General features: G+C 22.9%; 50 protein-coding genes and 1 rRNA gene (2 of these 51 cut by a window edge). 17 read left to right on the top strand and 34 right to left on the bottom strand.

Annotated elements, in window-relative coordinates; all coding sequences use genetic code 11:
• From ACZ5EC_RS11005 to ACZ5EC_RS10975, 7 genes are all read right to left on the bottom strand, one after another.
• Nucleotides 1-237, bottom strand: a 16S ribosomal RNA gene (locus ACZ5EC_RS11005) (it extends 1,297 nt beyond the left edge of the window).
• A 358-nt stretch (nucleotides 238-595) separates the two neighbouring features.
• The gene (locus ACZ5EC_RS11000) at nucleotides 596-1,714 is read right to left on the bottom strand and encodes an ABC transporter ATP-binding protein (RefSeq protein WP_464302532.1); all 1,119 of its coding nucleotides are present in this window, start codon (nucleotides 1,712-1,714) and stop codon (nucleotides 596-598) included.
• Nucleotides 1,715-1,883: 169 nt separating this feature from the next.
• Entirely contained in the window at nucleotides 1,884-2,738 is an 855-nt protein-coding gene (locus tag ACZ5EC_RS10995) for a carbohydrate ABC transporter permease (protein WP_464302531.1), read from the bottom strand.
• 37 nt (nucleotides 2,739-2,775) lie between these two features.
• Nucleotides 2,776-3,669 (bottom strand): carbohydrate ABC transporter permease, encoded by an 894-nt coding sequence (locus tag ACZ5EC_RS10990; protein WP_464302530.1) that lies wholly within the window; start codon nucleotides 3,667-3,669, stop codon nucleotides 2,776-2,778.
• Nucleotides 3,670-3,823: 154 nt separating this feature from the next.
• Nucleotides 3,824-5,104, bottom strand: a complete 1,281-nt coding sequence (locus ACZ5EC_RS10985) for an ABC transporter substrate-binding protein (protein ID WP_464302529.1) — start codon at nucleotides 5,102-5,104, stop codon at nucleotides 3,824-3,826.
• A 512-nt stretch (nucleotides 5,105-5,616) separates the two neighbouring features.
• The gene (locus ACZ5EC_RS10980) at nucleotides 5,617-7,047 is read right to left on the bottom strand and encodes a sigma-54-dependent transcriptional regulator (protein WP_464302528.1); all 1,431 of its coding nucleotides are present in this window, start codon (nucleotides 7,045-7,047) and stop codon (nucleotides 5,617-5,619) included.
• Nucleotides 7,048-7,209: 162 nt separating this feature from the next.
• Nucleotides 7,210-8,787, bottom strand: a complete 1,578-nt coding sequence (locus ACZ5EC_RS10975; protein WP_464302527.1) for a hypothetical protein — start codon at nucleotides 8,785-8,787, stop codon at nucleotides 7,210-7,212.
• 75 nt (nucleotides 8,788-8,862) lie between these two features.
• Between ACZ5EC_RS10975 and ACZ5EC_RS10970 the strand changes: the two genes are divergently transcribed.
• Nucleotides 8,863-9,444 (top strand): class I SAM-dependent methyltransferase, encoded by a 582-nt coding sequence (locus tag ACZ5EC_RS10970; RefSeq protein WP_464304163.1) that lies wholly within the window; start codon nucleotides 8,863-8,865, stop codon nucleotides 9,442-9,444.
• Between the two features lie 176 nt (nucleotides 9,445-9,620).
• On the opposite strand, the gene ACZ5EC_RS10965 is transcribed toward ACZ5EC_RS10970, so the two are convergent.
• Nucleotides 9,621-10,541: a DMT family transporter gene (locus tag ACZ5EC_RS10965; RefSeq protein WP_464302526.1), complete on the bottom strand. Its 921-nt coding sequence runs from the start codon at nucleotides 10,539-10,541 to the stop codon at nucleotides 9,621-9,623.
• Between the two features lie 457 nt (nucleotides 10,542-10,998).
• On the opposite strand from ACZ5EC_RS10965, the gene ACZ5EC_RS10960 reads away from it, so the two are divergent.
• Nucleotides 10,999-11,625 (top strand): biotin transporter BioY, encoded by a 627-nt coding sequence (locus ACZ5EC_RS10960; protein ID WP_464302525.1) that lies wholly within the window; start codon nucleotides 10,999-11,001, stop codon nucleotides 11,623-11,625.
• Nucleotides 11,626-11,823: 198 nt separating this feature from the next.
• Here the strand turns inward: ACZ5EC_RS10960 and ACZ5EC_RS10955 are convergent, their stop codons facing one another.
• The 4 genes from ACZ5EC_RS10955 to ACZ5EC_RS10940 form a co-directional block, all read right to left on the bottom strand.
• Nucleotides 11,824-12,732 carry an ABC transporter ATP-binding protein gene (locus ACZ5EC_RS10955; RefSeq protein WP_464302524.1) on the bottom strand — a complete coding sequence of 303 codons (909 nt, stop codon included), beginning with the start codon at nucleotides 12,730-12,732 and terminating at the stop codon, nucleotides 11,824-11,826.
• 123 nt (nucleotides 12,733-12,855) lie between these two features.
• The gene (locus tag ACZ5EC_RS10950; protein ID WP_464302523.1) at nucleotides 12,856-13,785 is read right to left on the bottom strand and encodes an ABC transporter permease; all 930 of its coding nucleotides are present in this window, start codon (nucleotides 13,783-13,785) and stop codon (nucleotides 12,856-12,858) included.
• A gap of 175 nt (nucleotides 13,786-13,960) precedes the next feature.
• Nucleotides 13,961-14,986: an ABC transporter substrate-binding protein gene (locus ACZ5EC_RS10945; RefSeq protein ID WP_464302522.1), complete on the bottom strand. Its 1,026-nt coding sequence runs from the start codon at nucleotides 14,984-14,986 to the stop codon at nucleotides 13,961-13,963.
• Between the two features lie 246 nt (nucleotides 14,987-15,232).
• Nucleotides 15,233-15,361 carry a hypothetical protein gene (locus ACZ5EC_RS10940; protein ID WP_464302521.1) on the bottom strand — a complete coding sequence of 43 codons (129 nt, stop codon included), beginning with the start codon at nucleotides 15,359-15,361 and terminating at the stop codon, nucleotides 15,233-15,235.
• Nucleotides 15,362-15,788: 427 nt separating this feature from the next.
• Between ACZ5EC_RS10940 and ACZ5EC_RS10935 the strand changes: the two genes are divergently transcribed.
• The 5 genes from ACZ5EC_RS10935 to nfo all read left to right on the top strand — a co-directional run bounded on the left by ACZ5EC_RS10935 (nucleotide 15,789) and on the right by nfo (nucleotide 20,564).
• The gene (locus tag ACZ5EC_RS10935; protein ID WP_464302520.1) at nucleotides 15,789-16,604 is read left to right on the top strand and encodes a nucleoside-triphosphatase; all 816 of its coding nucleotides are present in this window, start codon (nucleotides 15,789-15,791) and stop codon (nucleotides 16,602-16,604) included.
• Between the two features lie 208 nt (nucleotides 16,605-16,812).
• The gene (locus tag ACZ5EC_RS10930) at nucleotides 16,813-17,937 is read left to right on the top strand and encodes a M42 family metallopeptidase (RefSeq protein WP_464302519.1); all 1,125 of its coding nucleotides are present in this window, start codon (nucleotides 16,813-16,815) and stop codon (nucleotides 17,935-17,937) included.
• 519 nt (nucleotides 17,938-18,456) lie between these two features.
• Complete coding sequence (locus ACZ5EC_RS10925; RefSeq protein WP_464302518.1) at nucleotides 18,457-18,915, top strand: Fur family transcriptional regulator; 459 nt, start codon at nucleotides 18,457-18,459, stop codon at nucleotides 18,913-18,915.
• A complete protein-coding gene (locus tag ACZ5EC_RS10920; RefSeq protein WP_464302517.1) occupies nucleotides 18,908-19,693 on the top strand; it encodes a hypothetical protein in 786 nt (261 codons plus the stop codon). Before ACZ5EC_RS10925 ends, ACZ5EC_RS10920 begins: the two co-directional genes overlap by 8 nt.
• Before the next feature lie 28 nt (nucleotides 19,694-19,721).
• Nucleotides 19,722-20,564, top strand: a complete 843-nt coding sequence (gene nfo, locus ACZ5EC_RS10915) for a deoxyribonuclease IV (protein WP_464302516.1) — start codon at nucleotides 19,722-19,724, stop codon at nucleotides 20,562-20,564.
• A 31-nt stretch (nucleotides 20,565-20,595) separates the two neighbouring features.
• Here the strand turns inward: nfo and ACZ5EC_RS10910 are convergent, their stop codons facing one another.
• Together ACZ5EC_RS10910 and ACZ5EC_RS10905 are read right to left on the bottom strand one after the other, a co-directional pair.
• Nucleotides 20,596-21,219 carry a DUF1007 family protein gene (locus ACZ5EC_RS10910; protein ID WP_464302515.1) on the bottom strand — a complete coding sequence of 208 codons (624 nt, stop codon included), beginning with the start codon at nucleotides 21,217-21,219 and terminating at the stop codon, nucleotides 20,596-20,598.
• Between the two features lie 26 nt (nucleotides 21,220-21,245).
• Nucleotides 21,246-22,205 (bottom strand): HoxN/HupN/NixA family nickel/cobalt transporter, encoded by a 960-nt coding sequence (locus tag ACZ5EC_RS10905; RefSeq protein WP_464302514.1) that lies wholly within the window; start codon nucleotides 22,203-22,205, stop codon nucleotides 21,246-21,248.
• A 579-nt stretch (nucleotides 22,206-22,784) separates the two neighbouring features.
• On the opposite strand from ACZ5EC_RS10905, the gene ACZ5EC_RS10900 reads away from it, so the two are divergent.
• On the top strand, nucleotides 22,785-24,245 hold the full coding sequence (locus ACZ5EC_RS10900; protein WP_464302513.1) for an MATE family efflux transporter: 1,461 nt from the start codon (nucleotides 22,785-22,787) through the stop codon (nucleotides 24,243-24,245).
• A gap of 77 nt (nucleotides 24,246-24,322) precedes the next feature.
• Here ACZ5EC_RS10900 and ACZ5EC_RS10895 read toward each other — a convergent pair whose 3' ends face one another.
• From ACZ5EC_RS10895 to ACZ5EC_RS10860, 8 genes are all read right to left on the bottom strand, one after another.
• Nucleotides 24,323-25,597, bottom strand: coding sequence for a radical SAM/SPASM domain-containing protein (locus ACZ5EC_RS10895; RefSeq protein ID WP_464302512.1), 1,275 nt, complete (start codon nucleotides 25,595-25,597; stop codon nucleotides 24,323-24,325).
• 85 nt (nucleotides 25,598-25,682) lie between these two features.
• Nucleotides 25,683-26,783: a radical SAM/SPASM domain-containing protein gene (locus tag ACZ5EC_RS10890; RefSeq protein WP_464302511.1), complete on the bottom strand. Its 1,101-nt coding sequence runs from the start codon at nucleotides 26,781-26,783 to the stop codon at nucleotides 25,683-25,685.
• A gap of 78 nt (nucleotides 26,784-26,861) precedes the next feature.
• A complete protein-coding gene (locus ACZ5EC_RS10885; protein WP_464302510.1) occupies nucleotides 26,862-28,130 on the bottom strand; it encodes an MFS transporter in 1,269 nt (422 codons plus the stop codon).
• 54 nt (nucleotides 28,131-28,184) lie between these two features.
• Nucleotides 28,185-29,216: a radical SAM protein gene (locus tag ACZ5EC_RS10880; RefSeq protein WP_464304162.1), complete on the bottom strand. Its 1,032-nt coding sequence runs from the start codon at nucleotides 29,214-29,216 to the stop codon at nucleotides 28,185-28,187.
• A gap of 63 nt (nucleotides 29,217-29,279) precedes the next feature.
• Nucleotides 29,280-30,554, bottom strand: a complete 1,275-nt coding sequence (locus tag ACZ5EC_RS10875; protein WP_464302509.1) for an MFS transporter — start codon at nucleotides 30,552-30,554, stop codon at nucleotides 29,280-29,282.
• Nucleotides 30,555-30,615: 61 nt separating this feature from the next.
• Nucleotides 30,616-31,170, bottom strand: a complete 555-nt coding sequence (locus ACZ5EC_RS10870) for a hypothetical protein (RefSeq protein ID WP_464302508.1) — start codon at nucleotides 31,168-31,170, stop codon at nucleotides 30,616-30,618.
• A 26-nt stretch (nucleotides 31,171-31,196) separates the two neighbouring features.
• Nucleotides 31,197-32,462 carry a M16 family metallopeptidase gene (locus ACZ5EC_RS10865; RefSeq protein WP_464302507.1) on the bottom strand — a complete coding sequence of 422 codons (1,266 nt, stop codon included), beginning with the start codon at nucleotides 32,460-32,462 and terminating at the stop codon, nucleotides 31,197-31,199.
• Nucleotides 32,462-32,611, bottom strand: coding sequence for a hypothetical protein (locus tag ACZ5EC_RS10860; RefSeq protein WP_464302506.1), 150 nt, complete (start codon nucleotides 32,609-32,611; stop codon nucleotides 32,462-32,464). The genes ACZ5EC_RS10865 and ACZ5EC_RS10860 overlap by 1 nt, the downstream gene beginning before the upstream one ends.
• An 842-nt stretch (nucleotides 32,612-33,453) precedes the next feature.
• Between ACZ5EC_RS10860 and ACZ5EC_RS10855 the strand changes: the two genes are divergently transcribed.
• Entirely contained in the window at nucleotides 33,454-35,610 is a 2,157-nt protein-coding gene (locus ACZ5EC_RS10855; RefSeq protein ID WP_464302505.1) for a hypothetical protein, read from the top strand.
• A 547-nt stretch (nucleotides 35,611-36,157) separates the two neighbouring features.
• Nucleotides 36,158-37,840, top strand: a complete 1,683-nt coding sequence (locus ACZ5EC_RS10850) for a DEAD/DEAH box helicase (RefSeq protein WP_464302504.1) — start codon at nucleotides 36,158-36,160, stop codon at nucleotides 37,838-37,840.
• 234 nt (nucleotides 37,841-38,074) lie between these two features.
• On the opposite strand, the gene ACZ5EC_RS10845 is transcribed toward ACZ5EC_RS10850, so the two are convergent.
• Together ACZ5EC_RS10845 and ACZ5EC_RS10840 are read right to left on the bottom strand one after the other, a co-directional pair.
• Nucleotides 38,075-38,593, bottom strand: a complete 519-nt coding sequence (locus ACZ5EC_RS10845) for a methyltransferase family protein (protein WP_464302503.1) — start codon at nucleotides 38,591-38,593, stop codon at nucleotides 38,075-38,077.
• A 43-nt stretch (nucleotides 38,594-38,636) separates the two neighbouring features.
• Nucleotides 38,637-39,995: a hypothetical protein gene (locus ACZ5EC_RS10840; protein ID WP_464302502.1), complete on the bottom strand. Its 1,359-nt coding sequence runs from the start codon at nucleotides 39,993-39,995 to the stop codon at nucleotides 38,637-38,639.
• 278 nt (nucleotides 39,996-40,273) lie between these two features.
• Here ACZ5EC_RS10840 and ACZ5EC_RS10835 point away from each other — a divergent pair, with 278 nt between their 5' ends.
• On the top strand, nucleotides 40,274-41,614 hold the full coding sequence (locus ACZ5EC_RS10835) for a 4Fe-4S binding protein (RefSeq protein WP_464302501.1): 1,341 nt from the start codon (nucleotides 40,274-40,276) through the stop codon (nucleotides 41,612-41,614).
• 107 nt (nucleotides 41,615-41,721) lie between these two features.
• Here ACZ5EC_RS10835 and ACZ5EC_RS10830 read toward each other — a convergent pair whose 3' ends face one another.
• From ACZ5EC_RS10830 to ACZ5EC_RS10815, 4 genes are all read right to left on the bottom strand, one after another.
• A complete protein-coding gene (locus ACZ5EC_RS10830) occupies nucleotides 41,722-42,609 on the bottom strand; it encodes a DUF2141 domain-containing protein (RefSeq protein WP_464302500.1) in 888 nt (295 codons plus the stop codon).
• A 340-nt stretch (nucleotides 42,610-42,949) separates the two neighbouring features.
• Nucleotides 42,950-44,020, bottom strand: a complete 1,071-nt coding sequence (locus ACZ5EC_RS10825; protein WP_464302499.1) for a hypothetical protein — start codon at nucleotides 44,018-44,020, stop codon at nucleotides 42,950-42,952.
• 412 nt (nucleotides 44,021-44,432) lie between these two features.
• The gene (locus tag ACZ5EC_RS10820) at nucleotides 44,433-45,323 is read right to left on the bottom strand and encodes a hypothetical protein (RefSeq protein WP_464302498.1); all 891 of its coding nucleotides are present in this window, start codon (nucleotides 45,321-45,323) and stop codon (nucleotides 44,433-44,435) included.
• 257 nt (nucleotides 45,324-45,580) lie between these two features.
• On the bottom strand, nucleotides 45,581-46,762 hold the full coding sequence (locus ACZ5EC_RS10815) for an SAM-dependent methyltransferase (RefSeq protein WP_464302497.1): 1,182 nt from the start codon (nucleotides 46,760-46,762) through the stop codon (nucleotides 45,581-45,583).
• A gap of 297 nt (nucleotides 46,763-47,059) precedes the next feature.
• On the opposite strand from ACZ5EC_RS10815, the gene ychF reads away from it, so the two are divergent.
• Complete coding sequence (gene ychF, locus ACZ5EC_RS10810) at nucleotides 47,060-48,124, top strand: redox-regulated ATPase YchF (RefSeq protein ID WP_464302496.1); 1,065 nt, start codon at nucleotides 47,060-47,062, stop codon at nucleotides 48,122-48,124.
• Nucleotides 48,125-48,292: 168 nt separating this feature from the next.
• Complete coding sequence (locus ACZ5EC_RS10805; protein ID WP_464302495.1) at nucleotides 48,293-48,655, top strand: hypothetical protein; 363 nt, start codon at nucleotides 48,293-48,295, stop codon at nucleotides 48,653-48,655.
• A 2-nt stretch (nucleotides 48,656-48,657) separates the two neighbouring features.
• On the opposite strand, the gene ACZ5EC_RS10800 is transcribed toward ACZ5EC_RS10805, so the two are convergent.
• From ACZ5EC_RS10800 to queD, 3 genes are all read right to left on the bottom strand, one after another.
• The gene (locus ACZ5EC_RS10800; RefSeq protein WP_464302494.1) at nucleotides 48,658-49,320 is read right to left on the bottom strand and encodes a 3-oxoacid CoA-transferase subunit B; all 663 of its coding nucleotides are present in this window, start codon (nucleotides 49,318-49,320) and stop codon (nucleotides 48,658-48,660) included.
• Nucleotides 49,321-49,493: 173 nt separating this feature from the next.
• Nucleotides 49,494-50,165, bottom strand: coding sequence for a CoA transferase subunit A (locus ACZ5EC_RS10795; RefSeq protein WP_464302493.1), 672 nt, complete (start codon nucleotides 50,163-50,165; stop codon nucleotides 49,494-49,496).
• A gap of 133 nt (nucleotides 50,166-50,298) precedes the next feature.
• Nucleotides 50,299-50,658, bottom strand: coding sequence for a 6-carboxytetrahydropterin synthase QueD (gene queD / locus ACZ5EC_RS10790; RefSeq protein WP_464302492.1), 360 nt, complete (start codon nucleotides 50,656-50,658; stop codon nucleotides 50,299-50,301).
• A gap of 369 nt (nucleotides 50,659-51,027) precedes the next feature.
• On the opposite strand from queD, the gene ACZ5EC_RS10785 reads away from it, so the two are divergent.
• Nucleotides 51,028-51,885: an HDOD domain-containing protein gene (locus ACZ5EC_RS10785; protein ID WP_464302491.1), complete on the top strand. Its 858-nt coding sequence runs from the start codon at nucleotides 51,028-51,030 to the stop codon at nucleotides 51,883-51,885.
• A gap of 1,299 nt (nucleotides 51,886-53,184) precedes the next feature.
• On the top strand, nucleotides 53,185-54,258 hold the full coding sequence (locus tag ACZ5EC_RS10780; RefSeq protein WP_464302490.1) for an HD domain-containing phosphohydrolase: 1,074 nt from the start codon (nucleotides 53,185-53,187) through the stop codon (nucleotides 54,256-54,258).
• Between the two features lie 9 nt (nucleotides 54,259-54,267).
• On the opposite strand, the gene ACZ5EC_RS10775 is transcribed toward ACZ5EC_RS10780, so the two are convergent.
• The gene (locus ACZ5EC_RS10775; RefSeq protein WP_464302489.1) at nucleotides 54,268-55,074 is read right to left on the bottom strand and encodes a Nif3-like dinuclear metal center hexameric protein; all 807 of its coding nucleotides are present in this window, start codon (nucleotides 55,072-55,074) and stop codon (nucleotides 54,268-54,270) included.
• A gap of 132 nt (nucleotides 55,075-55,206) precedes the next feature.
• Between ACZ5EC_RS10775 and ACZ5EC_RS10770 the strand changes: the two genes are divergently transcribed.
• Entirely contained in the window at nucleotides 55,207-55,653 is a 447-nt protein-coding gene (locus tag ACZ5EC_RS10770; RefSeq protein WP_464302488.1) for a MarR family winged helix-turn-helix transcriptional regulator, read from the top strand.
• A gap of 137 nt (nucleotides 55,654-55,790) precedes the next feature.
• Nucleotides 55,791-56,441: a protein-L-isoaspartate(D-aspartate) O-methyltransferase gene (locus tag ACZ5EC_RS10765; RefSeq protein ID WP_464302487.1), complete on the top strand. Its 651-nt coding sequence runs from the start codon at nucleotides 55,791-55,793 to the stop codon at nucleotides 56,439-56,441.
• Between the two features lie 306 nt (nucleotides 56,442-56,747).
• On the opposite strand, the gene ACZ5EC_RS10760 is transcribed toward ACZ5EC_RS10765, so the two are convergent.
• Complete coding sequence (locus ACZ5EC_RS10760) at nucleotides 56,748-57,245, bottom strand: hypothetical protein (protein ID WP_464302486.1); 498 nt, start codon at nucleotides 57,243-57,245, stop codon at nucleotides 56,748-56,750.
• Nucleotides 57,246-57,453: 208 nt separating this feature from the next.
• Nucleotides 57,454-57,671, bottom strand: partial view of an IS1182 family transposase gene (locus ACZ5EC_RS10755; protein WP_464302360.1) — the end only. It continues 1,450 nt past the right edge of the window; only the last 218 of its 1,668 coding nucleotides appear in the window; its start codon lies off the right edge, out of view — the gene reads right to left on this strand; it ends in the stop codon at nucleotides 57,454-57,456.

Below are 57,671 nucleotides of genomic sequence, written 5' to 3'. Positions count from 1 at the left end.
ACGCAAGTCCATCCTAAGGCACCATAAATGGCTTTCCTCTCTCGAGATTATGGAGTATTACCCTGTGTTTCCACAGGCTATCCCCCTCCTCAGGGTAGGTCCTTACGCGTTACTCACCAGTCCGCTACTCGCCAGCTAGATATACCCCGAAAGATATATCTACTGCTGCCGTACAACTTGCATGCTTAAAACGCACTGCCAACGTTCACTCTGAGCCAGGATCAAACCCTCCATTCACTTCTATCTCGTTTGATCGTTTGTTAATTTAAAACTCAATAAAAATTGATCCTAAGCCTGCAAAACGCTCTTATATATGTTAATTTCAAAGACCCTCTTATCTCTACCCGTGTGAAAAGGAATATATATAATTACATTTTTTTGTCAATATATTTAGTAATTTTTTTTTATTAGAAAAATTTATGAGTTTTAATAATTTGAAATATAATAATTAACTAAAAAATAAAACTAATAAAACAAAAAGAATCCCTAATAAAGATATCCAAATTAATCTTTTAATATAATAAAATTTTTTATTTCAAACTTTTATTTTAAATACAAAAGCAACTAGTTTTTTAAAATAAAGAGTAATTTTAAATTATACTATTAATTTTTGTTCTTCTCCTTTATTTTCTGTTAAAGTTATTTTTTTTTCAAAAAACAGCATCTTATCCTGCCTAAAATCTAAATAAATTTGCTCATTCATAGTAAACTTCTCATCAGGTCCAGTTATTATGGTCAAAGTATTTTTTTCATTTATTTTTATATAAACAACTAATTGAATCCCTAAATGTTCAATAATATCAATTTCTCCTTTAATCCCTTTATTATTATCTCTTTTTATACTTATATATTCAGGCCTAATTCCTAATATTACTTCCTTATCAAGATAATTAATTAATTTAGACTTCTGTTCATTATTCAAACTTATTTCTATTCCCGAAGTACTAAAAACTAATTCATCATTAACTTTAATAATTTTACCATCAATAAAATTCATTGGAGGTGATCCTATAAATCCAGCTACAAATTTATTTTTAGGTTTATTATATAAATTAATTGGGGTATCAATTTGTTGAATATACCCTTTATTCATTACAACTATTCTATCCCCCATTGTCATTGCTTCAATTTGATCATGAGTAACATATATCATAGTTGCATCTAATTGATGATGAAGTCTTTCTAATTCTGCTCTCATTGATACTCTTAATTTTGCATCAAGATTTGAAAGAGGTTCATCAAATAGAAAAACTTTTGGATTTCTTACAATTGCTCTACCCAATGCTACTCTTTGCCTTTGACCACCAGATAATTGTTTTGGTTTTCTATCAAGTAAATCCTCAATATGCAAAATTTTTGCTGCTTCATTCACCCTTTTAATAATTTCAGATTTTGAAATTTTCTTCATCTTTAAACCAAAAGCCATATTATCAAATACATTCATATGGGGATAAAGTGCATAATTCTGGAATACCATTGCAATATCTCTATCTTTAGCCATAATGTCATTAACAAGACTGTCACCAATATATAACTCTCCTGAAGTTATACTTTCAAGGCCTGCAATCATCCTTAATGTAGTTGTTTTACCACAACCTGAGGGACCTACTAAAACGATAAACTCTTTATCTTTTATATTTATATTTGCATTATAAATTGCATGAAATCCATTAGGATAAATCTTGTTGATATTTTTTAGAATAACATCAGCCACTGAAACCTCCTTTTTTAATTTTCAAATTTTCATTTGTTTCATTTTATCAATTTTAAAATTTACTTTTATCAAGTAGAACAATTATAAAATTTCAAATACAAAAATTACTTTTATAAAAAGTTTTTAATAACCTTATGAACAGTTTGTTAAAGAAATCATTTCACAAATATTACCCTTTAACAGATCCAGCTAATAACCCTTTCACAAAATATTTTCCCAATAAAATATAAACTATTAATGTTGGTAATGCAGCTAACAAAGCACCAGCCATTTGTACATTCCATTCAACTATCTGACTTCCTGCTAAGTTCTGTAAAGCAACTGTAACTGGTTGAACTTTTGGGTCCTGTGTAATTACAACTGCAAATAAAAATTCATTCCATATATTTGTAAACTGCCAAATAATTACAACAACAAAAGCTGGCAAAGATAATGGAAATACTATATACCTATAGATTTTGAATAGTCCCAATCCATCAATAAATCCAGCTTCCAGCAAAGAATCAGGAATTTCACTATAATAATTCTTAAAAATTAAAGTACAAATTGGTATTCCGTACACAACATGAGCTAAAATTAATCCACTTAGCTTACCATATAAACCAATTTTATTAAGAAACTGAACAAGAGGAATTAATACACTTTGATATGGAATAAACATACCAAACAAAATAAAAACAAAAATAAGATCTGAATATTTAAACTTCCATTTTGAAAAAATATAACCATTTATTGAACCAATTAATGCTGAAATTAATGTAGCTGGAATTGTTAATATAAAACTATTTTTTAAATTAGGAGCTAATTTACTTAATGCTTTAAAAAATGCAGATAAAGAAATTTTTTTAGGTAACGACCACATATCGCTTATATTAACTTCTGAAAAATTTTTCAACCCTGTTGCAAGCATAACATAAACAGGAGTTAAAAAATATATAGTAAATAAAATAAGAAATAAATAAATAACTATTTTAGAGATAATTTTATTAGTTCTGGCTTTTTGATTAATTACAATATCAGACATATTTTTCTCCAATCTTTAAATTATTTTTCTCTCTAAATTATTTTTCTTTTTTAAAACTGTAAAATAAATAAGGTATAATAACAATTGCTACAAACATTAACATTACAATAGCTATTACAGCTCCTTTAGCATAATGGTTTCCTCGAAATGTTGTTTCAAACATATAAATTCCTGGAACATCTGTTGAAAACGCAGGTCCTTTCCCAGTCATTGCATAAACAAGATCAAATATTTTCAAAGAAATATGTCCTAAAATTATCATTGCAGATAAAGTTATAGGTTTAAGCAAAGGTAGAACAATGTGTTTTAAAGTTGCAAAATATGATGCTCCATCAACATATGCAGCTTCTTTAATTTCTTCTGGAATTCCTCTTAATCCAGCTAAATACATAGCCATTGTATAGCCCATCAATTGCCATGATGCAGCTAAAAATACCGGAATCAAAGCAACATGAAACCCTGCATACTTTGTGGTATCGGTATACCAGCCAAAATTAAACCCCTTTAATCCTATTGCATGCAACAATGTGTTTATTCCAATTGTTGGATTATATATCCATCTCCAGACAATTCCTGTTACTATAAAAGAAAGTGCTAATGGAAACATAAATATTGTTCTAAAAACACCTTCACCTTTTATTTTTGTATCAATTAATAAAGCTAAAATAACTCCACCTGTTATTGTAATTACCAGAAAAAAAATTGTAAAATAAAAGGTATTAAATAGATCAATTTTAAATCTTTCAGTTGAAAACACTTCAATATAATTTTTAAGACCTACAAACTTGAAATTTGGCATTATCCCATCCCAGGCAGAAACTGATGTTCTAAAAGACCACAAAATAAAAAAATAGACAAAAATTAATATGGCAATAGCTGAAGGCAAAATGATTAAAAAAGCAAGAAATTTATCCTTTTTAGATTGTACCATCTTTTTCTCCATTTTTTAAATTTTTATATTCTAATTTTACTAAAAATATAAACTTAATTTTAAATTTAAATTTTTAATAAAATTAATGGCAGCCACATATAAAGTAGCTGCCATAAGTACTTCAAGAAAATATTTAAATGCTACCCCGCTTTAACTATTTTGATGTATATTTTTTAGCAATTTCTGCCATTGCACTTTGAGCTTTTGCTACATTTAAATCAGAAACAAAAATAGTCATAACATCATTAAAATCTGTTACCCAACCTTCAGAAGCTGCAGCTCCATGCATAAAACTTGGAACTATTGTATTTGATTTGAAATCATCCATAGCTGATTGTAAATAGATATCATACAAACTTCTATCTCCATCCATTCTACTTGGGATAGAACCTTTTTTAGGATTAAATGCATCCTGACCTTCTTTTGAAGCACACAAAGTTAACCATCTTATTGCATTTTCTCTATGTGGAGCTCCTTTAGGTAATCCAAAAGAGTCTGATAACATTATAAATGTACCAGCAGTGCCAGGTGTTGGAACCCATCCAAATTCTTTATTTGGCGTTAACCCTTTTGATTTAAAATAACCTTCAGTCCAATCTCCCATAATTGTCATTGCACATTTTCCATCTGCAACATATTGAGCAGCTTGATCCCAGCTTAATGCTGCATGGTCTGAATTAACATATTGCATCATTTTAGCAAATGTTTCTAAAGCTAATTTTACTTCTGGTCCATTCCAATCAGTTTCACCATTCCATAAACCTTTGTATTTTTCAGCTCCCATTGAAGCTAACAAAACACTTTCAAATAAGTGTGTTGCTGCCCAGATACCATTATCTCCTAAAGCCAAAGGAGTAATTCCATTTGCTTTTAAAGTTTCAGCATCTTTAAAAAATTCATCCATTGTTTTAGGTGGTGTTAAGTTATATTTTTCAAATATTGCTTTGTTATACCATAAAACATTTGATCTGTGAATATTAACTGGAACACTATAAATTTCACCTTTATAAGATATGATATCAATAACTCCTTTAGGATAGGCTTTTAAGAAATCATTATCTTTAAAGATAAAAGTAATTGGTTCCATTTTCCCAGCAACTACCCAGGTATCAATTAATTCATGTCCAGCATGTACCTGAAAAGAATCTGGTGGATTACCACCCTGCATTCTTGTTGCAAGAACAGCTTTTGCATTGCTACCTGCTCCACCTGCAACTGTTGCATTAACAATTTCTACATCTGGATATTTCTGATGATACAATGCAAACATAGCATTTAAACCATCAGCTTCTCCACCAGCTGTCCACCAGCTAAAAATTTCCAGTTTGTTTTCTTTCTTCTGTTCTCCCTGTTTACCGGATGTTAATAAAATAAGAGTAAAAACAAGTAAAATAACAAGAAGAATAGAAAGAATAGATTTAGCTTTAAATCTCATAGCTCCCTCCTGATTTTTTGCAAAATTTAACATTTTATTTGCAAAATTAATGCCACATCTATAATTTTTCACATAAAAAATGAAATCTTTAACAAAATTAAATTAATAGAATAGATAAAAACAAAGCTTTTGAAATAAAAAAGTTAAAATAATGGATATCTTAAATTTTTAATTTTATTTATCAATATCAATATCAAAATTGAATATGTTTATAGGTATAACAAAAGATATACCAATTTGTTTAGTTTAATAAACACATTGATTGTTTAGTATAGTAAACACAACTAAATATAGTATTTATTAAATATAACTTTTCAATTTAATAAATACTATATTATAAAATACTATATTATTATTAATTAAATTTTATTATTATTAATTTTTTTTTATTTACTTGCTTTAAGCAAACTTATTCTCTCTTTTACACACTTTTGTTTATAGCATGTAAATTTTAAAATTTATTAAATATGATATTATAACAAGTTCTATAACTAATTTGATTTTTTTAATTTTCAAAGGTTATATCTTTCAATTTTTTCATAAAGTGTTTTGCGAGTAATTTTTAAAATTTTTGAAACTTTTGAAAGATTGTAATTATATTTTTTCAATGATTTTTTTAGGATTGCTTTTTCAAATTCTTCAATATATCTATTCCTTAATTCTTTTAACCCTGAGGATAACTCTTTTTCTGTAATTTTAGAAAAATCTGGTATTTGATTTTTTTGTTCAATTATATCATCATCTTCTTTTGTATTCCCATCCCTTAACCATATTTCATTTTCAAATGTAAATTTGATATCATCTATTATTTCCTTATTACTTAAAATCACAATATTTGTTATCACATTTTTTAATTGTCTAATATTCCCGGGCCAATCATAAGAAACAAGCTGGTTAATAACTTTTTCAGAAAGAGATTTTACATTTCTATTGTATTTTATATTAGCTTCCTCAATAAATATTTTTATAAATTCTGGTATATCTTCTTTTCTTTCTTTTAAATCTGGTAATTTGATCTTAATTAAGCTTAATCTATAATATAAATCTTCTCTAAATAACCCTTTTTTAATCAATTGTTTTAAATTTTTGTTTGTTGCAGCAATAATTCTGGCATTAGTTTTAATACTTTTTACTCCTCCTACCCTTTCAAAAGTTTTTTCCTGCAATACTCTTAAAAGTTTAGCTTGCATCCTCAAACTCATATCACCTACTTCATCAAGAAATAAAGTTCCAGTAGAAGCCAATTCAAATCTACCTAATTTTCTTGCAACAGCTCCTGTAAATGCACCTTTTTCATGCCCAAAAAGTTCACTTTCAAGCAAATTATCATTTAATGCTGCACAATTTATACTAATAAAGGGTTTATCTTTTCTAATTCCTGAGTAATGAATAGTCCTTGCTACAATCTCTTTTCCTGTTCCACTTGCTCCAGTTATCAAAACCGTTGCATCACTATCTTTAACCTTTTCAATTATATAACTTACTTTTTCCATGGATTTTGATTTACTTACAACTATATTTTTACTTAATTTTTCTTTTAAAATGTTTTTTAATCCATAATTTTCTTTAAATGTTTGAGAATTTTCTAGCTCTTTTTCAATTAAAGTAAATAAAAGTTCTTTATCTATTGGCTTTGTGATATAATTTGTAGCACCAGCTTTCATTGATTCAATAGCACTATTTATACTTCCAAAACCAGTTATTATGATTACAGGAATAAAAGGCTCTTCTTTTTTTATTTTCCTTAAAAAATCAAGACCATCTTCAGCCCCTAATTTTAGATCCAATAAAATCAAATCAATCTCATTTTTTTTTAAAATCTTGTATGCCTCATCTATATTTTTTGCACCATAATAGTTGTAATTTTTTAAACTTAATATTTTCCCTAATCCATCGATAATTCCTATTTCATCATCTACTATAAGAATATTAATATTCTCCATTTATGTTTATCCTTTTTAATAAATTTTTAATTTAAAAATTATTCTCTATATTTTTTTATTTATTCGCCTTAAGCAATATATTCTCTCTATTAAACACTTTTATTATAGCATACATTCTTTGATTAATTTTCCAATTATTTATTCTTTTAATTTAATTATAAACTACTTTTGTATTAACTTTTTCATTTTTTTCATATTAATTGAAAATAGAGTGAAAACACATAGTCCAAGATTATTTAATATATTTTCATTATTCTTATAACTTAAAAGAAATATTTTTTTTCTTATTTTATTGAAACTTAAATCTTTATTATCAAGAACTTCCATTACTTTAGCAGGAATTTTTATATTTTTTTTATGTTTTATTTTATTTAAAATTACTTTTACTTCTTTCCTACCTAAAGTGCTTATTTTATAAATTAACATATGAATAATATTTTGGTCATTTTTAATATCTTCAATATCTATATTTACAATATCAAAATTGATACTTTTCACAAATTCTCTTATAAAATCGATATCAATATATATCATATTGGATATTTTTGAAACAATATTAGTATATAAGTTTATTTTATCTTTATTTTTATCTTTAAAATGATTAGAATTTTTCTTACTGGAAATTTTACAGGTAGTAATTTTATACCTTATACAATATGCAGGGCAGTAAATATTTTTATTTAATAAGTTTTTCACATAAATTTCAATATCTTTATAGTTAGTTTTTATCCCATATATTTTTGCAGACTTTGACAATTCAAAATTATTAAATTTATTATGATTTAATTCTTCTTCATTATTCTTAAATTCATTTTCAAATTCTTTATTTTGCTTTAATGGCTTCTGTTCTTTTAATTTATTATAATAAACAGTTTTAATAAGATAATTTTTTAATTTTAAAGTAATTCTTTTATCTTTTTTAGTATTAAATTCTTTTGCTTTAACTGAATCTATTTTATAAATCTTTATTAAAAAATTATTTTCAATTTCTCTTTCAAATTCTTTTTCAAAACTTTCACTATAATCATCAATGAATATTATTTTAGAAATATTATTATAAAAAAAACTATTACCAAGACCAAATTTGCCTAAAAACCTCCCCTTTTCATTTTTAACCCCATACATAAGATTATCATTAAATTGGATAAAATAATTACCATTTCTCCCATTATCATAAAACATGTTAGAATTGAATTTCAATACACTATAATCTGTTTTTATTTTTAAAAAATCCAGTTCAAAATCAATAATTGAAAACTTATCCTTAAAAAAAACAAAACTTCTTGTCATAGATTTTTTATTTCCTTTTAAGGTATTACCTTTATTCTTTTCCTTAATATTCTCTGGCATATTATCTATTGAATCTGGTGAAAAGAAAAAAATTCCATCATAGTTAAATCCTGCTAAAATTGCACCAGTTTTTCCACCTAAAGTTGTATCTATATTTCTTTTTAAAACACTTGAATAATAAATTATATTTGAACGACCTGAACATGCAATTTGATATTTTGTTAAAAATCCTTTTAAAATTAATATCCCATCTTTATTAAATTTATTTTTTCTTATTAAATTCTTTGATAATAGAAATTTATGTAAATCTTCATAAACATCAAAAAGAAAATGTTGATTAAATAGTTTTTTAAATTTAAATTTATATTCAAATAGCTGAAAATTGTTTATATTTGCTGTATTTACCAATAATATTTTATAACTAAGTTCTCTACCTGTATTGTTTTTCATATTATATAATTAAATATATTTCCAGTTTATTTCAATACAATTTCAAATAATTAATTTTGACAAAATAAAAATTGAATAATATTATATAGTAAAACAAATATAAAAAACAAAGCACTTGAATTATTAGATATTAAAAATGGGTTAAGTATATTAGAAATTGGATTTGGAACTGGTTATTGCTTAAAAAAAATAGCCAAAAAAGTTGGGAACAATGGAAAGGCATATGGAGTTGACATCTCATCAGGAATGTTAAATGTTTGTAAAAAAAGGTTAGAAAAATCTAAACTACTTGATAGAGTAAACCTTTATTGTAATGATATATTTGAAACGAATTTCACAGATAGCCAATTTGATATTGTATTTATGAGTTTCACTCTTGAACTATTTGATACCCCTGAAATTCCTGCATTACTTTCTAAAATCAAGACTATTTTAAAACCTGGAGGAAAACTTGGAATTATTAGTATATTTAAAGCTGATACAAATTCTTTTATTATAAAATTATATGAATGGTTTCATAAAAAGATACCCAATTACTTTGACTGTAGACCTATTAATGCAGAGGATTTAATAAAAAATTCTGGATTTGAAATTATATATAAAGAAATATCAACATTATTTGGACTACCAATAGAAATAGTTATAGCAAAAAAATAACCAGCAAAAATTATTATTGAGAAATATAATCAAAATATTAAAATACTATAGAAATATTATTAAGATATAAAGAAATTAAAAAATACAAAGAAATACAATTAAAATATGAAAATGTAATTAATTTAATAAATTTTCCTTTATCATAAAATGTTGTCTAATAACTCTTAAATCATTTTTTAATACTCTCTTAAAATCTCTTTTTTATCAGTTTTTCTTTTAATCTGAGAAATAATTATCCCTGTTATAATAAAACTCATTCCTAATAGTTTATCAGCACCAAATTTTTCATGTAAAACTAAATATGCTGAAATTGCTGTAAAAACAGGAATTGTATTTGATAAAATATTAATCTCATTGACTTTAATATTTTTTATTGAAATATTATAAAAAATAAAAGACAAAGTGGATGGTAAAAATGAAAGAGCTAGTAAGTTTATAAAAATCCTGAAATCAGGTTTTATTAAAGTAAAATTTTTAAATTCAAATATTAAAAAAAATGGTAAAAAATATATACTTGAAATCAAATTTTGATATTTTACTACAGTCAAAGGTCTAAATTTAAAAGAGATTTTTTTAGCAGTTATAATATAACCAATTGAAGAAAAAACTGCAAAAAACATTAGAAATAAACCTTTTGGTGAATATTTAAAATGTATATTTTTATCTACTGTTAGAATCAAAACACCTATAAATGATACAATAAGCCCAATAATACCTAATATTGTTAATTTTTCTTTTAGTATAAAATAAGTAAAAAAAGGGGTAAAAACTGGAATTGTAGCTATTATAATTGAAGCTACAGTTGCAGAAACAAATTGAAGGCCAAAACTTTCACCTATAAAATATAAAAACGGGTCAAAAAAAGCTAATAATATTAAATATTTTAAATCTTTAAATTTAATTTTATCATTTGTTTTAGTAAAAATTCCCAATAAAAAGAGTAAAATAGCAGAAATAGATAATCTTAAAAAAACCAATGTAAAAGGTTTATAAACCTCATAAACAACCTTTATCCATATAAAAGAAAGCCCCCAGAAAAACATAGCCAATACCAATAAAAAATAAATGAAAATCATATTGTTTTTCTTATTTTTCACTTTAAGTCTACCTTTTTTACATTATTATCTTACATTTCCTGTAATATACTTTTTTTAACCCTATTTTCCAGATATTTTATTTAAAAAAATTAAAAACAGTAACAATTATAATTTCATAGAATTATCAAATTAATTCCAATTTATATCAAATTAAATTCTATTATATCGAACATTTATTTACTTAAAAGTAATTAGTTTAAAATTTTATTTTTTTGAATATTTATTGATTTAAAAAAATATTTTAAAATTCAAATACAATAAAATTCATCATAATAAAAACAATTAAGACTCTTATTATAAAGTGTTAATCTCTCCAGGATCTATTGTTTAAACTTAATTTTTATCCCTAAAAAAATCTTATAGAAAAATTGTTAATAACAACAAATCATTATTAAATTGACTGGACAATTTTATTTTATGCATTATTTTATTTCAAACTTATTTAATGGAGGTTAAAATGAATATATCAAAACTTAGTTTAAACCATGAATCTAACAATAATATTAAAAAATTATTATTAAACATTTTGTTAGTTTTATCAGGATCATTTATTCTTGCAATTTCATCTAAAATATCTATCCATTTTCCATTTTCCCCTGTTCCTATAACTGCTCAAACTTTTGTTGTTTTACTACTTGGATTTATGTATAAAAAGGAAATTGCAGCTGCTACTGTAATTGCTTATATCATTGAAGGAATATCTGGTCTCCCTGTATTTGCTAACCCTGGAAGCGGAATAGCTTATATTTTAAGTCCAACTTTTGGATATTTAATAGGTTTTGTATTAGCTGCATACACATTAGGTTTTTTAAATGAAAATAAATTTTTTGATAAAAATCTAAAATTAATCAATCTTAAATCAAATAAATTAAAAAATAAGGTTATTTTAATTTCAAAACTTGTTTTATCTCTTATTGTTGCAAATATTATTATTTATATTCCTGGAATATTTTGGTTATCAAGATTTGTTGGTATTCAACAAAGTTTACTATTAGGATTTTACCCTTTTATAATAGGTGATATTCTTAAAATTTCTTTTTTGCTTCTATTTTTACTTAGCATCAAAAATTTTGTAAAAGATTAATATATCCTAAGAAGTAAAAAATATATCTAATAAAATATAATAAGTAAAAAATATAATTTAAAATATTACTTAAAATATAGCTTAAAATATAATTTAAATTATAGCTTAAAATATAGCTTAAAATTGAACTAATAAAACTTAGCTAATCAAACGTTATTAATAAAATATAGCTAATAAAAAATTAAAAAAATACTATAATTATAAATTTTCCATATAAAAGAGTTTAACTATTTCATCAATATCAGGAAAATTGCTCTTTGGTTTATTTAAAATGATTTTTCCCTGTTTTAACATAATTACTCTTTCTCCATATGTAATAGCATCTTTTATATTATGGGTAACCATTATAGTCGTTAATTTATACTTTGAAACTAGCATTTTTGTTAATTCTAAAACAAGATTTGCATTTTTAGGATCCAGTGCAGAAGTGTGTTCATCAAGCAACAAAATATCAGGTTTTGATAAAATTGTCATAACTAAAGCTAAAGTTTGTTTTTGTCCACCAGACAAATTTCTAGCTTTTGTTTTAAAAAAAGGGATAAGGTCAATACCTGTTTCTTCTAATACTTTTAAAATTTCCATATTTGCCTTTCTATTTGAAGAAAACTTTAATCCTCTCATCCCTTTTTTTGTCATTAACAATAGATTTTCTTCAACTGTCAAATCAAGTGCAACATTTAAATCTGGTTTTTGAAATAATCTACCAATAAAATTACTCCTTTTATAATGCATTAATTTTGTAATATCTTTATTTTTTATTTCTATTTTTCCATAATCAGGAACTTCAAATCCTGAAATAATATTTAACAATGTTGACTTACCTGCACCATTATTTCCAATAATAACTAGAAATTCCCCTGAATTTATCTCTAAATTAATATTATTAAGAGCTTTAATTTCAAAATCTGTATTTTTATTGTATATTTTTGTAATATTTTTAATCTTTATTAAATTATTTTTTGAATTATTATTATTAATAATTTTATTTTTATTTTTCTTATTATTTATATTTATTGCTTTATATTTATTTAAAGCTTTATATTTATTCAAAATATTTTTTTCATTTAATGTACTTTTATTCTTTTTTTCTTTCTTTAAAACTATCATTTTTATTACCCTTATTTTTTATTTTGAAACTAACAAAAGTAATCGATTATTCTGCATCAAATCTTACTTTATTCTCCATATTTTTTATTTTGAAAATAGATTATTTATAATTTTTAAGTGAAACTATTTTTTAATTTGTTGTTGTAAACTAAAATATTTAAATAAATTGGTATTTTTTGATTTTGATAAAATTATTGATAAAATTACCAATATCCCTGTAACCATTTTTAAATCATTGGGGGTCATTCTTATTAAATACCCGTAAAATCTACCAAGATACATAATAGTTTTAAAGACAATCGTTCCAATAATAATTCTAAAAATTGATATTAATAATGATTTATCATTAACAACTACTTCACCAATCATTAATGATGCAAGACCCCATATTATAATACCCTGGCCTAAACTTACATCTGCAAATCCCTGATATTGAGCAACTAATCCACCTGAAACAGCAACAAGACCATTAGCCAGCCCAATTCCTATTAATTTTAATAGCTCTGGATTTAAACCTGCATTAATAATTAATCTTTCATTATTTCCCTGTGCCCTTAAAAGAAGGCCAAGCTCTGTAACTAAAAATAAATAAATTAGAAAAAACATAATAATAACAAAAATACCAATAAAAATAACTTCTAATAATTCCTGATTTAATGTTTGAAATATTTTTATGGAATTAATTAAATTTATAAATTCTTTAAAAATTGTAGGTTTATTAATCAATGGAAGATTAGAACGGTTACCAAGAATTCTTATATTTAGTGAATAGATCATAGTAAGAGTCAAAATACCAGATAATAAATCAGGTATTTTTAGTTTATTATGCAAAATAGCTGTAACAAATCCTGCTAAAATTCCTGCAAAAAATGAAAAGAAAAGTGAAAAATAAGGGTTGTACCCATAAACAATTAAAATCGCAGAAATAGAAGCTCCTAGAGGGAATGAACCTTCAACTGTTAGATCAGCAAAATTTATTACTCTGAATGTTAAGAAAACCCCTAATGTTAAAAGACTATATATAAAACCTTCTATTAATATCCCTTCTATCATATCAAATCCTTCATTTTTAATCTTTATTTAGATTTTATCTTTTAAATTTTATTATTGTTTTTACTATCATATATTATTAGAATTAATTATAGCTTTCAATAATTGCTTTTTTAATAACAAAACCCCTCCCTTAATCAACTTTAAGGAAGGGATTTTCTCTATTTAATAGGAGGTACTACTCTACTTTATCAATTACCCTGGTAGCTGAACTTAGTAAATCATTAGAAAAAGCAATACCTATTTGTTTGGCCAGGTATTGATTTAAAATTAGATCTAAATCCTGTTTTTCAGTCATGTAATAAACTGGCTTTTCAAAAATGTCTTTTCCTGATAAATAGGATACTACAAGTTTACCTGTTTTATAACCTACATTATAGTAATTAAATCCCAGTGAAGCCAATACAGGATATTTTTCAGCAGAACTTGGGTCTGCTGTAATTAAAGGAATTTTATTTTTATTTACCACTTCCAAAATAGAATTTATTGCTGAAAAAACTGTATTATCGTTTCCCAGATATATTGCATCAACTCTATTAATTAATGATAAAATTGCCTGTTTTACTTCTGCAGAATTTGTTACAGTTGCAAATACTGGTTCAATCCCTTTCTCTTCACACACTTTTTTAAAGATATTTGCAATAGTTATTGAATTTGATTCATTAGAATTGTATATGTTACCAATTCTTTTAACATTTTTAATTTTCAACAGAGTTTCAATTTGCTGTTTTACAGGTGTCATATCTGAAATTCCTGTAATTTCCCTTTTTTGTCTTTCTACTGTAGAAGTTATTATTCCAGCACTTACTGGATCAGTAACAGCAGAATAAATAATTGGTGTATTTTGTATCGTATTTACAATTGCTTGTGCTGTAGGTGTTGCAATTCCAATTGCTAAATCAACTTTCTCACTTTTAAATTTATTTGCTATTTGCATAGCGGTATTTATATCACCATTAGCATTTTGTAAATCAAACTTAACATTACTAATTCCTCCATCATTAATTGCATCAATTATCCCCTTTTCAATAGCATCAAGAGCTGGATGCTTAACAATTTTAGAAATCCCTATTAAAATCTCTTTTTTTGTTTGTAAATTGCTATTCGTATTATTAGCACTCTCTTTTTTTGAACATGAAATCATTAAAATCATCAATATTGTAAAAATTATATGTACTATTAAATATTTATTTTTTATTTTCATTTTTATCCCCTTTTAGATTTCTTTATTAATTTGTTTTAAGCAACATTTTTATCTTTTAAACACTTATATTTATATTATACTTATTTTTTGAAATTTTATTTTAGTTTTTTAATTTCATTTAATTTTTAAAATTTTATTTTTTTTCAATTTTAATTTTATCATTTCATGAAATTACTATAATTTTTACTTTTTTATTTATTAATTTTTAATTAAACTTTTTTTCGCCTATAAATCATTTGATATGAACTAAGACCAGACATTTATTGAAAAATAGATTTTAATTTTTATTATTTTAATAAAATCAGTTAATCTATTTGAATAGTATTTACTATTTATATAAATAAATTTTAATATTGTGTTTAAACTACACTTCACTTTTCACCCCTTTTGTTTGAATTTTAAACTATATAATACCTGCAAAATAAATAAGTAAAATTTTAAATTATTTTCACATGATAGCAGGTATTAAATTATATATAATACCAGTGCCACCAATAATAAGAAGAAATTGACTTATTTTGATTTTTTAAAGTGGAAGAAAAAGAATAATAAGAAAAATTTGAAGAAATTTTGTTTTTCTTCATAATTTGATTTCCAATAAATTATATTTATTAGCTCTTCTAATACCTGATTAAGATATATATAAATGAAAAAACATTAATTTCAACATTTTTTTACATTTTTTTAATTTTTATAATATCTTTTTGTTTTTTTCATAATATTTTTTTCTATAAGGAATTCTTTATTTTTCGATATATAAATATTAAATTGATTAAATATGTAAACTTTTTATATTTTAGCTATGAGATACAAAAATAAAGCAAAAATATTTATTATATCTGGTAGTGTTAACACTGGAAAAACAAGACTTCTTGAAATGTTTATATCTCTAATAAAAAATGATAATTTAAAAATTTCAAATCAAGATAATAAAAATACAAATTTCAAAAATATAAATTTTTTGAAAGATAAAGTAAATAAAATAAACAAAATAAATAAAACAAATGAAATAAATAATAATAAAAACAATTTTAATTTTTTACCAAAGGATAATTTACAAAAATTTGCATCATTTATCCTAAATAAATATTATATAGAATTTGAACTCCAACCTTTTAAAAAAAAACTTAATTATAGTTTATTAGACAAAAAACATAATTTTCTTAAAACTGATAAACTTATTTCAGAAAAAAACATCAATACTATTTTAAATACCCAATTTGATGGAATTTTAAGTAAAAAAGTTTTTCTTGATGGAAAACATATTGGCTATAATATTGTCCATATTTTAGATGAGAAAACCTACCCTCTGGGATTTAAATACAAATATTTCCCTGACAATCTTGAAATTGCTTATAAAATCTCAAAGTATCGATTTTCCAAAATTGGGTTTGATAAGGGAAATTATATTGTTATTAATTCAATTAAAAAAGGGATAAAAAATATTATAATTGATGAGATTGGATTTTTAGAGCTTTTTCATGAAGGATTTTACAAAGGATTAAATTTTGCATTAAACCAAAAAATAAATCTTTTTTTAATTGTTCGAGATTTTCTGGTAAAAGCATTTTTAAAAGAGTTTAATATTAACAATTATTACTTATTTAAATTAAAGTAACTATTTAAAATTAAGTAAAATTTTATAATCTAAAACTTTAATAAAGGTTAAACTTTATTTAAAGTAAAACTTAAATTTTTAAAAATTGTAAAATGAAAAAACAAATTCAAAAATTATAAGCTTTAAAATTAAAAAGAATTTAGAACTATTACTTGAAATTACTATCTATTATGTTAAGAATACCAAAACACATTTCAAAGGAACAATTATGCAAAAACAAAATGAACATGAAAAAATTGTTGATTATATTAAAGACCTTGTAAATATACCTTCCCCTACTGGTTTTACACATTTTATAACAGAATATCTTGTTAATAATGCTAAAGCAAAAAATATTGATTTTGAAATTACAAAAAAAGGTTCAGTAATTTACAAATTTTTAGGTGATTTTAATTCTTCAAAGCAACAGAATAAAGAAAACAAAACAAATTTTAATGATACTAAAAATATTTTATTTGCTGCTCATGTTGATACATTGGGAGCAATTGTAAGTAAGGTTAAAGATTATGGATTAAAATTTAGTTCAATTGGGGGATATCCAGCAATTTATGTTATTGGTGATTACTGTAAAATTCATACTTTTGATGGCAAAATCTATTCAGGCACTATACTTCCTGAAAATCCTGCTGTTCATGTAAATGACTCACTTAGTGATAAAAAATTTAAACTTGAAGATCTTTATATTAGAGTAGATTTAGATTTAAATAAAAATAATTTATCAAAAAACAAAAACAATGATCCAAATCAAAATAAAGAACAGGAAAAAATTAAATTAACAGATATTTTCTCCAATGGTAATTTTATATCATTTGATCCAAAATTTGATTACATTGATGGATTTGTTAAATCCCGTCATTTAGATGATAAAGCTTCAGCTGCTATCTTTCTGTATCTTTCAGATTTAATTAATGAAAAGAAAATTACATTTAAAAATAATGTTTATTTTTATTTTAATATTACAGAAGAAACTGGGCAGGGAATTGCAGGTTTTGCTGATATTGATGAAATGATAATTGTTGATATGGGATGTGTTGGAGATAAAGTTGAAGGTGATGAATTTTCAGTTTCAATTGCTGCAAAAGATAGCTCCGGACCATATAATTATGAAATTACCCAATCCCTTATTCAACTAGCTCAAAAAAATAATATAAACTATAAAGTAGATATTTTTCCTTATTATGGTTCTGATGGTTCTGCTGCTTTACGTGCTGGAAATGATATAAAAGTAGGGTTAATTGGACAGGGAGTTTCAGCATCTCATGGATACGAAAGAACCCATCTTGAAGGTCTTAAAAACACTTTTAAATTAATAAAAGCTTATATTGAAAACTGATTATTTTACATAAAAAATGTAATTTATATAAATAATAAATTTATACCTTTTTAAATTTTAAACCCTTTAAATTAAATCTTTATTTTTAAATTAATCTTTAATAATTCAATTTATTGAAATAATAAATTTTTATAACTTAATTTTTTATATATGATTTTATTGTATTAAAAAATTTTTAAATTAATCTTTTATATTATATTTTGTTATCTCATAAAAACTTTAAATCTAATCTTTTTTCTCTTGCTTTATTATCTTAATATTTTTTTTGATTTAATCTTTTATATCCTACCTTATTATATTAAAAAATTATTCAATAAAACTTTTAATCATCATTATCAAATATTTTTATTTTATAAAAATTATTTTCACAGTTAGTGTAATTTTCTTTATAAACAAATATCCTTATATTTTCTTGACAAATTTATTATTTATTTTATTGATAATTGTTATCAATAAAAATCATTTTTTATATATCAAGTTACTATAAACACTTTGAATTACGATTTTAAAAGAGGATTTATGAAAAATAAAGAAATTAAAAATATATTTAACAATTTTTTAAAACAAAATAATTTAAGAACAACAAAACAAAGAGATTTAATTCTTAATATCTTTTTACAAAAAAAGCATATTACAATAGAACAATTATATGAATCTGTTAAAAAGAAAGACAATACAATTGGAATTGCTACTGTTTATAGAACACTAAAACTGTTTTGTGAAGCCAATATTTGTAATGAAATAAAATTAAGGGATGGAACTTCAAGATATGAGCCGGTTATATTTTCAGAACATCATGATCATTTAATCTGTATAAACTGTGGAAAAGTCATAGAAGTATTTGACAAAGAGATTGAAAATATCCAGATGAAAATTTGTAAGGAATATGACTTTGAACTTATTGACCACAAACTAACTTTATATGGATTATGTAAAGAATGTAGAGAAAAATTAAAAAAAGAAAGAAATCATGATTAAAAGAAAACTAAATACTAATATCAATAAATATAATTTTAATTTAACTTTTAAGTTAATAACCCTTTTACTCATATTTTTGTCTATTTTTATAATCTATTTTTTACCAGAGACTTTATTAGCAACAAATATTAATAAAAAAGATATTATCACCAGAAAATATTTACCAATATTTATGGTTCCAATTGTTGACCTGAAAGGTAAAAATGATTTAAAATCTGTATTTTTGAATGAATTAATTTATTCTCCTTATACAAATATTGATTTAAATAAAGATAAAAATTTTATTTTAAATAAATATAATAAAGATTTTAATCTAAAAAACAAGATCAAACTATTTAACGAACTTATAAAAAAGAATATTTTAAAGCTGGAAATTACTGTTGTTTTTAAAGATGAGGATCATCCTGATAATTTAAAAGATTTTTTTTATGATATTTATAGAAGGTTTAAATATCATAGAGTCGATGATGTTGAAACCTTTTTTATATATTATGAAATTTTAAAAAATCCTTTTATTAAATTACAACCTTTATTTGTATTTTTTCCTGACACATATAGTTATAATCAAAAATTTCTTGAAAAACATATCAAACATTATAGTGATATAATAAAAATTGAAGATTTTAAACTAATTGGGAAAAGACCAATAATATTTATAAATACATGGAATCATCTATTTTCAAATAGAAACAATAATAAAAACCTTGAATTAATTGATTATAGTAATTATAATATCTACAAGGGTTCACGACAATTTGTTGAAAGCACTTATAGATAAAAAGATAAAAAAGATAGAGGATTAATAAATGAAATATGTGGGAGCACATGTTAGTGCTGCAGGTGGAGTTCAAAACGCACCTCTAAATGCTATTAAAATAAATGCTAAAGCTTTTGCTTTGTTTACAAAAAATCAAAAAAGATGGTATGCAAAACCTCTTGAAAAAGAAACAATTGAAAAATTCAAAACAAATTTAAAAAAATCTAAAATTTTACCTGAACATGTTTTACCACATGACAGTTATTTAATTAATATTGGAAATCCAGATCCAGAAAAAAGAGAAAAATCCATTAATGCTTTACTTGATGAACTTATAAGAGTGGAACAGCTGGGACTCTATTATCTTAATTTCCATCCAGGAAGTCATTTAAAACAGATAGACGAAGAAGAATGTTTAAATCTTATTGCAGATGGTATTAATTATATTCTTTCAAAAACTTCTTATGCAACTTTAGTTTTAGAAACAACTGCTGGTCAGGGAACAAATGTAGGTTATAAATTTGAACATCTTAAATATATTATTGAAAAAGTTAATGATAAAAGTAGAATTGGGGTTTGCATAGATACATGTCACATATTTGCTGCAGGTTATGATTTAAGAACAAAAGATGCATATGAAAAAACTATGAAACAATTTGGAGAAATTATTGGTTTTAACTATTTAAAAGGGGTACATCTTAATGATGCAAAAGTTGAATTAGGGAGTAAAAAAGATAGACATCATAGTATTGGTAAAGGAACTTTAGGGATTGAACCTTTTAAATTTATTATGAATGATAAAAGATTTGATGATATCCCTTTAATACTGGAAACAATTGAACCAGAAATCTGGGAACAGGAAATAAAATTACTTTATAGTTTAATTAAATAATCCTGGATAATAAATTTATATTTTAAAAAACTTAACCTTTATAAAATGTAAAATAGATTTTACCAGCATAATCAATTTTTGCATTTACAATTTTTGCTTTATACCCTTTTATATATATTTTTGATTGTGGACAGGTAAAAGCAGTATATAAGGTGGGATCTGCAAAATCGATTTCAAGAGTTTCACCGCTTTCATTATATTCTATATTTAAAGGGATAAAAAAGTTATATTCAACAACCTCATCTTCAGGATCAATTGAAGCTTTAAAATCTTGAATTTCTATATTTTTTATCTCTTTGCTACCCAATTTAATTTTGATAAAGTAGTTATATTTTTCTAATTGTTCAAAATAATATTTATATACATCTTTTATCTCATCTTCACTAAAAGAATCATCAAAATCCATATCACAATCTGAAATTATCTGATAACTAAAATTTGGGTCATAAATCCAGTTAATTTTTAACCCTTTTAATCCATTTTCATCAAAAACAACCTGAACCTGTGCATTTATAAAAACATGGGGATGCGCAGATATAGTTTTAGTATTTATAAAAAATAATATAAATATTAGAAAAATATTTAATATCATCAATCTTGAAAAATAAATAAAATAATACCCAATCTTATCAAAACTTAATTTTTTAAAATTCATTTAAATTCTCCATATAAATAAAAACATTAGTGATGAGGAAAGGCACTAATATATCCCCTATACATAATATATAACCCAATTAATATGATTAAAACATTACCTGTATATCCAAAAACATTTCTCAATACAATCGTTATTTTAGACTTTTTACCTACAGCTTTTGTTAATCCATCCCTTGTTTTCATTGTGTAGATAGCTATAAAATAAAGAAGAATTACCATTGAAAGGGTAAGTGCTAATACTGACATAAAACCAACCCATAAAATATTGTATGCAAAACATATCATCATAATTGTCATGGATAAAGGACATGGCACAATACCTACAGAAAATCCAATTAAAATATTTTTAAAAAAAACTTTTTTCTTTGAAAGAGGCTCTTCCCTTTTATTATTTTTTTCATCAACTTCTTCTTCTAAATTAATACCTTTAATTTTAACTATTTCATGTTCTTCTTTTTTTAGAATTCGCAAAATCAAATAGAAAATCCCCAATATAAAAACAATAGCACCTGAAGCAATTGTAAAATAGTACTGTACTTTAATTCTTGCAAACCCTTTTAGAGAAGTTAATACAGTTTCAAATAATAAAGCTAAAATAACAGCAGTTGATGTATGAATAATAGAAATAATTATTGATAAGGTTAAAGCATCATATTTTGTTGTATGAGGTTGCAAAAAATATGATGCAACAATTGTTTTTCCATGTCCTGGACCAAGAGTATGAAAAATTCCATAAACAAAAGAAAATCCAATAATTATCAGAAAAACATTTAAATCAAAACCTTTTCTTAATTTTCTTAGCAACTTATTTATATAAATATTCCCTTTTCGTTGAAGATCATAAAATTGAGCTACAATAGATTTGTGAAGTTTAGGTTTAGAATTAAAATTTTTATTATTATTAGATGTACTTTGAGAGAATATAAAAATAGATGTTATAAAAACCATTAAAAAAAAGAAAAAAAATAATTTTAGTTTTTTCATTTCTCAATATCTCCCCTATAAATATATATTATTTTTTTAATTATTAAATTTGTTTTTTAGTTGTCAAATTTATTTTTATTAATATTACCTATTTTTAATTTTATTTTTTTATATGTTACTTTAATATTTTTTTTTAAAATATAAATTTTTTTTTAAAATTAATTTTTTTAATATTACTTTTTTTAATTATTAATTTTTTAATTATTAAATTTACTTTTATAACTATTATTAGAATTTTTTTTCATTAAGTTATCATTTTTAAAAGTAATAGATTTTTACTTGACAATATTATTTAATCTTCTTAATTTTATTAAGTAAATACTTACTACTTTTCTTATAAATTTATGAATATCTACTACATAACAAAGTAAAACATTAAACAAAAGTCTATTTAAAGTATAAAAATGAATAAATCTCATACTTAAAAATTTTTCAGGATTTAATCTATTAAAAGAAAAAAATAAAAAAATTCTCAAGATTTTGATAAAATTAATAATCCTCTAAAAGATAAAAGTAATAATACTGTAAAAGATAAAAATAGTAAAATTTAAAAAAAATGAAAGGGGATAAACTGATAATATGAAATTGGACAATAACAATAACAATAACAATAAAAATAAAAATAAAAATAAAAATAATAGCAATAATAATAATCTTAATTTTAATTCAAGAAAACCAAGTAAACATGTTAAAACTTTATTAGGTGATCCTAAAAAAGCTATAATTAAAATTTCTGTACCTATGATGATTGGAATGCTTGTGCAGACAATTTACAACCTTGCTGACGGTATATGGGTTTCCGGGCTTGGTCCAGAAGCATTATCTGCAATAGGTTTATTTTTCCCATTCTTTCTTGGAATAATCGCAATTGCTGCAGGAATTGGTGTTGGAGCTAGTTCTGCAGTTTCTAGAAAAATTGGAGCAAAAGATATTAAAGGTGCTGATAATGTCGCAGAACATTCAATTTTACTTGCTCTTCTTTCAGGAGTAATTATTACATCAATTTTTCTTCCATTCTTAAAACAAATTTTCTCTTCAATGAGTAAAAATCCTTTAACAACTGAACTATCAGTATCTTATGCAAAAGTATTGTTTTGGGTTTCCACTATTATGATATTTAATAATATTGCTAATGGAATCCTTAGAGGAGAAGGTGATACAAAAAGGACAATGTATGCTATGTTAACAGGTTCTTTATTGAACATTGTTCTTGATCCTATATTTATTTATGTTCTTCATTTTGGAGTTGTTGGTGCTGCTTATGCTACTGCTTTATCATTTTTTGTTACTTTTATTTTAATTTTTTATTGGTTATTTATTAAAAAAGATACTTTTGTTAAAATAAAATTAAAAAACTTTAAATATAATCCTGAAATATTAAAAGATATTTTTAAAGTTGGGATTCCAAGTTCACTTTCCCAATTAGCTATGTCTCTTGCTATGTTTTTTATTAATTTAATCATTGTATATGTGTATGGCGATAGAGGTATAGCTATTTTTACAAGTAGCTGGAGAATAACTATGTTTGGTATTGTTCCTCTATTGGGTATGGCTGCTGGAACAACTGCTGTTACAGGCGCAGCGTATGGAGCAAAAGATTTTAACAAACTAAAAACTTCTTATCATTATGCTGTTAAAATAGGGGTTATTATCGAAACACTTGTATTAATTATAGTTTTAATTTTTGCAAAACAAATCTCATACCTTTTTACTTACTCACAAAGTTCTAAAGTTATTTCTTCAGATTTAATTAAAACATTGAGAATCATTATCCTTTTTATCCCTTTCACTCCTTTAGGAATGCTTACCTCTGCAATGTTTCAAGGTATTGGTCATGGACTAAAATCCCTTATATTAACTTTTTTAAGAACCTTGATCGGACAAATATTTTTTGCATGGTTATTTGCAGTTATTTTTAAATTAAGTATTTTTGGTGTCTGGATGGGTATTGTAACTGGAAATGTCTTATCATCATTTATTGGTTATTCCTGGGGATACTTCACACTTAAAAAATTAAAAAAAGAATTTGTTAAGGTTTAAAATAATATTTAATGCTTATATATTTTTATATTTTATTTATAATTTCTTTTACTTAAATCACTTCTTAAATTATTTTATTAACCTTCTTGAACTTTACTATTTTGATTAATTTCTGAGATTATCTTCGCATTATTACAAAAATATAATAATTTTTTATTCCAATTTTCATAAAAATCATAAGCAAGGCACCTATTACAATATTCTTCATATTGGCATGATTTACACGATTCAGGAATTTGATAAATTCTTGATTTTAATACTTTCATTGATAATGAATTTTCCCACAAATCATTTATACTTGATTTTGTTAAATTTCCTATTTTAAATCTATATAATTCACATGGATATAAATCCCCTTCTGGATTAATCCATAATTTGCTTCTTAAAGCTGAACATCTACTTTTCTGGAAAACAAGAAATCCTCTATTATATAATTCTTTAATTATTTTTTTGTTAGTTATTTGAAAATTTTCTGTACTAATAGAGTCTTTTATATCAGGCAAAATTTGAGTGCTCATCTCAAATTTTATATTTTTATTAGAAAAATATTCCCCCATAATAATTGCTTCATCAACATTCAAATTTGTAATAGGTATTTTTAAATAAAAATATATATTTGTGTCTTTTAATATATTAATTAATTTATTAATTTTTTCATATGAGCCATTAAAATTAGTAAAATTATCAAACCTTTCTTTATTAAGAGAATGATAAGAGAAAGTCAATTCAAAATGTTCAAGACTTTCAAAAAATTTAATTAATTTTTCATCTATTAAATATCCATTTGTTTGTAATGTTGTTATAAATCCAAGTTTTGATGAATATTTTAATATTTCTTTAATATCTGGATGTAACAGTGGTTCTCCACCTGTTAAAAATAGGTAAACAACACCTATATCCTTAAGTTGTTTTAGTATCTTTTTTACCTCTTCTAAATCAATTTTTTTAGTGCTTAATCTTTTTACAAAACAATACTTACAGGAAAAATTACAATTATAAGTTAATTCAAACTTTGCATATATTGGTGTTCTGGATATATATGCAAAATTTTCCAGTTTTAAATAATTATTTTTATTACTTATTTTAATATTATATTCTTTATTATTTGATTCTACTATAAATCCTCCATCTATTAATGCTTGAATTTCTTTTTTAAATAATCTATATTTATTTTCTATCTCATTTAAAGTAAATTCTTTATCTTTTATTTTAATTAAAAAATCAATATATTCTTTTTTTAAAAAGTATATATTATGAATTCCTTTCTTATCCCAGATAATATAATTTTTAGAATTTCTTAATTTAAAAAAAAGCAAATTTTTATTTATTTTGTATTTATTTTCACTAATCAATCTTATCCTCCATTTCCTGTTTACTTTAATTTTATATTTTATTTAAAATTTATTACTATTAAATAAAACTAAGGAATTTATAATTTCAACTTTCTGTTTTATTATATAATTCAAATAATTGTTTAGGTTTATAACATAATTGAGATAAATATTCCCCTTTATTTGATTCTCTATAGGTTTTTACTTCACCAGCACAATAATGACAATAATCTTTATACATACAGGTTTCACATTTTTCAAAAACTTTACCATTGTAAAAATCTTTTTTTAATATAAATTTTAATTTTGCAGAATTCCATAACTCAAAAAAATCATTATAGAGCAAATTCCCGATGACTTCTCTATATTTTATACATGGAAGTAAATTCCCATTTTGATCTATTAAAAAGTGGGATTGAGCTGCACCACAACTCAATTTTATTTCTTTTAATTCAGGAAATATTTTTTTTATATTATTATATTTTTCTTTTTTAATTATATATTTAAAATTTCTTTCTACATCATTAAATTCAGGTCCTACATCTATTGCAAAATTAATATGAATATTAAGTGATTTTTTTAATTTTGAATAAAAATCAATTTCATCAACATTTTCATTTGTAATTGAAGCATTTATTTGAATTGGTATATTGCTTTTTGTCAATTTTTTTATATTATTAATTATTGTTCTATAACTTCCAGGTACACCAGTTAATTTATCACAATGGCTTTCTATTGGAGAAAGTAATGAAATATATAAAGAAAACAAATTTACTTTTTTAAGTTCCTCTATTAATTTATCATTTAAAAAATAACCATTTGTAAGTATTGTTAAAATAAATTTTTTATTTTTTATGTATTTCAATATTTCAAATAGATCTTTTCTTATTAAAGGTTCTCCCCCAGTAAGTTCTAAAAATACTATTCCTATTTTTTCTAATTTATCTAATATTTTTTTAATATCTTTTAGATTAAGACTACTTTTATATTTTAAACTTCTTGCATAACAAAAATAACAATTAAAATTGCAATTACCAGTAATCTCAAATTTTACTTTTAAAGGAATTCTATTTTTTTTACAAAAGTCAAATATTTCTTTTTTACCTTTTAAAATTGTGCCATCATTTAGTAAATATGCTATTTTAAAATTTTCAGGATTAACATATATTGTTCCTGATTTATTCTTTTTTATTATATATTCTGACATTTACTTTTTTTAAATTAATTTTAATTCTTTATTTATTACCTTAAATATTTTTAATAAAAGTAATATATATTAATTGAATCAGACATCTTTTAGAGTACCATTAAATAAAACAAATAAAACAACTAATAAAATTATAGAACCACCTATAATAAATGAATAAAATGCTCCTAAAAATTGGATTAATACACCATTTAAAGCAAGTGCAATTGGTTGTCCTATTACTGATATTGATTTTGAAGCAGAAAATATTCTTCCCTGTAATTCTTTTGGTGTATGTATCTGAAATATTGTAGGGATTGAAATATTGGTTAAACTCATAAATATTCCCATAAGGAAAAATAGCAATAAAAATGCAACAAGTACCAATTTAGTTATTACAAAGGGATAAATAGCTAATAACAAAAATATTAAGCCTACTCCAGCTGAACCAGTTATAAATAAAATTCCATTTCTTATTTTCAAACCACCAAAGATGAATGAACCAGATATAACCCCTGCTGTCATTATTGATATAGCATATCCCATATATTGAGGTGGTTGATGAATTATATTTTTTAGATAAAAAGGTAATAAAATTATTAATGGTGCTCCCCCAATATTTAAAAATAACGATACAAATAAAATATTAGAAATTATTCTATTTTCTTTGATTGCTTTAAATCCAGCTTTTAAATCTTTGAATATATTACTTTTGTTATCTATTTTATTTCTGTTTACCTTTTCAATATATTGAGAATAAGTATCTTCTTGCCTAAATTTAAAAATAAGTATAAATATAAAAAAAGCTGATAACAAAAATGAAAGAGAATCAAAATAAAAAGCTTTTGTTATTGTATAATTTGAAACTAAAAAACTTCCAATTGCATTACCAATAATAATTATAATGCCTGTACTCATTGAAAATAAAGCATTTGTAGATCTGAGATTGTCTTGTTTTACTATTATCGGGATAAAAGATTGTTTTGCTGGCATATTCAAAGATTCGCAAATACTTGAAAAAAAAGCAACAAAAAATATAATCCATAATATATAAAAATTTTTAATAAAAGCTATAGGTATTAATAAAACTAAAAATGTTCTTATAATGTCAGTTTGAATTAAAATTTTAAGTTTTTCATTTTTATCAACTATTGCACCCGCAATAGGTCCAAAAAACAGATTTGGAATAATTGAGACTATAGCTACAGTTGACATTAAAAGAGCATTTTTAGTTACAAAGTATACTATATAAACAAGAGCTACTTCATGTACTGCATCTCCCATACGAGATATTAAAGTAGAACTTAATAAAAGCAATGCCAGTCTGTTTTGAATAGCATTTTTATAAGTTAAAATAAATTGTTTCATTACTGTTTCCTTATACTATCTTATTATTTGAATTAAACAAAAAAAAATTAATAATTATTTCACTTCAGCTTTAGTTAAAAATTTTATTGTATTTTCATAAGTCTTATAAACATTTTTTTTAAGAACTTCAAACTTTTCCTTATCTTTTTTTAATAAAGAATATAACATATTTGATGTTAAACTTATTAACATTTTATAATAATAATCAATATGAGGTGATAAAGCTGGATGGTTTTCATCAAAAAATATATCTCCAGCACAAATATCCCCAATATATCTTTTATAATTTAAGTCTTTATTTATTTGTTTAGATAAATTTTCAATTTTCATTTTTTCATATAAAATATCATATATTTCATTAAATTTATTGTTTGATAAATCTTGTATATTTGCAATCAAATAATTATTTTTATTAAATAAATAACAAGGATAAATATTTCCATTTGGAAATATAGTTATATTATTTATTATATTACAAATATATTTATCACTTATTGTTTCCTTTTTATATCTAAACAATAATTTATAAATTACTCTAAATAAAAAATTTTCATAAATATAATTATTTTCAAAATAATCCAGTTCAGTCAATTTAGTTATGACAACTCCTATAAATTCTATTAAATAAGTTTTTAATTTTTCATACAATTGTACTTCATTTAATTGAAATTCTTTTTGATTTATTACAAAAACTGGTTGAATTTTAATCGTATTGCTAAATAGATTTAAAAAAGTAACTAAATTTAATAAAGAAATATTTTTCATTATATGAAAAGGGGTATATGTTGCTTCAATTGCAAATTTTATTTTGTTTTCTTTTAATTTTTTCATATTTTGTATTATTGTATTAAATGATCCTTTTCCAGATTTAAATGGTCTTAGATAATTCTGGATGTTTTCTTCCCCATCCAGAGAAATTGAAAAAGCAAGATGTCTATTTTTAAAAAATTCAATCATCTCATCATTTAAAATAGAACCATTTGTTGAAAATCCATATAATATTTTTTTTGAATTATTTTCCATAAATTCAATAGTTTTTCTTATTATTTCAAAATTTAGAAGAGGTTCTCCACCAAAAAATTTTATTGTATTTAAATTAACAAAATTTTCTAATGCAAAATTTAAAAATTTCTTTTATTTTATATCATTCTACTCTACTTCAGAATAGTTTAAATCTGTTTTTTCAATTTCATTTTCTATATCAATTTTTTCCTTTTTTTCTATTAATCTTTTAATTATAAAAAAATAAATAATTGCAGATATTGATAATAAAATAGCCATGTATTTAAAAAGATTTAATATGGATATTTTGTCTATTAAGAATCCAGCTATATATGAAGCTGCTGGAGTACCAGCAAGAAATACAATATTTGCTATAGAACCAACCCTCCCAATAAATTTCTTATCGATAATTTGCTGAAACTTTGTTGTACTCCAATTTGCAATTAAAGCGTTTAAATAGGTTATTATAGTATAAGATAACAAATATAAATATTTATTTTTGAAAAAAAACATTAATAAAATTGTTATTGAAATTAACAATAAATCAAACATATAGACAAAATATAATTTAAGTTTTGTTTTATATAAAAAAGCAAAGCTACTTCCACCTAAAACATTTCCAATAAGTGAAAAAGTCATTAATAAACCTGCTAAAGTTGCAGGTTGTTTTAAAACCTCTTTTGCAATTATCGGTAAAAAAATTTCTAGAGGAGTAAGCACAAAACTAACAATAAGAATAACTGATAAAAGTACTATAAGAAGTTTTTGGCTTTTTAAATATTTTAATCCTTTATTTAAATCCTTGAAAATATGTGTTTTATTCATTTTTGAGGATTCATCAAAATTTACCTTTAAAAGTAATACTGTTATTGCTGAAAATAAAAATGTTGAAGAATCAATTATAAACAAAACTTCTTTACCTATAAAAACTATTAAAACTCCTGCTAATGTAAACCCTAAAGCTTTTAAAATTGCATTGGTTGTAGTTACCAATGAATTTGAAATTGGCAATAATTCTTTTTTAATTGCATACACCACAGTACTTGCATAAGCTGGCTCATAAAAGCTTTCAGCTATAGAAACTATAAATGCTATTGCATATATGTAATAAATATTTATTGTTTTTAAATATATAAAAATTGGTATTAGTAAGATAAAAATAGTCCTTACCAATTCTGTTAAAAGCATAATTTTTATTTTGTTAAATTTATCTGCAATTACCCCTGCAAATGGACTTAAAACTATATTTGGGATAAAACTGAAAAGCATAACAGTTCCCATTTTTAAAGCAGAACCTGTTAAATCATACACTAAATACATTAATGCAAGACTTTCAAATGCATCTCCAAATCTTGATATTGACCTTGAAAACCAAAGTAGCATTGCATTTCGATCTTTAATTATTTCTTTAAATTCTTTCATATATTACCTCTATTATTAAATTTTTATATTTAAGTTTTCATAATTTATTTTTTTTTATTTATTACTCTTCATTAGTTTTTGTATCATATGGAAACAGCATTGGTAAAAACATAAAAGTTTCTTTTTTTGTTTCATCATCTTCTTTAATAAATTCATCTATTAGATCATTTAGTTTTTGTTTAAAGATTTCCATTTGCTTACTGTCAGATTTAATCAATACAGCAAAATACTTATTTGGTTTATTTTGATTTTTCATTAATGATTCAAATCCATTTCTTACTAAATCAACATATTTTTTGGTTTCTGAAATTATTTGCAATTTTGAACTATATTTGTCATGAGATTTAATTAATACTTTTAAATTTTTTTGTTTTAACTTATAAAAAACTTCAATTTTATCTTTGATATGTAATTCTTTTGATTTTTCAATAATACTTAATTTTAACAATCTATTTATATATATTTTTAATTTAATTGGGTTTATATCTAACCTTGAAATTAAATCATCTTCATTTATTTCACCATTCATTAATTCAAAAATTATATCTAAAGTTCTACCTGTTAATATTTCAGAAATATCTTTCATTTCTTCTATAATTAATGTATCTTTTTCCATAACCTACCTCTTAATTTAAAATTGCTTTAAAAATCTAAAAGTGGAATTATCTTATCAACATCAATACTTCCTAATACTGCAAGTGACATATTTTCTGATATAAATATATTTTTAGAAATGTTATTTATCTGTTCAACTTTGGCTTTATATATTAATCTTAAATAATCCTCTACTGAAAATAACATTCCTCTTATAGCAAAAGCTCCAATTGTTTGCAATTGTGTTGATGTAGATTCAATTGCATACAATAATGATGTTTCTCTTCTTCTTTTTACTTTCTGTAATTCACTATCAAAAAATCCATTTTTTGTTATTTTTTTTAAATAATTCAGGCAAATTTCTAAAATTTTTGTTGCTTTATCATTATTAGCTGTAAAAGCTAAACCAATACTTCCAGAATAAGTTAGAGCGGTACTGAAACCACTAATAGAATAAACTAATCCTTTCTCTTCTCTTAATACATTAAATAAATCAGAAAAAGGAGATGCAATTAAATCCTTTAATAATTCTACATAATAACTTCTCTGGTCTAAAATTGGAAAAGCTGTAAAACCAATCCCAATAGTTGATCTTTGTCCTCCAAATTTTGAATTAATAAAAACTCCAGGATTGCTTTCAACAACTGGTTTTTTTACTTCTTTTATTTTATCTTCCCATTTTATAAATATTTCTTTCACTTTTTTTAAAGCTGGTTCATAATCTATGCCACCAACTATTACCAATACAGAATTTTCTGGTATATAATTTTTTTCAATAATTGAATTTAATTTATTAGATTCTAATTTTTTAATTACTTCCGATTTTCCAATTACAAGCTGACCATAACTTCTATCTCCCCATAAAGCTTGATTTACTCTTTCAGCAATTTGTCTTGTAGAATTCAAATACCCTTCTGCTTCCCTTAAAACAATTTCTTTTTCTTTTTCCAAAAATTCTTCATTTATTTTTTCTTTATTAGCAACTAAAGCAGCTAAAGCTTCTAAAATAATGTCAAAATCTTTTACCAAACCATCTACAAAAAAACAGGTATAATCTTTAGTTGTTGATGCATTAAATTTTGCCCCAATTTCTTTTAATTTATTCATAATTTCTGTTATATTTTCATTTACAATATTTGAATTTGTTTTAAACATTAAATGTTCAATTAAGTGACTTATTCCATTTTCAGATGTCTCTTCATCTTTCACACCTTGATTAATCCATATACCACAAGATAAAGTTTTCGTATTACTTACACGCCTTAACATTACCCTTAATCCGTTATCTAGATATGAGTTCATTATTGAAAACATTAATTAACCTCTCTATTTGTAATAAAACAATAACCATCATAAACTTTTTTAACATTCAATAAGAGAAAACAAATTTTTTCGAATCTAAGAATGTTTTTTATAAATTGGTATTTTTTATATTCATTAAAAATCATTATTATTTTTTTCATTTTTCCCCTTAACTTAATATACTATTTTCTTTTTTTAATATTTGTTCATATTAAATTAGATTTTAAAAGGAATAAATCAACAACATTAAAATTCAATTTCAGAGAGACATATGGGACATATGAGAACTTTGCAAACATATTTATTTAGTATATTTACGATTATAAACTTATTTTATTATAATTATTATCATATTCCCTTATATTCTGTTTGTTATTTTTATTTTTTAATAATTTTAAATACTTAAGTTATTTTTTAACTTTTTTTCCTTCATTTTTTTAATTAACAATTATAATATAATTTTTTTAATTTTTTCAAAAATAATAGGTTAATATAATATTTGAATTACAAATTTATAATAAAAAACAATTTACTTTTTTATCTAATCAATTATTATCAAATAAATAAAAATACCTATTTATATGTAAAAATTTTATGTGTTTTTATGTATGATATTAAAATAATTTATTATTAAAAGTGTTTAAATATTTGCATAATTAATGGGAAATACAAACTTGATAAATTTGAAGATTTAATTTATCAAATTAATAATATTATTAAACAAAACAAAATTCCTTTAAAAAATATTTGTCAACACTTCAAAATAAGTAGAAAACTTTTATACCGAATATTAAATAGAAAAATAAAATCCACTAATTTTGATATTAATAAAATTTATATTTATCTTAAAAATGAATATTATAGAGAACCTATAGAAAAACATAATATATTTAATATTGTAAATAGAATAAATAATATTAATTATTCATTAGAATGTTATAATTTTAAAAATTTAAAATTAAAATATCATAATCAAAAATATATTATATATATAAAAAAAATCTTGTTTATATTAAATATTTTAAAAAAAATAGAGAATTTTAATACTTTTTTTAAAGATATTTTATTTATAAATAATCAAGAAAAAGAAAAAATATTCAAAAAAACAATTCAAACTCTTCAAGAAAACAATTTAATTAAAATTATTAAAAATACAATTTATTTAAAAAAAGAAATTAAAAATATTGAGCTAAAAAATAGATCAAAGTCACTATTATTTAATTATTCAATTAGTTATTTTTCTAAAAACAATAAATTTAAAAAAGCTTTTCTCCTTTCCCTTTTATCATACAATAAAAATAGAGATATTTTTTTTATTGAAATAATATCAAATTTATTTTATCAAGAAAAATATGATCAGATTAATATTATGTTTAGAGAATATTTTATGTGGTTAAAAAATAATAATTATTATAAATCTAAAGAATTAAAATTATTTTTTATTTGTATTAACATTGCAATTAATCTGATTAAATCTAATTTTATAAACATTTTATATTACTCAAATTACTTTTTTAAATATTTTCCTTTAAATTCACTCTCATTTTATACTAATAAACTTTCAACTCCTGAAAATTATATAATTAAAGAAAAAAATTTTGTTCCATTAATAAACAAAATTGTTAGAAAAAAATACACAGTTAATGGAAATTTTGAATATTTTTTTTATCTTTCATTAATTTCAATAAATTTCATGTACTTTAAATTTAAATTTTTTAATAAGTTAATAAAAATAATTAGTTTTTATAAACATAATTTAGAATTAAATAATTATTATTTTCCTTATTTATATCAGGAAAAATATTTTCTTATTATAAATTTTGGAAATATCAAAGAACTTGAATATTTAGCTAAAGAATCTAAATTTTTTAATGCAAAAGCTGTAGCTATTAAATTCTGGTATAATCATTCATATTTAATTTTAACGAATAAAAAAGAAGAATTAGAATTATTATATTTTAACTTTCTTATAAAATATAAAGATAAAGATTATAATTCACGATTTAAATCTAATTTTTTAGAAAGATATTTTGTACAAAATTTAATTCAAAAAAACTATAGAAAAGCATTAACAATTTTAATATATATTATTTTTACTTTAAAGTATAAAGATCTTAATTATTTTACTTACATCTTGTTATTTTTAATACTATTAATAAAAAATAATAATTTTAATTTTTTAAATAGACCTATTATAAACCTTTTAGTTGAATTAAAAAGAGATAGATTAAATAAAATTTTTAACTTTCCATCAAAATTTAAGCTTACAGTTAATTTAAAAAAAGAATTGAATTCTTCAAACAATAACAATAATAACAATATTATTGAAAATTCTGTTTTTAAAAATTTAACCTTAAAAAATTTATTTTTAATCCTTATTGAGAAATTTAATAATGCTTGCTATACAAGCAAAAAAAAATTTTTAATAAATCAACAGACTTTAATAAAAAATAAAGAATTTATAATCAATTTTATAATAGACAGTTTAAATGAAAAACAAAATAAAATTAAAGAAAAAAACAATGAACTAATCAATACATTAAAAAAAACAAAAAAGAATAAAAATGTTGATGATCATATAAATGATTATAGAAAAAAAGACTTTATAAGAATGTATTTAAATACTTATAACAATATTTCTTATAATAATATTTTTTCAAGATTATTTTATAATATAAAAGATGAAAAAAAAGTTTTCTCAATGGAAACAGAAATAACAGAAATAAATTTTTTCTACAGTTTTTTTGATTCATTTTACAATTACATAAAAAATTTGAAAAATTTTAATAAGAAAGAAAAAATTAACAATAATAATTTTACTAACTCTAATAATTATAAAGATAAAAAAGAATCTAATTTGAAAGAATATTTTACACAAAAGAGCTATCAATATAGTATTAATTCTTTAAAGGAAATTATTTCTGATGATTCAATTTTTCAAACTCTACAAAAAGAAAATAAAAAAATAAATATTTTTATTACCAATTATTTTAAAAATTATTTAAATAAGCTTGAAAAATACAGGATTGAAATTGTTGGAAATTCTGAATCATTAAACAAAAAACAAAATTTAACGCAGGATTTTTTAGATATTTATGATGGAAATATAGAAAACAGATTTTTAAGATTTTATAAAGCATATGTTATTTCAAAATATTAAAAAAATAAACTTTTTAATTAAATATATCTCTTAGCAAATACTTTAAATTTTTATACTTTACTCAATTTTAACTTTACTTTATTTTATTAGTTTACTTAAAAAAATAATCTGTTATTTTTGAATGCAGTTAGATATTTTAAAAGAAGGGCAATTATTATTTTAATATACAATATTTGATTATACCATATTATCTTTCTTAGTATTACTCCATGTTAATATGAAATTAACAATTTTAATTTAACTTTGATTTATACATATTATTTTATGTACCATATAATTAAAATTATTTAATTAACAAATTTTACAGGTAGTTTATTATTGTATAATCAGATTTTATTTTGTAAAAAAAATATATTATGTTAATATTTTTATAATATTATAATAAAAAGAAAATTATTTTAATTCAAAATAATAACTTAAACAAGAATAAACATACTATAAATGAAAGTTTGTAAAAGAGAGAAAATGTTGCTTAAAGCAAATAAATAAAAATACTAATTTAAATTTAATTTAATATAAATATAAAAAAATAAAAACAGGACAATTTATGAACACATTAGAAAATTTTAAAAAACTTGGACTTTCAGAGTATACATTGAAAGTGTTAAAACAAAAAGGGTTTGAAGAACCAACAGAAATTCAAAAATTATGTATACCTTTGATAAAAAACAATAATGTTGATGTTGTTGGCCAGGCTCAAACTGGTACTGGAAAAACCGCTGCTTTTGGACTTCCTATTATTGAAGAAATTGATGAAGTTAAACTTGCTTTGAAAAAAAAAGAAGAAGAAAATAAAGCTCAGATTATAAAAGAAAAAGGTAAAAAAAAGCCTCACCCAATATTTTCATTAATTTTGACTCCTACAAGAGAGCTTGCTATTCAAGTTTCGGAAGAACTCAATTCATTAAAAGGAAAAAGAAATATTAAAATTACTCCTATTTATGGTGGGCAATCAATAGAAAATCAGATAAGAAAAATTACCAGAGGATTAGATATTATTGTTGGAACTCCTGGAAGAGTTCTTGATTTACTCAAAAGGAAAAAACTGGACTTTTCAAATATAAAATTCCTGGTTCTTGATGAAGCTGATGAAATGTTAAATATGGGATTTATTGAAGATATTGATGAAATTATTAAATTTACACCCCAGGATAAAAGAGTATTACTTTTCTCTGCAACAATGCCTTCAAAAATTCTTTCACTTGCAAAAAAACATATGAAAAATTTTGAACATATTAAAATTAAATCTCAACAAATGACTGTAGACCTTACAGAACAAATCTATTTTGAAGTTAATGAGTCTGATAAATTTGAGGCATTAACAAGAATCCTTGATACTGAACAGGATTTTTATGGTATAGTATTCTGTCGAACAAAAATTGATGTTGATCAAATATCAAATAGGTTATCTGATAGAGGATATGATGCAATTGGGTTGCATGGTGACCTTTCTCAAATGCAAAGAGAAAAAATATTTAAAAAATTTAAAAATAAGAAAATTAAAATTTTAGTTGCTACAGATGTTGCTGCCAGGGGGATTGATGTTAATGATTTATCTCATGTAATAAATTATTCTTTGCCACAGGACCCTGAAAGTTATGTACATAGAATTGGTAGAACCGGTAGAGCAGGAAAAGAAGGAACTGCTATTACTTTTGTAACTCCTTCAGAATATTCAAGATTAGCATTTATTAAAAGGATAACAAAAACCACAATAACTAAAAAGAAATTACCAGAAATTGATGACATTATTAATTCAAAAATTTCTAAAATTAAAAATGATATTTTAAATGCAATAGAAAACTATAATAGTCTTGAAAAACACAATGAAAAAAAAATAAATGCAATTAATAATATATCTAAAGATATTTTGCAATCTGAGAATCCTGAAATTGTTTTAAATGCATTGCTTTATAATTTTTATGAAGATGAACTGGCACCTGAAAAATATAAAGAAATAAGTGAAGTTTCAGTTGATAAAAAAGGAAAAACACGACTATTTATTGCAAAAGGAAGAAATCATGGAATGACAAAAAAATCATTAATAAAATATATTACAGATAAAACATCGGTTCCTCAAAACAAAATATATGATGTTGCTTTGTTTGATGATTTTTCTTTTATTACCACCCCTTTTATTGAAGCTGAAATTATTTTACAGATCTTTAAAAAAGAATCAAAAGGTAGAAGACCAATTGTAGTAAAAGCTAAAGAAAGAAAAAAGAAATAAAGATTAATTTTAAACAGTCAAATAATTAGTTTTGATTTAGAACTAATATTGGTTAAATTAGTTTCATATTAAAACCAACATTATTTTTATACTTAATTTCGTTTTATATTAGAACTTTATCAGACAAATTTAGTTTCAATATAGAACTAATATTGTGTTTTGTAATTTATTTCGTTTGCTATTAGAACTTATCCAAATATTAATAGTTCGATTTTAAAACTTTATAAAACCTTACTATATTTTTTTAAAATAATGTTTTAAACAGGACCATTTTAAGCTAAACATTGGAACCTGTTTTTTATACTCAATATAGTCTTTACCAAATTTTTTAATTGCTTCAGGTTCCTCAACAATAAAAATCATTGCTATTATAAAAACCATTTCTACAGGTGCAATAAAAACGATAAATGTTGGAACCCCTGAAATTAAAGCAATAGCTAAAGGTGCAAACAAAAGGCCAAAATGCATGGGATGACGCATACAACTGTAAATGTCTTCTTTAACAAGTTTATTTACTTCAAACCTTGATGCATCATCTTTTTTACCAAGTTTTGCTAATGTTCTACCTGTATATTTTGCTGTCAATAGTACAAATTTTAAAAGAAGAATACCCAATAGTACTGTTATAATATGGAATGATACATTAAAAAACAATTTATGAAATACACTTTCTTTGTATTTAAAATCAAAAAATAAACCTATTCCCAGACCACCAAAAATCATAACAAACCAGACAATAAATCTCAATAACATAAACCTTTCCCTATTAATATTTTTATTATTAATATTTTTTACTCTAAAAACCTGTTTTTATATAAAAAAACAAACCAAATGTAACTTTAAGCCCATCAATAGTTAACCCGTCAGGATAAGTAGTTATCCCATTATCAACAAAGATTGACTCAGGGATTTTAAAATTCCAGTATGCTCCATGTGCACTTAGTGCAATTCCAAAAACATCTGTAAAAGTATAAATAATATTCAAATCAGCAAGATATTCTATCCCTTTAAGTACCTGATCCTGTTGAAGCAAACCAGAATCATACTGTTCAGCACTATGCCCATTATAAATATCTAAAATAACATACCCACCCTTTAATTTAAACCTTAATCTCCTATAATCATATTGAATTATTCCTAAAAATCCAAATGTTTCATATCCATTATTTAAATAACCCGCTTCAAGAAGTAAATCTTTAGAATAATCACTATTAATAGCAAAAGGATATCCAGCAAGATTGTCTATACTAAATAAACCAAAATTTATATTCACATAAAATTTATTTAATAAAAATCCAAGTCCAGCACTAATTCCTGTATCAGCAGTAGACAAATCTATTGACTTATCAGTTGTTCTATCAACATATTTAGTAGAAGAAGAATAAAAAAACATATCAAAATCAAGAGTAAAAAAATATAAAAAATTCCAGTTTAAATTAAAAGTAAATGCAAGATCTATATTTCCTGCAACACTATATTTTTCAAGTGTTTGAGTATTAGAACTAACATAAAAAACAGCAGAAGGATCATACAAATAGCTTAGTACAGGGAAATCAAACCCAACCATTGCATCAATTAAAATTTTTTTATTTTCTTCAATCTCTTTTGTAGATTTTACCTTTTTAGATTTTGCTCCAATTGAATCAAAAATTTGATCCTCAAGTTTGTCAACAAATTCATACAATGGTGCTTTTTCAGAAATATCTAATAACCTGTTTTCATCTATATTATATAATACTCCCAACAATAATTTTCTATTTTTTACATCATAAATTTTTGCTACAATTGTTATCTGTTTTTTGTTTGATTTATTTCTGTACATGTTCCCATAAAGGATAAACTTAGCTCCAAATTTTTCATCATATTCTAAAGTAGATATTGCTTTATCTGTTACAACTGTTATATTATTTTTTCTAAAATAGCTATCAACTTCAGCTGGGGTTACAACATCCCATATACCTTTATTAGTAAATACTACTCTTACTAACTCTGTAAATCTATCTGCCTCTGTTTGAGAAATATCATCATTTGCTTTAAAATTGATAATAGCTATTCTAACTAAATTTGATTGTGAAAAAACACTTAATGGGAAAAAAATGGTTAGAAATAATATTAACACTATTTCTAAAAAAATAAAAAAAATTCTCTTTTTCATAATTTTCTCCAATCTTTAAATGGAATAGAATCCTAAAATTGTATAATTAGATTGGAAAAATTAAAAATAATTTTATTATTAATAATATAATTCATAATTATAATTTTACAAATTTAAATTATAATTAATCAAAATAAGCTAATTAGATTTAGACCTTAATTAACAATACAAATTATCTAAACTTTTTTAAAATTACTTAAATAAACAAAATTGAATATTTTTATTGATTTTATCTATTTTCGATTTACTTAAAGTAAAAAATAGTTAATATTTTGATAATGGATAACAAAAAAATCAAGATTTCAATTTTTTATTTTTCTTCATCTGGAAACACTTACAAATTTCTTAAATTTACGGAAAAAATTATTAGAAATACTTTTGATGAAATCTATAAAAATAGAATTGATACAAATTATGAAAAAAACTTTAAAAACAAAACGATAAATAATATAATTATAGATGATAATAATAAAAACAATATTAATTTAAGTAAAAATAATAAGAAAAAAAATATATTTATCAATCCTGAATTTAGTTATTTTAATATAGAAGATCTTGAATTTGTTAAATATACTTACAATTATCATAAAAAGATAAATTCACATAAAATTTCTAATTATATCAATAAATCTATTTTATCTAAAAATAAAAATTTAGATAATTTTTATAAAAAAATACATAATATATTAGAAAACACTGATATAATAATTCTTGCTTTCCCTGTATTTTTTTATCAAGCACCTAAAATTCTTTATATATTTTTAGAATTAATTAATTCTTTACCTCATTTAAAAACTTTTAATAAAACATCTAGCCATGAAAAATCAATCTTTAATTCAATCCCCTTAATTTTGCTTTCTACTAATGGGGGTGAACCTGGAAACTCTTTTTACAAAATTTATAAAAAGTTTAGATTGGAAAATATTATTTATTCTTACTCAATGCATTTTGAAGATAATCACCCATCGTTAAGACAAAAATTTAATCCTCTAATTTCTAAGGGATACCCTCCAAAAAGAAATCTCCTTTTATTTAGAAAAGAGATAAAAAATCTTTTTATAAATATATTTACTTTTTATTCTAATCATTATAATCTTTTTAAAATAGAAGAAAAAGGTAATATAAATTTAAAATTGATTGACTTTCTTTATTCAAATAAACTTATTAAAAAACCTGTATTTTTACCTTATCTTTTATTTTTAGAATTAATCAATCTCTTTCATACAAAAAAGATTCTTTTTAATTTTATCAATTCAAAAAAGGTTAATGTGAATAAGTGTATTAATTGTGAATTATGTGTTAAAAACTGTCCAACTGGAAGTCTTTTTTTTGATGGGATTAACAGATTTGAACAATCATTTTATGATAAATCAGAAAATAATGAAAATAAAATTGGTTTTTATTATAAAAACAATATAAAAGAAGATAAAAACAAAAATATAAACAAATCAAACAAAAATAGCTTAAAACCTATAGGAGGTAAAATACAATTTGATATAAATCGATGTATTGGGTGTTATAGGTGTGTGAATATATGTCCTATAAATGCAATTAATACTCATATTTCAAAATGGGGAATAAAATACAAAAGGTATATTAAGTTCATAACAAAACAATAAATAGCGCTATCAATCTTATTTTTAACTATAAAGAAGTAAAATTTAAAAAAGTATTACATTAAAAGAAACATTAGTCTAAATATAAATTATTTTTATAAGTTTATGTTCTAACTATTTGTCTCTGACCAATATTCTAATTTATAATTCCCTTTTTCCGAATTTGTATTATATATTTTTAAATAATAAATTTTCACTTCTGAAGGAATAAACTCAATTTCAAGGGGATTTGTTGAGAGTATATTTAAACCATTTGTTATTTTTCCATTATCATCCCACACTTCTATAACAACATTATTAATATTGATATCTCCACTTAATATACTTATTTTAAACAAATATTTAATAACTGATGCAGCAGAAGCTGAAAAATAAAACCAATCCACATCACCATAATTGTCAATATCATTTAAACAATCAAAGCTCAAATTTTTAACATCTGAAGAATCTGAAGGAGGATTTATGAGATATGCTTTATCAATAGAATCATTTTCTTCACACTCATCTTCCTCATAATAGGAAAAAAGAGAAAAATCATAAACAGAATCTTCTGTCAAATTTTCTAAAACAGGTTTTTTATTGGAATCCATTTTTGAAAACCCAACCGGTTCAACAGGATTGCCTGAACTATCAAAATTTAATTTTCCATCATCATTTATATCTAAAAAAGCAATTATAACATAATTATCTTTAATCAAATTTGAAATAGTATAATCATATTTATATCCTCCAGAAGCAATTGCAGTTAAAGGATTATCATACTGATTTGTATCAATATTTTGGCTATTATAGTCATCAAGATTATTATATTTTAAAATGTAAAGAGTTTTATTACTAAGCTTTATATTGAAACCCACAGTTATAAAACCATTAATTTTTATATAATTGTTTTCTTCAACAGGAATTTTTCCAAAAAGTTGATTTAAAAAATCACATCCACTTAAAACTACACTTAAAATCAAAAATACAATTATTAATATAAAATACTTTTTTTTCATATATCCCTCTATTGCATTCCTTAAAATTTTTAAAATTAATATTACTTATTAATTTAACTACCTAAAAAGATAAACAATGTTAATGTAATAAATAATTTTAGTTAACTTGTCTTTACTTTTAATTATAATACACATATATCAATTTTCAACACAATTATATTATTTATTTTTTAAATTACAACTTATTTTGTTTATCATAATTTTTAATAACATCTTTAAATAGTCAATTAGATCTCTTTAATATATTTTTAAATTTAACCATTAAAAAAAGAGGTTGTCTCGAACCTTAGTTACAACCTCTTTTAATAAAAATAAATAAAATTTCAATAAAAGTATAACCCTAAAAAATTTTAAAATAATAAATGTCTACATCCCAATACCATCCATTACTTTCAATTCTTACAGATTCTATATTATCATCTTGATAAAGAGTTCTTGAACTTTCACTTCCATCATCCTTTACCAATTGTAATCCGTCTAAATCGTAAGAAAAAGTATATATCTGACCTGTAGATAACCCAACCTCTCCATATGTTGTATTACCAGTATATGTAGTAAATCCTCTTGCTACATACCAAACCCCATTTATTTTAAACATTACCTTTACTGGTGCTTCAAACCAAATATTAAAATCTCCCCCACCAAAACTATTTATTCTGAAACTTATTTCAAATTTACTGTTTGATTCAATTTTATAATCTACATAATCCTGATCCATTCCCATAGCAGTACCAGTTGCATTGCCAGTATTGTAAGTTCTAAAACTAATTGAATTATCAGATGAATTGTAAATTATTTCAGGCTGGATATTTAATGATTCAAAATTATCAAGAATCCAATAAGTCCATTCAGATAAATAATCCCCATCATTACTATTCAAATATGCATCCCTCTCAGAAATAGAATTATATACACCATAATTATCACTCCAGTTTGGATCAGTAAAATCCCCATTTTTAATAATCTCTGATCCAGTCCCTGAATCACTAACTGTAATATCAATTGAATAATAATCTGTATTTGTATAATCGACATATATTTCATATTCACCATAGGGTTCATCAGGATCAGGATCACCATTGTTATTTAAATCTATAAAAACCTTTACTATCCAATCACCATCTGGAACATTTGCAATATCAAAACTAAAACCACCACCTCCATCATAATATCCAGCATGATCTGGAGTTATTTCCCAGGAACCATCACTCCAGGCTAAACCAAATTTTACATCTCCAGTGCTTGTTGTATCAAAAGATAAATTAACCGAAATAGTGCTAATACCATTCTGATTATTATCATTGTTTGATGAACCAATTCCAAAAAATCTATCAAGTATAGTACATGAAGATAATAAAAAAATTGAAACCAATAAAATTAAAAAAATAAATATTGATTTTTTAATTTTCATAAACCCTCCTTTATTATTATTTATTATAATTGATACTTTTTTTTAAAAGTTAATACTTATTTAATATACCTAATTTTATATTAATTTATAGATTATTTAACTTCAAAATATATTTTATTAATATTATATTTATTAATTCATAATTTGCAAATGTCAATAATTTAATTTTACAAATTTATTATCATTTTTAAATTATATGCCTAATTTTATTAATTAATTATTAATCCAATAAAATATTATTGATATAAAATAACTAATAAAAAAAAAGAGAGAATATACAAAAACTAAAGTGCCTTTATTAATTTTATTTTTTTTGTTTACTTAAAAAAAAAGAGTTATCCTGGAAGTTCCAGGACAACCCCTACATTAAATATTTTATAATTCACTTCTACTAAAATTTACAAAGTTAATTTTATTGAATTGGACTTCTACCATAATCTATTGTATATGGTCCAAAAGGAGTAACATAATCCAACCCATAAACTTTCAAATAATAATATCCCTGTCCATTACCATCTGCATCTGGGTCAAAATCAACATACTCAGGATAATTAGCTCCATTTAAATCATATGTATTTACAAAATCCCCATTCCAATCATATATTTCAACTATAATATCGAGATATTCATTAGAAAATACAGTTGGATCTATTGTAAAATGACATATATAACCAGATTCTGCACTAAACATAAACCAATCTTCTTCAATTTCATCCCCATTTTGCCTATCTAATGTTAAATCAAGAGTTCCTGATGCTGATAGATCAATAAATGGTGCTTCTGATAATTTATTGTTAAACTCATAAGCATCTGATTCAGGTCCTATATTAATACTTCCTGTATTTGTATCATTACTAAAATATTGTTGTTGCCATCCATTATATACTCCATATGGTTCTGTTGGTAAAGAATTTCCTATAGTCAAATAGTTATCACCATCATTATCTATAAAGGCTATTAAAAAATAATCTCCAGTTGGCATATAAAAATCAAAATTTTGATAAAAATTATTATACCCATCATAATAACCTGCATCATAATTTTGATAATCATATGTATATATTTGTTCATTTTGACCTGGTATATGATCAAGAGCTAATATCCATATTTTACCATTTTTATTTGTTTCCTGTGGATTAACACTAATACTTCCATATATATTAACAGTCCCTGATGTATTGTTATCTGTATTATATGTATCTCCACCTAAACCTAATATCCTATCCAACATTGTACATCCTGAAAATAATATAAAAGTAGAAATGATAAATATTACACCTATTACAATAAATTTTCTTTTCACTTTTTACCTCCACTTAATTTAAATATATTTTAAACTGCAAAATTTAAAAATTGTTAAAATAAAAGAAATTATTGGTTAGAAAATAAGAATTTTAGATATGAATCTAAAATAGAGAATTACTTAATTTCTTTTTTTTAATTTAAAATATATTATCACATTATATTAAACTTTCAACTATATTTATTGTTTTATTAATTTTACATGTATAATTTACAGTTTAGCTTAATTTTAGTGCTTTTTTATGCATCAAGTTTTTTTTATAATACTTTCCCTATCAAAGTCATTTCATCTCTATCATGATTTAAATGTTTTACAAAATAAAATGCACAATATTTTTTTAATAAAGAATTTGAATTTACTTTATCAATCAGCTTCAATGGATCACTATAGCCAAATTTTAAATTAACAATAAAGATTTCACACCACTTATTTTTTATCCACCTTTCTAATAGAGTTAGTATTTTATCTGGTTTTTCTATCATATCACATAATAAAAATGAAACTCTTCTATTATAATGATTATTATTCTTTGTAATTATTTTTATTTTTCTGAAATTATCTATTTTTTTAAATTTTGATTGATTTTTTATTAAATACTCAAAAACAATTTCTGGTGTGATTTTAAAACCATCTTTTCTTAAGTGTATTATGTTTTTGTTATTTAAAGCTCCTTTTTTTAAAGGACCATTGTCAATCGCAAAGACAATAGCATTATTTTTAGCACATGAATAACTCCATCCACCTGGAGCTGCACCTATGTCTACAACAATATCTTTACTTCCTGGTTTTTCTATATTATAAAAATGTTTTAAAATAAAAAAAGCTTCTTCTATTTTTAAATAAGATCTTGAAGGAGCATTTTTATCAAATTTCATTCTACTTTGTCCATTCCAGTATATTTTTCTGGATACAAATGCTTTATCAAAATCATATAATAAAACTGCTAAACCTGAAATAAACAAAATCTTACCATTAATTTCAAGTTTAACTGGTACTTGCTCATCTTTTTTATCTACTACCCAATTTTTAATAACAAAACTTAAATTATCTGATGCAAGTTTTGCAACTCTTGATACTTTCCTTTTTAAAATATCAAAAATAATTTTTTTTATTTTAGTTAATCGCGAATTAATTGTTTTTTCATTTTTATCAATATTTATATTATCTATTATTGGTAAAAATAAAGTAAACCAATTCTTTGTAATTTTTTCATTCTTAATGGAGGAAAGAATATAATTTGCAATCTTATTTGCCAATTTATTTATACTGTTTTCAATAATAATAATTTCATCTGATATAATATAAACTGGAAAAATTAGATTACTTTCCTTTATTATTTCAAAAAATTCACTACCCATATTTTTTATAATTATTACACCAGGATAAACTTCATAATCTTTATCTAAAAGCGAAGTTTCAAAATTTCTTCTATATATCAAATCAAGTTCTTTAATACAATGATTTTCATAACTTTTTTGACAAACTACTAAAATAAGCCACCTTCTTCAACTAATATATTGTTTTTTTTTATATTTATGTAAATATATTTCTATACATAAATAAGTAAACAGGTAAAATTTTATTCTTTTCTTTTACTAAATATTCTTTAATAAATTGATGTATATATAAAAGAAAATATTATTTTATTAAAATAAAAATTTTATTTATATTTGAGTTATACTTTATTTAATGCGACATTTAGTATTTTATTTTTATAATAATAAAAGGAGTAATTTATGGAAATAGCTATAATTGGGAAAAAATATACCGGGAAAACAACAATATTTAATTTACTTACAGGAATGAATGTTGACCACTATTCTAAAGAAAATCATGAAGGAATGGCTGAAGTGCCTGATGAAAGAATTGATAAGCTTTTTGATATATATCAACCTGCTAAAAAAGTTTATGCAAAATTTAAAGTTATTGATATGCCTGGAGTTTCAAAGGATAAATTTTATTCTTCATCATATATGTCTGGATTTAAAAATACTGATGCACTTATTTATGTTATTAGAACTTTCAATAATGAAGAAGTCCCTTTTGATGAAAAAATTGATCCTATAAATGAGATAAAACAATTTGAAGAAGAAATTATTATCTCTGATCTAGCAATTACTGAGGCAAGACTTGAAAAACTTACAAATAAAATGAAAAAAAGAAAAGATAAAAATGATGAAGATGAATTTAAATTACTTGAAAAAATCAAAACTCATCTTGACAATATGAAACCTATAAGAGAGATGGAATTACACGAAGATGAAAAAAAGATTATTCGAGGATTTACTTTTCTTTCTCAAAAACCAATTTTGTATATACTAAACATTGATGAAAATGAAATCTCATTACAGGAAAAAATTATTGATAAATATTCATTATCACAAATAATTGATCCATTTCACAAAGTTTCTTTTATATGCGCTAAAGTTGAAAAAGAGCTGGATGACCTTGATAATGAAGAAAAAATTGATTTTATGAATGACTATGGAATTAAAATTGAAGCTAAAAAGAGAATTTTAAAAGAAGCTTTTTCTTTACTAAATCTTATCTGTTTTTTAACTGCTGGAAAAGATGAGGTTAGAGCATGGCCTATAAAAAAAGGTACTAAAGCAAAACAAGCTGCAGGAACCATTCATTCAGATATTGAAAGAGGATTTATTAAAGCTGAAGTTTTTCACTACAATGATCTTATTAAACACAATAATGAACATAAATTAAAAGAATTAAATTTAATTAGACTTGAAGGAAAGGAATATATTGTGAAAGATGGTGATATAATAAATTTCCGTTTCAATATTTAATAAAAAATTAAAAAAATCAAAAATTCTTTTATTACTATTCAATTTTTAATTTATTTTTTTAATATTTTGTTGATAAATAGCTTTTATTGAATTAAACTAATATAAAATAATATCCTTTTTATTTTTAGAATTTTTGTTATTATTAACAAAACATTTAAAGGGAGGAATATGCCAGAAAGAGGAAAATGGTTTGATATATTTACAAAATCATTAAGAATATCCAGAGATAGAGCTGTAGAACTTGGAAAAATTGCTACTATTAAAAGTGAAATTTACTTAGAAGAAAGGAAAATGAACCATACTTTTAAAGAACTTGGGGAAAAATTCTATACTTTACTAAAAGAGGGAAAAGAAGTTAATGATATTTTAAAATTGATACAACCATTTATTAATAGTATTGAAAAAATTGAACAAAAAATAGAAAAAGAAAAAGAAAAAATCGAATCTTTAAAAAGAGAATTAAAATTATCTGAAAATGAGAGTAGTATTATTGATGAAATTGCTAATAAACAAAAACATGATAATGATTAATCTTAATCTTTAAATTCTTTACAATCTTTATCAACTTCTATATCTGCATCTGTATTTTTTAATATAAAATCAATAGTATAAGGTGCAAAATATTCTTTTAAGATAAATTTATCTTCATCAACTTCAAAAAAACCAAGGTCTGTAACAACATAGTCAACCTGATTTTTTGCTGTCAAGGGTAAAGTGCATTTTCTTTTTAACTTTGATCTTCCATGTTTATCAAAATGAGTTGTTGCAGCAATAACTTTTTTAGCTCCAACAGTAAGATCCATTGCTCCACCCATACCAGGAACCAATTTCCCTGGAATTTTATAATTTGCAAGATTTCCTTTTTGATCTACTTCTAATACTCCCAACACTGTAAAATCTAGATGCCCCCCTCTTATAATTCCAAAAGAAAAAGCAGAATCAAAAAAAGCTCCTCCCGGTAAAATTGTAACAGGCATACCACCTGCATTAACAAGAGTCCAATCCTCTTTCCCTTTTTCAGGTGCAGGACCTAATCCTAAAAATCCATTTTCTGATTGAAGTATAATTGTTATCCCTTTGGGTACATAGTTTCCAACTAATGTAGGTAATCCAATACCTAAATTAACAACATTTCCATTTTCAAAAAATCTAGCAATTCTTTTTGCTATTATTTCTTTATTTGGTTTATACTCCATAAAACACCTCTTTATTATTATTAATAAATATTTATAAAAATTTAACCTACTTTTCCTAATTCTAAATTTTTTTTAAAACAACAATTTTTATATTTTTTAAATAAAAATAATACCCTAGGTATTATTAAAATATATTCATTAAAAATTATTATTTTAAAACTAATAATCTTTATTTATGATCTTACAATAATATGCACAAAAATAGAAGGAGTTACTATTAATTCAGGATCTAATTCACCTATCTTTACAATCTCATCAACTTCTGCAATAACAATTTTAGCTGCTGTTGCCATTATTGGATTAAAATTTCTTGCTGATTTAGAATATATTAAATTGCCTGCCTCATCTGCCACTTTTGCTTTAATTAATGCAACATCAGCTTTTAATGGTAATTCAAGTAGATATTTTTTACCTTCAATCTCAATAATCTTTTTCCCTTTTTCAACTTCTGTACCAATTCCAGTTGGAGTTAATATTCCACCTAAACCAAAACCAGCTGCCCTGATTTGTTCAGCTAAAGTACCCTGAGGTACAAGAACTACTTCTGTTTCCCCTTCATTCATCTGTCTTCCTGTTTCTCTATTAGTACCAATATGGGAAACAATAACTTTTTTAAATCTTTTATTTATAATTAAAGGTGCAACTCCATTTATATAATTTTTGTCAGGATAATATATAGCTGTATCATTACATATTAAGGTCATATCTTTTGTGCCCTGTTTTAATAAAGCATTAATCAACTTTTCAGGACTACCACAACCTAAAAAACCTCCAACCATTACAGTCATTCCATCTTTAACATTTTTTATAGCTTCTTCAGCCGATAATATTGATTTTTTTATCATTTAACTCCCCCTAAAAAAATAAAAAAAATACTTTTAAACAAAATAAATCTATTAATGTTTTTTAACATTTTTACATATTTAAAGTAAACCTTATTTAAAACAAATTGTCAATTTTTTTTCTTATTTTAAAATTTTATTCTTCAAAATACTCAGCATATTGCTTTTCAGTTTCCCAGATTCTAACTTTGGATACTATTTTATATTTTTGTTTCATTTTATCAAAGATAAATTTTGCTATATTTTCAGATGTAGGATTTTCTGTTTTAAATTCTTCTAAATCATTTAGATTCTTATGATCAAGATATCTTAATATTTCTTTTAAATCTTTTTTTAAATCTGTAAAATCAATCAAAATACCATTTTTTTGAAGTTCATTGCTTTTCAAACTTACCTCAACTTTATAATTATGTCCATGAATTGCTTCACATTTACCTTTGTAATCTCGTAAAAAATGTGCTGACGAAAAAAAATCTATTACATTAACAGTATACATTTAAATACCTCTTTTAACTTTTTACATAAATTATAACAAAATAATCTTTTATCAAATAATTTATTTAACATAAATTATATTTTCTTCATAAAAATAGAAATCTTTTTAAATTTTTAAAAATCTTCTTTTTTATACTTTTATTAATTTTTTACATTTTTTTTATTTTATTTATTCAAAAAATGGCTTTTTTATTTATTTTGAATATGCTTATTTATTTTAACCATTTTATACTATTTTTTTAATTCATCTTATTTATATCATAAATGATTAAAATTCATTTAAAAAACTATTGATTATATTTTTAAGTTTTTTATAATAACTAAGAAGATATTTATTTTAATCATATATTATTAATAGAGGAAAACATTAATGGAGATAAACAAAGCTAAACTTGAAAATATTGTCAAAAACTTACCCACCTTACCTTCTGTTGTTACAAGATGTATTCAAATGCTTAATGATACAAAAAGTTCTGCCGATTCAATAACTAAAATCCTCGAAAAAGACCCTCCTTTATCAGCAAAAATTTTAAGTATAGCAAATTCATCTTTTTACAGTAGAAGAGAAAAAGTTTCTGATTTAAAATATGCTATAAGTTTTTTAGGATTTAAAAAAATTGCTGAAATCATTATTTCAACAGAAGTTTTTTCCACTTTTACACAATCAGCTATTAACATTAATTTTGAACAATTCTGGATACATTCCTGGGCTGTTGCTGAATCTGCTAGATATATTGGTGAAAAATATTTTCAAGGATTACAAAAGGTTGACCTTTTATATACAGGTGGATTAATTCATGATATAGGTAAACTTGTTCTTTTCCATTATGATTCATTTCAAATGTCCAGGGTTTGTAAAAAAACAATAACATCAAATAAACCATCTAATATACTTGAGCAACAGGTATTTGGTATTTCACATAACAATGTTATAGGTTTCTTAAATTCTAAGTTTAGGCTACCTGATGAAATAGTTGAAGCCATAGAAAAACACCATTTTATTAGTGAATCTAACCTCGGGAATATTATCTTTATATCCAATGTATTAGCTCATAATTTAGGATATGGATATAATTGTGAAACTTCATCAGGTTATGATTTACAGGACATAAAGGAGAAAGTAACTATTTATCCCCAAATTAATTGGGATGAATTAATCTCATACCTTGAAAACTTTTTTAATGAGCATGTTGATAAATTTAAAGAGATTCTTTCTATTACTATTTGAAATATTTTTTTAAATTACTTATTTTATACACTTTTTTCTTAACATTTAGTTATTTAATCTAAAATTTATTTTTATAAATTTGTTAAACTGTTATACTTAGTTTAATTTAATATATGGGTCTACTGAAAAAACTAAAACTTTTCCGTGGTAGGTGCAGTTAGTAATAAAATTGAAATTATTGTATTTAATTTATTAAATAACTTATATATATCATAATTGAAATTATTCGAACGGTTGTCAGTTGCCAAAGGCTAAAGAGAAAATATATTTTCCGTGGCAAGTGCAGTTAATGATAAAATTTGAAATTATTGTATTTGATTAAATGAATAAAATTATAGTCTATCCTAATTAAAATTTTTTGAGCGGATTTCAGTTGTCAAAGACTAATAGATAATAGTATTGGTTTTATATTTATGTTAAACAGATTGTAATAATAGGTTACATAACTGAACTAGTGAAAAAATTTTTCGTGGTAGGTGCAGTTAATAATAAAATGTGAAATTATTAGTGTTTATATAATAAATATAAACTATATATATCATAATTGAAATTATTCGAACGGTTGTCAGTTGTCAAAGACTAAAGAAAATATTTATTTTTTCGTAGCAAGTGCAGTTAATAATAAAATTTGAAATTATTGTATTTGATTAAATGAATAAAATTATAGTCTATCCTAATTAAAATTTTTTGAGCGGATTTCAGTTGTCAAAGACTAATAGATAATAGTATTGGTTTTATATTTATGTTAAACAGATTGTAATAATAGGTTACATAACTGAACTAGTGAAAAAAATTTTCGTGGTAGGTGCAGTTAATAATAAAATGTGAAATTATTAGTGTTTATATAATAAATATAAACTATATATATCATAATTGAAATTATTCGAACGGTTGTCAGTTGTCAAAGACTAAAGAAAATATTTATTTTTTCGTAGCAAGTGCAGTTAATAATAAAATTGAAATTATTGTATTTGATTAAATGAATAAAATTATAGTCTATCCTAATTAAAATTTTTTGAGCGGATTTCAGTTGTCAAAGACTAATAGATAATAGTATTGGTTTTATATTTATGTTAAACAGATTGTAATAATAGGTTACATAACTGAACTAGTGAAAAAAATTTTAATTAGGATAGAATAATCTATTCAATTTTTTAAATATCACAATAATTTCAATTTTATTATTAACAAAGCGAATTTCAATTTTATTTGATTTTTTTATAAAATTCTTTACTATTATAAAAATTAAAAATATATACCATATTTTCATATAATTTTTATACAAAACAAGGGTTATTTATGAATTTGTTAATTTTTGATGATGATCAAAATAATGTTTTAATTATGAAAACTATTCTAAAATCACTGGATAATCTTGAAATTTATACTGCTTCAACTTATTCTGAATTTAAAGAAATTATTAATAATAAAAGAATTAATCTATTTTTACTTGACCTTATGATGCCTGAAAAAAATGGACTTGAAATAATTGAAGAAATTAAAGATGATAAAAACCATTATCAAGCTCCAATTATAATGATTACTGCTATTGAAAACTATAAAATGAAAGAAAAAGCATATGAATTAGGTGCAAGTGACTATATTGTTAAACCTATTCATGCAAAAGAGTTATTATTAAGAGTAAAAAATCAACTTGATATTATGAAAATGAAAGAAGAATTGTTAAAACACAATAAATATTTACATGAACTTGTAGATATTAGAGTTAAAGAGGTAATAAACACAAGAAATGTTACAATTTTTTCTTTAGCAAAACTTGCAGAATCAAGAGACCCTGATACAGGGGAACATTTGAAAAGAATTATGAATTATTGTAAATTCATTGCAACAGAACTTTCTAAAAATCCTAAATATGAAAATATCGATGATGAATTTATTGATAACTTGTATATATCCTCTGTTCTACATGATATCGGTAAAGTTGGTATACCTGATAATATTCTTCTTAAACCTGGTAAACTTACACCTGAGGAATTTGAAATAATGAAACAACATACAATCATTGGGGGAAGAACTTTAGAAGAAGCTGAAAATCAGCTACAATTTTCCGATTTTCTTTCTATGGGGAAAGTTATAGCCTATTATCACCATGAAAGATGGAATGGTACAGGTTATCCAAAAGGGTTAAAGGGGGAAGAAATACCTCTTCCTGCAAGAATTGTCACTTTAGCAGATGTTTTTGATGCTCTTATGTCAAAAAGAATATACAAACCTGCATTTTCATTTGAAGAGACTTATAATATTATGAAAGAAGAAAATGGGAAATTATTTGATCCTGATATATTTGAAATTTTTGAAAAAAATAAAGAACATTTTAAAGAAATTTATGTTCAAAATATGGAAAAAGAATAAAAATCTGTTTTAAATAAAATTATCAATATTTATAAATTTTGTTTCAACATTAAATTTAGAATTAATTATCTCCATTAATTTTATAACTCCAGGTTTTTCAGAGTTATTATGTCCAATATTTATAAAATTTGTTTTTGTTTCTTTTGATATTGCCGGAACTTGTTCTTTAATCTCGCCACAAATAAAGGTATCAACACCCAGCTCAATTGCTTTCTCATAATATGATGATGAACCTCCAGAAATAATAGCTATTTTTTCTGGAACCATTGGTCCATTTTGCAGTATTTGAAACCCATATTTTGTCTTAATATTAAAAACATTGTTTTTTTGAATCTCAAATTTTTCATAATATTTTTTATTATCGAAATGTAATTTTTCATGAAAAATATCTAATATATCTTCTATTGATTTTTTAGAACTATTTCCCCCTATAAACCCTACACTAAAAGATTCCAATATTTTAGCATCAATGTATTTAAAAAGTTGAGCATTGTGACCATATTCAGGATGAGCATCCATTGGTAGGTGAATACCAATTAATGATATTCCATTATCAAGTAAAATTTTAACTTTATCCTTTAATACCCCTTTTAATGAAAAAAAGTTCTTCCCAAAAATTCCATGGTGTACAATTATTGCATCTGCTTTATAACTTATGGCTTTTTTTAAAAACTCTTTATTAAAGGAAACTCCAAAAATAATAGTATTAATTTCTTCTTTCCCTTCAACCTGTATCCCATTAAAACAATAATCTTCAAATTGTTCAACATTATAAGTTTCTTTTATAAATTCATTCAAAATTGATAATTTTACCATATTACCCTCTTTATATTAAATTCATACAAAAATATATTATTAAACTTTATTTTAGCAAGATTTAAATTTTATAATTTGACTTTAACAAAAAAAATACTATGAATTAAATAAATTATTATAGAGGTTGGTAATTTGCATAAAAAAAATTATAACTCATTAGAAGCAATATTAAGACATCTTTCTTTTATTATCAAAGTTGAAGGACGGAAAGCACTTAATAATTATCCTGAAATTTCTAAAACAATGTTTGAAGTTATCCAAATAATATATTTTTCTAAGAAAATAAAAGGGACAACTTTATCAGAATTATTAGAAATTTCAAAACCAGCTGCTTCAGAATTATTAAAAAAACTGGTAATATTTAATTATGTGAAAAAAGAGATTAACCCTAAAGATAAAAGAGAAGTAATATACACTTTAACTAAAAATGGAGAAGAAGTTATAAATAAAGTTATAAAAAAAAGGGTATTATTTTTAAAAAAAGTAGTAAATAAAGATGAATTAGATGCACTATTACCCCATTTAGAAAACATTATAAATAATATTAAAAAATTTGATGAAAGTAAAAAAAAGATATAACTATAAAAAATACAATTATATAAAATATAATTAGAAAAAAACATAAATAAAAAGATATTAAAAAAAGATTTAAAAAAAACATAAATAAAAAATATATAATACAAAATAAAAATAATATTATAAAACTTATATTTAAAATGAAAAAGATTCAACAATTTTATCAACTAATTGATTCATGGGCTTATACAAGAATCAATAATACAAACCAGAAATACATTGAAAAACTTGTTAAAATTTTTAAAGAAATTGATAGAGCTGATTTTGTTCCATTATCTTTAAAGGATAGCGCATATGAAAATACTGCTTTACCCACTTATTATGGTCAAACAATTTCTCAACCTGAAATTGTATTTGATATGACATATTTTTTAGAAGTTAATAATTCCCATTCTGTTTTAGAAATTGGAACAGGTGTAGGATATCAAACTGCAATTTTAGCAAAGCTTGCTAAAAATGTATACACCATTGAAAGAATAGACAAACTATCCAAAATAGCTCAAAAAAACATTACAAAGTATAACCTCTCAAATATTCAATTCTTTATTGGTGATGGTTCAATTGGAATCAAAAAATTTGCACCTTATGATAGGATTATTGTTACAGCAGCTGCACCATTTATCCCTTCTTCTTTAAAAAATCAGCTCAAAAAAGATGGCATAATAGTTATCCCTGTTGGAAGAGGATTATTTTCTCAGGTATTAATTCGTTTTTCACATATTTATGGAATTGAAAAAATATATGGATGTGCTTTTGTAAAACTAATTGGTAAAGAAGGATTTAATGAATAGAAATATATAATAATAAAATTGAAATTATTGATATATTTAAAAAATAAGAGATATTATATCCTAATTAAAATTTCTCTCCTTAGTACAGTTATGTAATTATTAAATTTAATCTTTTATAATATTAAACTAAAATATTTTATTTTTTTCTCTTTAGCCTTTGGCAACTGTAATCCAGTCAAGAAATTTTAATTAGGATATATAATAGATTATTTAATAAATCAAATATAACAATTTCAATTTTATCATTTACTGCACCAGCCACGGAAAAATAAGATATAAGCATATAACATATACATTTTTTATCAACTATTCCTTTAAAACAATTTTTTTATCTTTAATTATTTTAATAAAACCTTTAAGAACAAGATAAAACCCAAAAATAAAAAAAGCAATAAACCAGAATCTGTTTTTTAAAAAAGTAACCACAATTAAAATAAAAAAAATAAATATCATTAAATTAACAGTTAATAAATATTGTTTCATCTGACTTTCAAAAAAATAAATATATAAAGCAATAATAATTATTGTTCCCAGCACTGGAAAAGCTGAATTAAACTTTATATTATTTATTTCTGCAATAATAAAGAATAAACCAATGATAATCAAAAACAATGCTCTTATTAGTGTGTTGATTTTTTTAGTATAAATATAAGGAATTAGCATAAATATCCCTTCAAATACCCATAACCATGCCCATAATGAGGGAAAAGTTCCCATGTATTGCCTTGAATATTCAATAAATCCAATAATTAAAAATGAAAATCCTATAAAAATATCAATTATTCTATTTTCTTTAATAGTCATATATTATCCATAACAAAATGCTTGTTTTTTGTTAATTAATGTATACTTTTATAAAAAATAACATGATTATTTTTACAAAATTATTTCTTATAAAAATATAAAAAATTTGTTTATAGAAGCAAAATAAAAATTTCAAAAAAAAATAATAAGGGGCTGTCTTAGATCTTAAGGCAGTCCTTTTTTTTAAAAAAAATAAAAATATAAAAATTTATAAATTAAAGGAAAAAATAAAAGAATTTTCAAATGAATTATTTAATAAATATAAAAAATAAGGTAAAATTTTTCCTTTATTTAGTTTAAACAACTTTCTAATATTATGTGCTATACTTATTAATCCCCATTCTATTTTTACATTATTTATTCCTCTTAACATAAATCTCCTGAATCCCATATTGTGTTTAATATCTCCAAATACGGTCTCAACTT

The sequence above is a fragment of the Exilispira thermophila genome (assembly GCF_055389015.1).
This window is presented reverse-complemented; position numbering and strand designations above follow the sequence as displayed.

What these genes read in the sequence shown, in the direction of transcription:
- ACZ5EC_RS10995 (WP_464302531.1), bottom strand. Translation starts at nt 2,738, where the DNA reads ATGTCTGATATTGTAATTAATCAAAAAGCCAGAACTAATAAAATTATC.
- ACZ5EC_RS10990 (WP_464302530.1), bottom strand. Translation starts at nt 3,669, where the DNA reads ATGGTACAATCTAAAAAGGATAAATTTCTTGCTTTTTTAATCATTTTG.
- ACZ5EC_RS10985 (WP_464302529.1), bottom strand. Translation starts at nt 5,104, where the DNA reads ATGAGATTTAAAGCTAAATCTATTCTTTCTATTCTTCTTGTTATTTTA.
- ACZ5EC_RS10980 (WP_464302528.1), bottom strand. Translation starts at nt 7,047, where the DNA reads ATGGAGAATATTAATATTCTTATAGTAGATGATGAAATAGGAATTATC.
- ACZ5EC_RS10975 (WP_464302527.1), bottom strand. Translation starts at nt 8,787, where the DNA reads ATGAAAAACAATACAGGTAGAGAACTTAGTTATAAAATATTATTGGTA.
- ACZ5EC_RS10960 (WP_464302525.1), top strand. Translation starts at nt 10,999, where the DNA reads ATGAATATATCAAAACTTAGTTTAAACCATGAATCTAACAATAATATT.
- ACZ5EC_RS10955 (WP_464302524.1), bottom strand. Translation starts at nt 12,732, where the DNA reads ATGATAGTTTTAAAGAAAGAAAAAAAGAATAAAAGTACATTAAATGAA.
- ACZ5EC_RS10950 (WP_464302523.1), bottom strand. Translation starts at nt 13,785, where the DNA reads ATGATAGAAGGGATATTAATAGAAGGTTTTATATATAGTCTTTTAACA.
- ACZ5EC_RS10945 (WP_464302522.1), bottom strand. Translation starts at nt 14,986, where the DNA reads ATGAAAATAAAAAATAAATATTTAATAGTACATATAATTTTTACAATA.
- ACZ5EC_RS10935 (WP_464302520.1), top strand. Translation starts at nt 15,789, where the DNA reads ATGAGATACAAAAATAAAGCAAAAATATTTATTATATCTGGTAGTGTT.
- ACZ5EC_RS10930 (WP_464302519.1), top strand. Translation starts at nt 16,813, where the DNA reads ATGCAAAAACAAAATGAACATGAAAAAATTGTTGATTATATTAAAGAC.
- ACZ5EC_RS10925 (WP_464302518.1), top strand. Translation starts at nt 18,457, where the DNA reads ATGAAAAATAAAGAAATTAAAAATATATTTAACAATTTTTTAAAACAA.
- ACZ5EC_RS10920 (WP_464302517.1), top strand. Translation starts at nt 18,908, where the DNA reads ATGATTAAAAGAAAACTAAATACTAATATCAATAAATATAATTTTAAT.
- nfo (WP_464302516.1), top strand. Translation starts at nt 19,722, where the DNA reads ATGAAATATGTGGGAGCACATGTTAGTGCTGCAGGTGGAGTTCAAAAC.
- ACZ5EC_RS10910 (WP_464302515.1), bottom strand. Translation starts at nt 21,219, where the DNA reads ATGAATTTTAAAAAATTAAGTTTTGATAAGATTGGGTATTATTTTATT.
- ACZ5EC_RS10905 (WP_464302514.1), bottom strand. Translation starts at nt 22,205, where the DNA reads ATGAAAAAACTAAAATTATTTTTTTTCTTTTTTTTAATGGTTTTTATA.
- ACZ5EC_RS10900 (WP_464302513.1), top strand. Translation starts at nt 22,785, where the DNA reads ATGAAATTGGACAATAACAATAACAATAACAATAAAAATAAAAATAAA.
- ACZ5EC_RS10890 (WP_464302511.1), bottom strand. Translation starts at nt 26,783, where the DNA reads ATGTCAGAATATATAATAAAAAAGAATAAATCAGGAACAATATATGTT.
- ACZ5EC_RS10885 (WP_464302510.1), bottom strand. Translation starts at nt 28,130, where the DNA reads ATGAAACAATTTATTTTAACTTATAAAAATGCTATTCAAAACAGACTG.
- ACZ5EC_RS10875 (WP_464302509.1), bottom strand. Translation starts at nt 30,554, where the DNA reads ATGAAAGAATTTAAAGAAATAATTAAAGATCGAAATGCAATGCTACTT.
- ACZ5EC_RS10870 (WP_464302508.1), bottom strand. Translation starts at nt 31,170, where the DNA reads ATGGAAAAAGATACATTAATTATAGAAGAAATGAAAGATATTTCTGAA.
- ACZ5EC_RS10865 (WP_464302507.1), bottom strand. Translation starts at nt 32,462, where the DNA reads ATGTTTTCAATAATGAACTCATATCTAGATAACGGATTAAGGGTAATG.
- ACZ5EC_RS10860 (WP_464302506.1), bottom strand. Translation starts at nt 32,611, where the DNA reads ATGAAAAAAATAATAATGATTTTTAATGAATATAAAAAATACCAATTT.
- ACZ5EC_RS10850 (WP_464302504.1), top strand. Translation starts at nt 36,158, where the DNA reads ATGAACACATTAGAAAATTTTAAAAAACTTGGACTTTCAGAGTATACA.
- ACZ5EC_RS10845 (WP_464302503.1), bottom strand. Translation starts at nt 38,593, where the DNA reads ATGTTATTGAGATTTATTGTCTGGTTTGTTATGATTTTTGGTGGTCTG.
- ACZ5EC_RS10840 (WP_464302502.1), bottom strand. Translation starts at nt 39,995, where the DNA reads ATGAAAAAGAGAATTTTTTTTATTTTTTTAGAAATAGTGTTAATATTA.
- ACZ5EC_RS10835 (WP_464302501.1), top strand. Translation starts at nt 40,274, where the DNA reads ATGGATAACAAAAAAATCAAGATTTCAATTTTTTATTTTTCTTCATCT.
- ACZ5EC_RS10830 (WP_464302500.1), bottom strand. Translation starts at nt 42,609, where the DNA reads ATGAAAAAAAAGTATTTTATATTAATAATTGTATTTTTGATTTTAAGT.
- ACZ5EC_RS10825 (WP_464302499.1), bottom strand. Translation starts at nt 44,020, where the DNA reads ATGAAAATTAAAAAATCAATATTTATTTTTTTAATTTTATTGGTTTCA.
- ychF (WP_464302496.1), top strand. Translation starts at nt 47,060, where the DNA reads ATGGAAATAGCTATAATTGGGAAAAAATATACCGGGAAAACAACAATA.
- ACZ5EC_RS10805 (WP_464302495.1), top strand. Translation starts at nt 48,293, where the DNA reads ATGCCAGAAAGAGGAAAATGGTTTGATATATTTACAAAATCATTAAGA.
- ACZ5EC_RS10800 (WP_464302494.1), bottom strand. Translation starts at nt 49,320, where the DNA reads ATGGAGTATAAACCAAATAAAGAAATAATAGCAAAAAGAATTGCTAGA.
- ACZ5EC_RS10795 (WP_464302493.1), bottom strand. Translation starts at nt 50,165, where the DNA reads ATGATAAAAAAATCAATATTATCGGCTGAAGAAGCTATAAAAAATGTT.
- queD (WP_464302492.1), bottom strand. Translation starts at nt 50,658, where the DNA reads ATGTATACTGTTAATGTAATAGATTTTTTTTCGTCAGCACATTTTTTA.
- ACZ5EC_RS10785 (WP_464302491.1), top strand. Translation starts at nt 51,028, where the DNA reads ATGGAGATAAACAAAGCTAAACTTGAAAATATTGTCAAAAACTTACCC.
- ACZ5EC_RS10780 (WP_464302490.1), top strand. Translation starts at nt 53,185, where the DNA reads ATGAATTTGTTAATTTTTGATGATGATCAAAATAATGTTTTAATTATG.
- ACZ5EC_RS10775 (WP_464302489.1), bottom strand. Translation starts at nt 55,074, where the DNA reads ATGGTAAAATTATCAATTTTGAATGAATTTATAAAAGAAACTTATAAT.
- ACZ5EC_RS10765 (WP_464302487.1), top strand. Translation starts at nt 55,791, where the DNA reads ATGAAAAAGATTCAACAATTTTATCAACTAATTGATTCATGGGCTTAT.
- ACZ5EC_RS10760 (WP_464302486.1), bottom strand. Translation starts at nt 57,245, where the DNA reads ATGACTATTAAAGAAAATAGAATAATTGATATTTTTATAGGATTTTCA.